General features: G+C 48.4%; 16 protein-coding genes, 3 pseudogenes and 1 riboswitch (1 of these 20 running past the window's edge). Of the genes and pseudogenes, 14 read left to right on the forward strand and 5 right to left on the reverse strand.

What is annotated here, in order from left to right; all coding sequences use genetic code 11:
* Both ACUC6J_RS12010 and ACUC6J_RS12015 read right to left on the reverse strand, forming a co-directional pair.
* Positions 1-888, reverse strand: a complete 888-nt coding sequence (locus tag ACUC6J_RS12010; RefSeq protein ID WP_447250254.1) for a dihydrodipicolinate synthase family protein — start codon at positions 886-888, stop codon at positions 1-3.
* 211 nt (positions 889-1,099) lie between these two features.
* Positions 1,100-1,744 (reverse strand): YczE/YyaS/YitT family protein, encoded by a 645-nt coding sequence (locus tag ACUC6J_RS12015; protein ID WP_257127056.1) that lies wholly within the window; start codon positions 1,742-1,744, stop codon positions 1,100-1,102.
* Positions 1,745-1,858: 114 nt separating this feature from the next.
* Between ACUC6J_RS12015 and ACUC6J_RS12020 the strand changes: the two genes are divergently transcribed.
* The 3 genes and pseudogenes from ACUC6J_RS12020 to ACUC6J_RS12030 form a co-directional block, all read left to right on the forward strand.
* Positions 1,859-2,311 (forward strand): MarR family winged helix-turn-helix transcriptional regulator, encoded by a 453-nt coding sequence (locus tag ACUC6J_RS12020; RefSeq protein WP_017426905.1) that lies wholly within the window; start codon positions 1,859-1,861, stop codon positions 2,309-2,311.
* Positions 2,312-2,342: 31 nt separating this feature from the next.
* Complete coding sequence (locus ACUC6J_RS12025; RefSeq protein WP_016818796.1) at positions 2,343-2,864, forward strand: GNAT family N-acetyltransferase; 522 nt, start codon at positions 2,343-2,345, stop codon at positions 2,862-2,864.
* An 8-nt stretch (positions 2,865-2,872) separates the two neighbouring features.
* Positions 2,873-2,971, forward strand: a riboswitch (guanidine-I (ykkC/yxkD leader).
* A gap of 80 nt (positions 2,972-3,051) precedes the next feature.
* A pseudogene (locus tag ACUC6J_RS12030) lies at positions 3,052-3,180 on the forward strand (QacE family quaternary ammonium compound efflux SMR transporter); the annotation flags it as partial.
* A gap of 166 nt (positions 3,181-3,346) precedes the next feature.
* On the opposite strand, the gene ACUC6J_RS12035 reads toward ACUC6J_RS12030, so the two are convergent.
* Positions 3,347-5,512 (reverse strand): amidase, encoded by a 2,166-nt coding sequence (locus tag ACUC6J_RS12035; RefSeq protein ID WP_447250255.1) that lies wholly within the window; start codon positions 5,510-5,512, stop codon positions 3,347-3,349.
* A 355-nt stretch (positions 5,513-5,867) separates the two neighbouring features.
* Between ACUC6J_RS12035 and ACUC6J_RS12040 the strand changes: the two genes are divergently transcribed.
* The 3 genes from ACUC6J_RS12040 to ACUC6J_RS12050 are packed head-to-tail and all read left to right on the forward strand — an operon-like array spanning position 5,868 to position 9,714.
* On the forward strand, positions 5,868-7,367 hold the full coding sequence (locus ACUC6J_RS12040) for a spore germination protein (protein WP_225164881.1): 1,500 nt from the start codon (positions 5,868-5,870) through the stop codon (positions 7,365-7,367).
* Between the two features lie 17 nt (positions 7,368-7,384).
* Positions 7,385-8,596, forward strand: a complete 1,212-nt coding sequence (locus ACUC6J_RS12045; protein ID WP_447250256.1) for a Ger(x)C family spore germination protein — start codon at positions 7,385-7,387, stop codon at positions 8,594-8,596.
* A 20-nt stretch (positions 8,597-8,616) separates the two neighbouring features.
* Complete coding sequence (locus ACUC6J_RS12050) at positions 8,617-9,714, forward strand: GerAB/ArcD/ProY family transporter (RefSeq protein WP_447250257.1); 1,098 nt, start codon at positions 8,617-8,619, stop codon at positions 9,712-9,714.
* Positions 9,715-9,734: 20 nt separating this feature from the next.
* On the opposite strand, the gene ACUC6J_RS12055 is transcribed toward ACUC6J_RS12050, so the two are convergent.
* Together ACUC6J_RS12055 and ACUC6J_RS12060 are read right to left on the reverse strand one after the other, a co-directional pair.
* A complete protein-coding gene (locus ACUC6J_RS12055) occupies positions 9,735-9,959 on the reverse strand; it encodes a hypothetical protein (protein ID WP_016818801.1) in 225 nt (74 codons plus the stop codon).
* Between the two features lie 127 nt (positions 9,960-10,086).
* Positions 10,087-10,551, reverse strand: a pseudogene (locus tag ACUC6J_RS12060) (LysR family transcriptional regulator); the annotation flags it as partial.
* Between the two features lie 608 nt (positions 10,552-11,159).
* Between ACUC6J_RS12060 and ACUC6J_RS12065 the strand changes: the two are divergent.
* The 8 genes and pseudogenes from ACUC6J_RS12065 to ACUC6J_RS12100 all read left to right on the forward strand — a co-directional run.
* The gene (locus ACUC6J_RS12065; protein ID WP_249507471.1) at positions 11,160-12,833 is read left to right on the forward strand and encodes an RICIN domain-containing protein; all 1,674 of its coding nucleotides are present in this window, start codon (positions 11,160-11,162) and stop codon (positions 12,831-12,833) included.
* 166 nt (positions 12,834-12,999) lie between these two features.
* Positions 13,000-13,215 (forward strand): annotated as a pseudogene (locus ACUC6J_RS12070) (nitronate monooxygenase); the annotation flags it as partial.
* 483 nt (positions 13,216-13,698) lie between these two features.
* A complete protein-coding gene (locus ACUC6J_RS12075) occupies positions 13,699-14,106 on the forward strand; it encodes a MarR family winged helix-turn-helix transcriptional regulator (RefSeq protein WP_025364880.1) in 408 nt (135 codons plus the stop codon).
* 79 nt (positions 14,107-14,185) lie between these two features.
* Positions 14,186-15,955: an ABC transporter ATP-binding protein gene (locus ACUC6J_RS12080; RefSeq protein ID WP_447250258.1), complete on the forward strand. Its 1,770-nt coding sequence runs from the start codon at positions 14,186-14,188 to the stop codon at positions 15,953-15,955.
* The gene (locus tag ACUC6J_RS12085) at positions 15,942-17,792 is read left to right on the forward strand and encodes an ABC transporter ATP-binding protein (protein ID WP_447250259.1); all 1,851 of its coding nucleotides are present in this window, start codon (positions 15,942-15,944) and stop codon (positions 17,790-17,792) included. Before ACUC6J_RS12080 ends, ACUC6J_RS12085 begins: the two co-directional genes overlap by 14 nt.
* Before the next feature lie 207 nt (positions 17,793-17,999).
* Positions 18,000-18,767, forward strand: coding sequence for an IclR family transcriptional regulator (locus ACUC6J_RS12090; RefSeq protein WP_045245285.1), 768 nt, complete (start codon positions 18,000-18,002; stop codon positions 18,765-18,767).
* 185 nt (positions 18,768-18,952) lie between these two features.
* Positions 18,953-19,642, forward strand: coding sequence for a type 1 glutamine amidotransferase (locus ACUC6J_RS12095; RefSeq protein ID WP_447250260.1), 690 nt, complete (start codon positions 18,953-18,955; stop codon positions 19,640-19,642).
* 2,046 nt (positions 19,643-21,688) lie between these two features.
* Positions 21,689-57,671, forward strand: the 5' portion of a protein-coding gene (locus ACUC6J_RS12100; protein ID WP_447250261.1) for a non-ribosomal peptide synthase/polyketide synthase. The gene runs 6,281 nt beyond the window's last position; the window shows 35,983 of its 42,264 coding nt (coding positions 1-35,983); its start codon is at positions 21,689-21,691; its stop codon lies beyond the right edge, outside the window.

Genomic DNA, 57,671 nt, shown 5'->3' on the forward strand with positions numbered 1-57,671 from the left:
TCATTCCTGAAGATTCTTTAGTATAAGTTTCAAGTGTTCTCTAGCTGATTGATTCAATGGTTGTAAGGGCAGAGGAAGACTGGGACTTGAGATTAAGCCACTTATTTCTGCTGCTGCTGAAACAACACGAAGGCTACCATACTGATGAAATAACGTCCAAATAGGTTCAAGTAGTGTCGAGAGTCGTTCTGCTTCGTCAGCAAAACCGTCCTGGGCCAATCGGGTTATTTTTAGACACGCCTTTGGAAACAAACCGGCGAGAACGGAGTACCATGCTTCACAACCTGCATTCAAGCCGGTGACTGCAAATGAATCTCCACTTACTCCTATAGTTACATGGGGAGGAATCGACTCTCGTAGTTTTTTGATGCGTGTCTTGGCTGCTTCGGGATCATTAGGTACTCCGGGAATCTTAATAGAACCAACATGAGGTAACTCAGCAATTCGGCCGTGCAATTCGTCACTGAAATGAAAATGGGAGGTACCTGGATTATCATAGACACAAAGTGGAATGGAGAGTGAACGGGTTACCTGTTCATAGAGTGAAAATACTTCTTCATTCGTTAGTGCTTGATAGGAGATAGGGGCTAGCAGCACTGCACTTGCTCCTGCTCTTTGTGCATCTTCCGCTAATCGAAGTACTTCTAAGGTACGAATCGCACTTATACTTGTCATCACGGGAATCCCGTCTGCTGAGTGGACAGCAAGTTGAAGAACCCGGAAACGTTCTTCTCGATTAAGATATGCATAATTTCCAGTTGAACCCAATGCCCCAATTGAGTCTACACCAGCTGCAACTAATCGTTGAATCAGTGCTACAAATGCTTTTTCGTCAATGCCTGTCTCATTCACCGGGGTGAGTGGAAAAGCAGATAATCCGTGGAACATAAAGTTACACTCCTTTATGAATTGACCTTCAAAATACAAACACATTATAAAAATGAATTAGACACAATTAAAGTACCAATTAAGAGACAAATAACTGTACCAATTCTTTTAGAGAAACTTAAAACTGAAAACAAAGATTCTGTATTGAAATTAATATAATGATATTATGCCTTCAGATCAGGTCAGTTGAATGATAAAGATAAAAAGCATTCTACATTGAATGCTTTTTATCTTTATCATGATTTGGTGATGTACCAGAGTGTGTTAATATGCGGTCTAATACTTTTCCAGTGAGGGGCATGAAATAATTGAGTATTACCCCCCCTAAACAAACAGTTAACAAAGTTCCAATGCCAATGGGTCCATTTAAAATGAATGCTATGATCAAGAAGATAAGGTAAATGAATGTTCTCGAAAAAAATAGATTTTTTCCAGTTAATTCTTGTATGATTATGGTTAATCGGTCAACTGGAATGGGTGCAAAGTTTGTCTGTAAATAGGTTGCAGTTCCTAATCCCACAATAACTAAACCAGTTCCAAAACAAACAACTTTGCTGTACCATAGTTCAGGTGTTATTAAATCCTGCAATAAAAAAAGCCACATATCAATACCAATCCCCGTTATAAATGCTGTTAACAACCCCAAAACTTCTGGTCTTTGTCTTTTTAAAAGTGAATTACAACAGATCAAGATTAAAGCCATTATGATTTCCCAACTTCCTACAGTAAGCCCCACATTTGTGGATAGTCCTACCAATAGTGCATCAAAAGGTGATGTCCCAAGGTCTGATTGTATAGTGAAAGAAATACCAAGGGATAATATAAAAATTCCTATTACAAAAAAAACATATTTCACTTTACTCGACCTCTTTATTATAATTTCAAGTTGCAAATGCAACAAAATTAGGGTAGATTAAATATATACTATGTTTATTGCATTTGCAACAAAATAGGAGCAAAGGAGTTCATTATGAAGGAAGTACTTCGTGAAATTGGAATGATAGCAAGGGCATTAGATTCTATCAGTAATATTGAATTCAAAGAATATGACCTTACAAAAGGACAGTATTTATACCTTGTACGAATATGTGAAAACCCAGGAATTATTCAAGAAAAGTTAGCTGAGATGATAAAAGTAGATCGAACAACAGCATCTCGCGCTATCCAAAAACTTGTAATTAATGGTTTTATTGAAAAGAAAGAGGATCAGCATAACAAAAAAATTAATAAACTCTTTCCAACAGAAAAAGGAAACAGTGTTTATCCTTTCATAAAAAGAGAACATGATTATTCGGATCAAGTTGCATTAGCGGGATTTTCGGAAAGTGAAGTAAACACTATTTTTACTCTTCTTCAAAGAGTAAGAAAAAATATAAGTGATGAATGGGAATTTGTGAAAAAAGGGAACAAAAGAAATTATTAATTGATTTATATGAAGGAGCGATATAGTTATAATGAATGTGAAAATGATCAAATGCAGCTGTGAAGATGTACAAATACTCCAAGAAATAAGCATTGAAACATTCAACGATACTTTTAAAGATCAAAATTCACCTGAAAATATGCAAGCCTATCTGGAAAGAGCATTTAACTTGAAACAGCTGGATAAGGAATTGGCTAATGTCTCTTCAGAAATCTTTTTCATCTATTTCAATGAAGAACTTGCCGGATATTTGAAGATCAATATAAATGATGCCCAATCCGAAAAAATGGGTGATGAGTCACTCGAAGTGGAGAGGATTTATATTAAAAACAAATTTCAAAAACATGGGCTGGGTAAGCATCTGTTAAATAAAGCTATCGAAATTGCACTGGGACATCATAAAAAGAAGGTTTGGCTCGGTGTATGGGAAAAAAATGAAAATGCCATTGCTTTTTATGAGAAAATGGGGTTTGTTCAAACGGGTGCACACTCTTTTTATATGGGGGATGAAGAACAGATTGATTTCATAATGACCAAAACATTAATACTATAATTGAATTTAAAAAGATTTTCTAGGGTTTCGCGATGTCATATCGGCTGGTCCAAGAGAAAACTCACAGTCGTTGTACTGTGTCACGGAGGGATAAGAGCCTGGGAGAAAAACTGCTGTATGCAGTATGATCTCAGGCTTTTTTTCATTGCTGCTTTAGTTCCGCACTACATTTACAGCGTTATCAAAAACTGGTATTGGAGCTTTGGTCGGGGCCATACTGGATATGATCCTTTATGGTGAATCACGTAATACCACGAGAATTTTATTCATTGCGATAGTACTCAGTTCAGCGGTTGGACTGAAGCAGGTAAGCTGAATAATGATGGGATTTGAAGAAAAACTCCCTATACTGTGAAAGCAGCGAGGGAGTTTGCTAATTTAAATATTTAATTCAAAGAGCTGGAAGTTACAGCTTCATCTGACCAACCTCCAGCCTGCCCAGCTCAATGATCCCGTTGCTAAGACCATGATGTCCTTCGTCATTAGGGTAAAGTGACAGACTTGATTTGAGCTGCGGTATTTCCGTAAATATCCTTCGCCAGCACGAGAATATGCAGTGTATCAGCTTGGGAGGCGCCTCCCTGCTTGAATTTAGTAGTTGGGAGCGCTGCTGACCAATTAGCTTTATCTTCTGTAATAGCGACACGCATGCCATTGACATAAACTTTGAGCTGCGTGATTTCGCTTTGATCTGTGACTGAACCTTCCAAAGCGAGAACATCGTTTTTGACCGAAGCATTCAACTTAAGTGCAGGGGCTTCTGCTTCCTTGCGTTTAGAGGGTGGAAGAGCAGTTTGCGGGTTATAGGAAAAGGTTTCATCCTCAAGCGCTGGCGTGCGTGTTGCAATAGGACGGTTTTTGGTTGCCTGCTCATAGGAATAAGCGTATCGAAGCAGGTCATTATCGCTATATGCGGCACCTGCCATCGTCAGATTGACGGGCATACCAGTATCCTTCATAGCGCCCATACTCACAGACACACTTGGGATCCCGTACTCGCGTAGAAGGAAATTCGTATTGGAGAAATAGTTGCCATTCTCCCAAGCCTCCTCATAAGACGTTTCATTCACATCAGAATCAGCCTTGCCAATATTCGAATTGGCCGGGAAAGCAATAAAATCAAGGTTGTTTTGCTTCATCCAATTTTCAAAATCTATCTTTCGTACATTTTCCAGCCCCCGCAACCCTTCATGAAACTGAGGAATTTGTTCGAAAGGGGTGACGCCTTTCTTTATGGTTTCAATGAATACGTCATAGTGACCAAGGTCTCTGCCACGTTTGGCATCTACCGAACCGGGCGGATTCGGGAAGACAGTTGCAGGGTCGATATTAGCCCATGACGGGAAATTCGGATCGCCCACACTTTTAAGGAATTCCTCAGCTGCATAAGGATTAAGCAGCCCGAATTCCTTTTCACTCCATTTTGCCGGCATCAAACCACGTTCTTCAGGTGTTTTCGCTGTTGGTCGGTCCTTCTCGCTGTTCACTTGCAAGGGGAAGTCAACTTCCACAACTTCAGCTCCAAGAGCTGTTAAATCCTTTACAGCTTTTTCCCATAATGCTTGTATTGAAGGTCTGAATTTAATCGGAGTTGTGGTTTCATGGTCCTTACCGATATAGATTTTCGGAACACCGATTCGTTTGCCTTTCAAAGCTTGAGTATCTCGCAGCTCTAGATAGGAATTGGGACGAACACTGTTGACAGAAGGGAGGCGAACGGCTTTCTGTTCTCGCCAGAAATCACCTTTTGTGATTTTATCCTCTACAACAATCACGTCAAGCAAGCGGAGCATGTCCTCGACAGTCCTCGTATGTGGGACCACGACATCCCGTATAGGAAAAAGCGGCCAATTCCCCCGAATGGAGATTAAGCCCCGCGATGGCGTGTAGGCAATTAAACCATTGTTAGATGCTGGTGATCTTCCAGAAGATACTGTTTCTTCTCCCATACCGAAGGCAGCGAGGTTGGCGGCTGTTGACACGCCAGATCCGTTAGAGGAGCCAGAGTACCAGGCTGCAGCCAAATAATTTGGATTGTACGGACTTTCAGCACGGCCATAAACGCCTCTCTGCATTCCTCCTGCTGCCATTGGCGGCATGTTGGTTTTACCAATTAGCACTCCACCGGATTTGCGTATCTTCTCTACTGTAAAGGCGTCATCTTTTGCCATCAGATTTTTGAAAGCTGGAGATCCAGAAGCGACAGTTAGTCCTTTAACCTTGTAACTGTCTTTAACTGTGTAGGGGATGCCTTGCAGAGGCCCGGTATTAATCCCCTGTGCCCTTAGCTGATCAGCCTGAGCAGCTTCTTTTAGCACATCGGGATTTAGAACAGGGATTGAATTCAGCCGAATGCCACTAGAATCATAGGCGTATACCCGGTTGAGGTACATGGCTGTGAGCTCGACACTCGACAGTGCTCCTGACTTCATCGCGTCCTGCATCTGAGCAATCGTAGCCTCTTGCAATTGAAATGTAACCAGGGAGGAGGTAGATTCACTAGTTTTACTTGAGGATGAGAGTGAGGGTGAAGGAGCGGCGGATGCAAGCGAGCATCCCGTGAGAGTTACAATTATCCCAGCCGCGATCCATTTGCAATAGCTACCGATTACATTCCTTGTATTCGCTTTTACCATTCGTGCGCGCATAGCATTTTCACTCCTTAAAATAGGATAGATAGAATTAGGAATTTGAATAGAGGGGAATGAGGAAAGGGTTCTTTTTTTGTATAAATCTTTCTAATTATACTACTTATTTTCATCCGAAATGTCAATTTTTGTAATGTTGAGGGTAAGGAAGTACGGTACGATACAAGTTTTGATTTTTGTTCTCAGCTACTCTCTTTTTCTTTCAGCATATTTCAGAGTATTACAGGTGAACATACTGTAATCTTTTTGGCATACAGGAGTAAAAATCTAGCAGCGGCCTGATTACCGATAATAAAATTCCCATATACTGCATAAAACAGGTTTGGACAGCAAATAGTATGGGCAGGAGGTGTAGATGATGCCCAGTAATGAAGACCCCTTGATCTCCATGAATTTAGCAAACAACTTGAAGGAAATCAGGTCCCGGCTTGGAAACAGCCCTGATATTATTATTCGTAAATTTGAGCTGGTAACTTCACATATAGAGGTGGCTGCTGTATATCTCAACGGTTTAAATGATAAAAACATCGTCGATGAGTTTATTACGCACATTATGGCCTTTGACACTCCCAACTGGGGAGGTCCGGAAGTCAAATCGGTAAGCGGAATTTATCAATTTATGAAAGACAAAGCCTTGAGTATCGGTGAAGAAAAAGTACTTAATGACTGGAAGGAGCTTTTTGAAGCCATTTTATCTGGAAATACGATAATTCTAGTGGATGGAATGGCCAAAGCTATTAGCGGGAACACCAGCGGGGGCGAGGTCAGAGCGGTCACAGAGGCTTCTACCCAGGTAGCCATCCGCGGTTCCAAAGAAAGTTTTACGGAATCCATTGGGACAAATCTCTCCCTGGTCCGCCGGAGAATAAAAAACGTCAATCTATGGATTGAAACGATGAAAATCGGTGCTGTTACACAAACCGATGTGGCTATCATGTACATAAACGGCATCGCAAAAGAATCGACGATACAGAACCTAAAGCAAAAGTTACAGGGTATCCATATTGATTCCATTCTGGAATCAGGGTACATAGAGCAGCTAATTGAAGAAAATAAATATTCACCTTTTCCAACACTCTATAATACCGAGCGTCCGGACAGTGTAGCAGGTAATCTGCTGGAGGGGCGAATTGCCATTTTTGTTGATGGAACGCCCTTTGTGCTGATTGCGCCTACTACCTTTTTTATGTTTTTTCATGCAGTTGAAGATTACTACCAGCGATATGATATCTCATCCTTGATCCGGTTATTGAGATTTATGTGTCTGGCGATTTCTTTGTTAGGCCCCGGTCTGTTTGTGGCAGCTCTGAATTTTCATCAGGAAATGATCCCGACCCCGCTGTTGATTAATCTGGCCTCCCAGAGAGAAAATGTACCCTTCCCTACTTTTATTGAGATACTCCTGCTTGAAGTGACGTTTGAGATTATCCGTGAAGCTGGCGTTCGAATGCCAAGCCCAATTGGACAGACAGTATCGATTATCGGAGGGTTGGTAATTGGGCAGGCAGCGGTGCAGGCAGGCATTGTTACTCCAGCCATAGTCATCGCTGTCTCTCTCACGGGTATTTCCAGTCTTGCCACCCCGGCGTTCAATATGGCTCTTTCGGTGCGAATTCTTCGATTCGTCATTATGTTCATAGCGGCATTTATGGGGCTCTACGGCGTGTGCGTGTTTAGCTTTATAATGATTGCGCATATGTGTAGTCTAAGCTCCTTAGGGGTTCCGTATATGTCTCCTATGGGTCCGTTTATAGCCCAGAATCAGCATGATGCCTTCTTCCGATTACCCTTCCAATTCATGAAGACCCGACCGCGCTTAATCAGTCAGAAAAAGCACAATAAACGTATTAGGTAAAGAGGGGGGCAAGCCGAATGAAGGATAAAGGGCTGCTGCGAATCATACTTTGTATTCTTATAATTATGCTGCTGACAAGTTGCTGGAACAGACGGGAACTAAATGAACTGGCGATCGTAACCGGCATTGGAATCGATAAAGCCCCAGATAAAGAGGAATATGAGGTCACTTTTCAAATTGTGAATCCTTCGTCGACGGCCACAAGTACGGGCGCAAATACAGGACAATCTACCACTACGGTCTATTCTACGACGGACAGGACTTTATTTGGCGCATTTCGCAAAACATCAAAAAAGACAGCAAGACAGTTGTTTTTTGCCCACACGCAGCTTGTTGTTATCGGGGAAGCGTTCGCCAGAAGTGGAATAAATGAGATTTTTGATGTGTTTGAAAGGTCTCACGAGCTTAGGTTGAACTCTACTGTTCTGGTTTCAATAGGTGTTGATGCTAATGCTGTTCTGAAAATCCTACTACCTATAGAGAGTCTGCCTGCGATAGGCATGGTCAAGAAAGCTAAAAACACGGCGAAAATATGGGGAGAAAACAAGAATATCAATATTTTTGAATTAATTAATGAAATCACTGGGGAAGGAGAAGTGGCTATTAGTGGCATCCGAATTATCGGAGACAGGGAAGAAGGCAAGAAGAAAGCAAGTTTGGAACAGACGGAAGTGAAGGCTATTCTCTCAATAAATGGGCTTGGAGTGTTCAAAAAAGGGAAACTAACAGCGTGGCTGGAAGGCTCCGAGGCCAAGGGTACCTTATGGGTTCAGAACAAGATAGATCAAACCATAGTCAACATCGATACAGAAAATATGGAGGCATCGGTCGCAGTCCATATAAATTATTCCAAAACGGATATAAACGTGGAGCTTCAGAAGGGGATACCCGTTTTTCATGTTCACATTCAAGAGGAAGGAAAAGTGAACGAAACACGGGGATTTGTAGACTTCAGTAGTGCGGACGAGATCATGAAGTTGGAAGAGCAATTGGCCAAGCATACGAAAGAAGAAGTAATCCAGTCCATACAAGCAGCTCAGCGGTTAAAAAGTGACATTTTTGGTTTTGGCAATGAACTGAAACGTCTCCGTCCGAAGGAGTGGGAAGCAGTAAAAGAGCAGTGGGACTCCTTGTTTGCCCAAGGCAAGCTGGACATTCGTGTAGAGGCTTATATCCGAGGGACAGGAATGAGGTTAAAGCCGTACATGAATAAGGATCAATTTAACTAAAAGGAAGCGGAGCAGAAGAGATGAAAAAAAAAGTTATTGGTACAAATCAATTGTTTGCCATGATTATTTTATTTGAATTAGGAACGGCCATTGTGATTCCCATCGGGCTTGAAACTGGACATACTATATGGTTATCGATCCTTCTAGCTTTGCCTGGGGGAGTGCTTTTGTATCTGATATTTCATGATTTGTACTGTCAATATCCTAATCTGATCATCAGCGGATATACCCAAAAAATCCTGGGTAAAACTATTGGGTGGCCATTGAGTTTTCTGTACATTCCTGTTTTAGTGTTTAATGGGTCTAGAATCTTGCGCGAATCCGGTGACCTGCTGATCGCTGCTTCCTATGACCAAACGCCGGTATTCATAATCAATGCCATTATGGTCACTGCTGTCATATATATTCTGAATAAGGGGGTTGAAGTGTTTTTTAGAACGTCAGAAATTTATCTGATAGTTATTTTTTTCATGGGTTTCATATGTTTTTTTGTCGTGATTGCTGCGGGGCTGGTTGATTTTAAAAATCTGTTTCCGCTGCATGCTGTGGATTGGAAGCAGGCTCTTAGGTCGGCTTTTCCCAATATTTTAACTTTCCCTTTTGGCGAGCTGATCTGCATGACTACAATTTTCCCTCATCTGCAAAAATCTTGTCAGTCCCGAAAAACAGGGATTGCGGCTATCGTTTTAAGCGGCATCCTGCTTTGTTCTACACATGCTATCGAAATTTCAGTACTTGGAAAAAATATATATGAGAGAAGTACCTTTCCCATGTACACTACGATAACACTGGTTAACCTGGCAAATTTTATCCAACGGTTGGATGCTCTTGTTATATTAACTTTAATTATAGGAGTATTCTTTAAAATGACCCTCTATTGTTACGCCGTCATAGCTGTGACTGCGGACTTGTTCAAAGTACAAGATACCCGAAGACTGGCCATTCCTGTTGGTGTTGTTGTTCTGTTTGGTTCGCTGATCAGTGCGGAGAATTATCCAAGGCATTTGGAAGAGGGAGCATTCTTTTTGCGCTATATCCTGTCTGTTCTATTCACGGCCATTCCCATTCTGTTGTTCGTTGTCCACCGGGTACGCAAAAGATTAGGGCTATTGCGATAAGCGATAAGCGTTGAGCTTAGTTATTTCCGCAGACTCCTTTTCCGTACAGCTGCTGTAATGACATTAACAAAAGGAAGAAATAGAAAAAACACCATGACAATTACCTCTGGTATGGCTGTGTTGGCGAAGGCCGCCCGGATAGAGTGAAATGCTTCAAATAGGCTCATTCCTGACAGTAAATCGATTAAGATGGTCATCGACAATGCTAACAAAGCCAAGATGAAATATAAAATTACAATTTTCATGGTTCTTAAGTCTCCTTGGTGTGGAACTGAAATTACTACAGTTCTGAAATAGGGAAGCTAATGCTATTATCTCCACCAATACATACCCGTAGTCAGGTATTGAGCGTTCTTGGTCTTTATCTAAAATGCCTTCTTCATTCGTAATAAAACAATGGTTGGTGTTCTCTCGCTTGTATTCATCAAAATGGTCTGGACCGTCATTGTTGCACACCAGGACAATGTTCTCCTTGACCAAAGAATAATGAATGCATTTTTCCGGATGTATTTCCGGGTAGACCATCAAAGCCACATCTACACGTCCACTAATTAAGTCAACCTGGTTCTGTTCACATGTACCGTTGGTAAGGATGAATTTGACATGAGGATATTTTAAAGAGAACTCCCTAATAATCGGACTTAATCTAGAAATCGTTAAAGACTCTGGTGCAGCCACCCTTACAACGCCTTTAACCTCCTGGTTGCTTCGTATATTTCTAATCTGGTCATGAGTAGCCAGTAGATCTTCTGTTAGAGGTACTAATTCTCTCCCTAATGGGCTGAGCTTCAGATGCCTTCTCTCGTAAGTGAAAAGCTCCCCGCCAATCTCTTGGCGTGAACAGGAAGCATGGCTAAACCGTTTCCCACAGTTTATTGAACAGGTGGACGGCTTCGACATACACTTTGTGCACGTTTGAGGTGAAGGGACATCCGAGCGACCACTGTTGCTGACTCATGGGTGGCCAGGATCATTCGTAGAGATGTTAGAACTAATACCTTATCCTAAATTGTTTGCCGAGCATCTAAATCGTTTTTTTCATTCATTAAACATCTGATAGTCTCTATCCTTGTGAGGGTTATGAACAACCAGTACAATTGGTTACCGTCTGCACAAAGTTGCCCTCAACCCTAGTCTTCGAAATAACCACAATGAAACTGGAAATAAAAATGAAGAAAATTGATGAGCATGTACCATTTAAGAAGTCGCCTAATTGGCGGCTTTTTTGTGTTAACAACCTTTTGTCTTTCAAATCCTTCAGCTAACAGTTCAAAAGAACTATTTTTTAAGATATTACTATTATCAAACATCGAAGTACCGATAAACATAATAGCGCAGAAAAAACAGGTATATATACCAACTCAAAGGAGAATTACATAAAGGAGGGATCGAGAAAAAATAGCAGAGGATTTATTTTAAATACACTAATATAAGGAGAATGTAAATTGTTGAAAAAAACACTATTAGTATCAATTATTTTTTGCCTAGTAATAAGTGCATTTGGATTCACTGAGAAAACATTGCCGAAAGCTGCAGCGTCCACTGGATTTGATCATCCTGGTCTATTACATACGAAAGCAGATTTTGACCGAATGAAGCAGATGATTCATGAAGGCAGACAACCCTATTTGGATGGTTGGAATCAATTGCTGTCCAGCCCACTTTCACAGGCTGGATGGAAACCACGCGCTACTTCTATCATTATCCGGGGAGGAAATGAGCAAAATGTAGCTCTGTTGTATAATGATATAGCTCGTGCTTACCAGAATGCACTTCGTTGGAAAATTACAGGGGACACCGCAAATGGAGATACAGCTCGTGATATTTTGAATGCCTGGTCTTCTAATCTTAAAACGATCTCCGGCAATGCTGATCGCTACTTAGCGGCGGGAATTTATGGGTATGAGTTGGCTAATGCAGCAGAACTTATGAGAGATTATCCGGGGTTTAATGTGGAACAAATGCAGAACATGCTTCTTACTGTATTTTACAAACCATTGAACGAGAGATTCCTTATTGGCAATGAATACGGCAATAGTCATAATGATTCATATATACAGAATTACTGGGCGAACTGGGATCTAAGTAATATGGCTGCCACCATTGCCATCGGAATATTCTGTGACCGCCAGGATATTTATGATATCGGTGTTGAATATTTTAAAAATGGTGCAGGAAATGGGTCCATTTATAATGCGATCCCATTCCTTCATCCTGATGGTCTTGCCCAATGGCAAGAGTCTGGAAGGGACCAAGCGCATACTCAATTAGGCGTTGGTTTAATGGCAACAATTGCTGAAATGGCATGGAATCAGGGAGATGATCTTTATGGATGGGCGGACAATCGCTTCCTGCGTGCTGCTGAATATGTTGCCAAATACAACAATGGCGAGGATGTGCCCTTTGCAACATATGAATGGGGATCAGGAAGAAACGGTGCGGTAAATATTCAATCTGGAATATCGCCTGACAAACGTAGCGAAATGCGTCCCATCTGGGCGATGATCTACAACCATTATGTCAATCGGAAAGGTCTGTCTGCACCCAATATTGCTGCCCGAATGGCTTTGGAAGGTACCGAAGGTGGTCCGAATTTGAAGTATCCATCCACGTTTGACCAACTTGGTTTCGGGACTCTTCTTTACACCCGGCCAGCCGGCAGCGGAGATCAGGCAAGCCTTCCTGCTGGAAATGTTCCTAATGGTATTTATCGCTTGCTTGTGCGTTTGGACGGCAAGGCTATGGAAACCGAGAATACGATAGAAGGTACAAGTGTAATTAAATCAACCTATACAGGTGAAGCAAATCAGCAATGGAGTGTTACGCATCTAGGTGGAGGTCAATACAGTATCAAGAATGTGCAGAGTGGACGTTCACTTGAGGTAACAAATGGCTCTCTTGATCATGGCGCTAAATTCCAACTGGCTGCTAGTACTGACCAAGATCAACAAAAATTTGCTTTTATCTCTACAGGAGATGGTTACTATCGCATCACTCCTGTCATTTCCAATAAGCCAGCTGATGTCACAGGTCTATCCACTGCAGAGGGAGTTCCTATTCAGCAATGGCGGTATACATCCAATTATAATCAACAATGGAAGCTTGAATCTATTGAATAGCACTGATCAATAATTTGCCTAAAAGCATCATTTTAACATTTGTTTATTCATTCAGTTGAATCTCATTCAGCATTTCTTAGTCAAGCCACAATATTGGAAAAGATGTACGGTCAAAAACTGGTGTCGATATTCCGTTCGGCGCCAGTTTTTCTATAATTGAAAGAGAACAATTCCTGCTTACCCTATTCAAAACGCGATGACCCGGGACATTCGTCAGGCGGCTGCAAAAGCGAACAGCCCCGAGTATATGTCACTTTGGGCGGGCCAGGGTCTTCGGTTAGCCAACGACCAACCTGCTGCTTCAATTGTAAAACAAACCATTGATCAAGCCGGTATTCTTGTCCAAAGATTTTCTATCACTGGAGTAGTCGATAATAAATAGGAGAAATTATTGCTGCGAAAATCGCGGCTTTTTTTATTTGTCGCGATTTAGATTGACGATGAAGAGGCAGAATGCCATCGTATTCCTTGTCTCCAATGAGCTAAAACGTCCATATCAACAAATCTAACTCATCGGTTCAACCCCAGCAATATTCGGATAGCATATTTCCTTGGATTTTTTCCGTGAATAGCTGAGTAAAGCGTCAAACTCCTTGTCGCCGTCTCCTTGTTTCAGTTGCATTGCAATGAAAATTCCTCTTCGCATTCCTTCAGAAACAGTATGTTGGGCAGTTCACTGCTGGATTGCTCCGCCATTTCAATAGAGTCTTTAAAAATCCCCACATTCATTCTATTCGATCATTCAACTTCTAGGTCGTGAATGGTCATGAAACTTCAACCAATCCATATTTTCCCGAATTGACTTTATATCCAGATGTCATTATTATCTTACAGTATAAGATAAATACAGAAGGTGGTAAGGCCAATGGACTATAAAGCATCGGCAACCGAACTATTCGAGTGTATCGTCAAATCGCGCAAACCGGCATTAGAGGAACGAGTGCATTTCTCTCGTGGTGAAATGGGAATTCTCATTGCTTTGAGTCATCAGGACGGGGTTACTTCGGGCCATTTGAGCGAATACTTGTCCGTCAGTACGGGACGGATAGCAACGGCGCTGAAAAGTTTGGAAAAGAAAGAGTTGGTTGTACGACGTACGGATGCCAACGACAAACGCAAGGTGATTGTATTCATTACGGATTTAGGCAAGCAATTTATGATTGACAGGTATAATGAAGGAGTCGCATGGAGCGAGAAAATTCTTCGAAAGCTGGACGAACAGGATGCCAAAGAGTTTATTCGACTCATCAAGCTTATTGTCTCTAAAAGCTAAATTCCTATGTAGAGGACGTATGCAGGATACGTTAATTGCACCAAACACCTAAGATTTTCAGATAAAGGAGAACAACAGAATGCTGAAGATATTCAAATATCTCAAGAAAAATGAATGGATGTTCGTGCTCTGCAGCTTGGCCTTCATCGTTGTGCAGGTGTGGCTGGATTTGAAGCTGCCTGATTATATGGCCGAAATTACAACCAAGCTGCAAACTGCAGGAACGCCGATGTCGGACCTGCTGATTCCCGGTATTTATATGCTGTTATGTGCTGTCGGCAGTATGATTTCATCTATTATTGTCGGCTTTTTTGCGGCAAAGGTCGCGGCAGGGCTGGCCATGCGCCTGCGTGCGATGGTCTTTGACAAGGCCTTATCTTTTTCGATGGAAGAGATGAGCAGCTTTTCAACAGCCAGCCTTATTACCCGCTCCACGAACGATGTTACCCAAATTCAAACGGTGGTTGCGCTGGGGTTGCAGGTGATCATCAAGGCGCCGATTCTGGCCGTGTGGGCCATTGCAAAGATCGCAGATAAAAACTGGCAGTGGACCGCCTCTACAGGAGTGGCTGTGGCTGTCCTGATCCTGATGCTGAGTGTCATTGTTATTTTTGCTCTCCCCAGTTTCCAAAAAATCCAACGTCTCACTGATAATCTGAACAGGGTAACACGTGAGCATCTGACGGGGCTTCGCGTAGTGCGTGCTTATAATGCAGATCAGTATCAGGAGGAGAAGTTTGGGCAGGCCAATACCGAATTGATGAATACAAACCTGTTTGCGAACCGGTTAATGACAATGGTTGGTCCGGGCATGACCTTTATTATGTCGGGTCTGAGTGTTTCGATTTATTGGATTGGCGCTTACCTGATTAACGGAACGGCCGTGCCGGACCGCATTTCGCTATTCTCTAATATGGTCGTATTCTCATCTTATGCGGTGCAGGTGGTCATGGCCTTTATGATGGTAAGTATGATATTCTTCCTGATGCCTCGAGCTTCGATTTCTGCCAAACGGATTATGGAGGTATTGAATACCGAATCCCGCATCATTGACGGGCATGAGACAGCTGGAGAAGAGGGCGTTATGGGTCAGGTGGAATTCCGTAATGTCAGCTTTAAATATCCGGATGCGGAGGAGCCTGTGCTTCGCAACATTAGCTTTACGGCAAAACAAGGCGAGACGGTTGCCTTTATTGGCGCAACAGGCAGTGGTAAAACCAGCGTAATCAATCTGATTTCTCGTTTCTACGATGTGACTGAGGGAGAGGTACTCGTGGATGGTGTGAATGTCAGAAACTATAAGCAGCAGACACTCCATAACAAAATCGGGTATGTCCCACAGAGAGCCGTACTTTTCAGCGGTACAGTGGCATCCAACGTTTCGTATGGCGATAACGGAAGAGCAGAAGCTTCGGAGAAACTCGTCAAAACAGCCGTGGGGATTGCCCAAGGCACGGAATTTGTCGAAAAAATGGACGGTCAGTATCAAGGACGGATTTCACAAGGTGGAGCGAACGTGTCCGGTGGTCAAAAGCAGCGTCTGTCCATTGCGCGTGCCATCTACCGTCAGCCGGAGATTTATATCTTCGATGATTCCTTCTCGGCATTGGACTACAGAACAGACCGGATTCTGCGCTCGGCGCTTAAACAAGAAACCGGCCATGCTACGACACTCATTGTTGCTCAGCGCATAGGCACCATTAAGGACGCTGACCGGATTATCGTTCTGGACCACGGCGAGATTGTAGGGAACGGCACACACGAAGAGCTGATGGCGAATTGCAGCACCTATCAGGAGATCGCTTATTCGCAGCTTTCGAAGGAGGAACTCGTACATGGACAAGAATGAACGCACCGTCGGCAGTAAGCACATCGAAATGAAACAGCGAGGTCCCATAGGTAGAGGTCCTACGGAAGGGATGGGAACTGGTAAAAAAGCGAATGATTTTAAAAAGAACATTCACCAGCTCTTATCCTACATCAAGGCTTATATGCCTATGATCATACTCTCTATGGTGCTGGCGCTGGCCGGTTCCGTCTTCAACGTGATTGGTCCAGATAAGCTCAGCGATATTGCCAACCTGATCCAGGAAGGAATCGTAACAGGGATTGATGTGAATGCTGTTCAGAAGATTGTTCTTGTATTGGTAGTTTTGTATGGTCTCGGCCTTATCTTTAATTATTTCCAAGGATTCATTACGGTAACCGTGTCACAGCGTCTTACAAAGAAGATGCGAACAGAGCTGTCCCGAAAAATCAATCATATGCCTTTGAAGTATTTTGATGCTACGAGCTATGGTAATGTGCTTAGCCGTGTGACCAATGATGTCGATACGATTGGACAAACGTTAAACAACAGTCTCGGCACGCTTGTCAGCGCACTGGCAACCTTTGTGGGTGCATTGATTATGATGCTATATACGAACTGGATCATGACCATTACTGGGATTGTAGCTACGCTGATCGGTTTTTCACTGATGACCATAATTATGAAGCATTCACAGAAATATTTTGTAGCACAACAAGCAGAGCTTGGCCAGATCAACGGTCATATCGAAGAAACCTATGCTGGTCATAACGTAGTCAAGGTATATAACGGAGAAAAAGCAGCCAAAGAAGTGTTTCATGGCATTAATGGCCGCTTGTATACAAATGCATGGAAATCCCAGTTCATGTCTGGCCTGATGATGCCGGTTATGATGTTCATCGGGAATTTCGGTTATGTTGCGGTCTGTATCGTGGGCGCTTTGCTGGTGAACCAACATGTTATGACGATCGGAACTATCGTGGCCTTTATGGTGTATATTCGTCTGTTTACACAGCCTTTGTCACAGTTGGCGCAGGCTGCAACCAATTTGCAATCGGCGGCAGCTGCTAGTGAACGTGTATTCGAATTTCTGGGTGAAGAAGAATTGGTGGATGAGAGCGACAAGACCATGAAGCTGGATAACGCCAAAGGGGATGTCGAATTTAAGCATGTCCGTTTCGGTTATAATGAAGACCATATGATTATCAAAGATTTCTCTATGAAAGCTGAAGCTGGTCAGAAAATTGCCATTGTTGGCCCTACAGGTGCCGGTAAGACGACGCTCGTGAATTTGCTCATGCGGTTCTATGAGCTGAACGGAGGGGAAATTTATATTGATGGAACTCCGATCAGCCAATTAACACGTGAGAATGTTCATAAATTATTCTGCATGGTACTGCAGGATACATGGCTGTTTGAAGGAACGATTCGTGAGAATATCGTCTTTTCCAAAGAGCATGTTACCGATGAACAGGTAGAAGCCGCATGTAGAGCAGTGGGTCTGCATAGCTTCCTTAAAACTTTACCGCAGGGTTATGATACAGTGCTAGACGACAAAGCTAATCTCTCTGCCGGTCAAAAGCAATTGATTACCATTGCAAGAGCCATGATTGAAGATGCGCCCATGCTCATTCTGGACGAGGCCACAAGTTCGGTCGATACGCGTACGGAGTTACTGATTCAACAAGCGATGGACCGACTTACTGTTGGGAAAACCTCCTTTGTGATTGCCCACCGTCTCTCAACGATTAAAAACGCCGATCTGATTCTGGTCATGAAGGACGGTAACATTATCGAAACGGGTAATCATGAGGAATTGCTAGGTAAAAACGGATTCTATGCCGATTTATACAACAGCCAGTTTGAACATGTCTCCTGAAAAGTACAATTTTAGGGAAACACGATAGGAATCATCAATATCATATCAGGGTAAAAATGAAACGTGTTTGGATGACCCCTTCAAAGGGCGACCCAGATACGTTTTTTTTATAAACTAACCAGTTGTAAGATATCGCAATTGTAATGTTATCCTCTCTAACCTTTTTGGTATAATGAGTCCAAATTGGAGTTGAGGAGTGAAAACAGATTGTCTGGTGTAATTTCTAAGGCTGTTCAAATTTTGGATTTGCTGCTTCCGCAAGGCACTGAGAAAGATATGAGTGTGACGGAAATAAGCAAAGCGTTAAATATGCCGGTGCAGAGCGTGCATCGCTTGCTTACCTCATTAGCGGAACATGGCTTTGTGGCCCAAAATACAAAGACGAAACGTTACAAGCTTGGCCTGTCCATTATGAAGTACGGTTTTTTAATGTGGGACAGTTTAATGTTGCGTACCATCGCAAGACCTTTTATGGAGGAGATATCGAAACAAACAAAGGAGACTGTATATTTATCGGTTCGAGAAAATGCAGAAGGAATTTACATTGATTCTGTCGACTCACCACAAGTCTTGAAAATATCAGAACCCATTGGACTGCGTTTGCCATTGTTTATAGGAGCCTCTAATCGAGTTATTCTGGCTTTCCTGAACCCGATGCTGCAAAAAACAATCATGGATTCCTTCGAATGGAGTGAGACTACTTCTTTAAAAGCATTTTTACGAAAAGATGTCGAACAAGAACTTTTGACGATTAAACAGAATGGATATGCTATCTCAATAAGCGAGGCAACGGAGGGAACCACAGGAATCGGCGCTCCTATCTTCTCATACGAGAACACCGTAATCGGTTCCTTGAATGTTGCTGGACCTTCGATAAGATTTGGGGAAGTTAACATCGAAAAGTATTCAAACATGGTGAAAAAGTATGCTAACCTCATATCCAACGAGCTTGGCTATAGAGGACGTGTTAGGTAGTTTGGCTTGCTTAGAAACACCTATTCATTGCACATCATCTGCCTTATCAATTCCTGTTTCGTTATTCAGGGAAGTGATGAGGAATAGTTATTTTTTTGTTATCATCCCATTATTCGGGATAATCATATTGTTAATACTGAAAAGTGAGATAATATATGATTATTCAACAAGAGGGGTGAGTGTATATGAAGATCGTTGTATTTCGTCACTTTTCATTTGACGATCCATCCGTAATCGCTTCGTGGTCCAAACATGCAGGTCACGAACTAATCGTGCAGGATCCTGCCCAAGGTATTGATAAGAAGTGGCTTAAAACATTAGATCTCCTTGTGATTTTGGGCGGACCCATGAGTGCTTGCCAAGAAAAAGAACATCCATGGCTTATTGAGGAGAAGGCGTTTGTAAAAATTGCAATCGAAATGAAGAAAAAAGTACTAGGAATTTGTTTAGGGGCTCAGATGATATCGGAGGTTTTAGGAGGATCCGTATTTCCAAACCACGAAAAGGAAATTGGCTGGCATGGCTTCCACAGGACGCAAGAATACCATGCATGGTTAGCTAAAATTCCTGAAAAATTCACTTCATTCGCTTGGCATGGAGATACGTTCACGTTGCCTGATGGGGCCCAGCATCTTATTTACTCCGAAGCTTGTGAGAATCAAGCCTTTGCGTATGGAGAACATGTTCTAGGTTTGCAGTTTCATTTGGAATCTACCACTGATTGTATCCAGCAAATGCTTGCAAATTGGTCTCATGAGCTTTGGGATGCACCGTTTATTCAAACCACTTCCTTGATCAGGAAAGGTATAGATCATTGTGAGCAATCAAAAATGTTATTGTGGGGAATTCTGGACCAAATTGCGTTAGCCGCTTAGGAAGCGATAAATCAACATGGGAATGGGATCGGGAGCTGCACGAATACAAATTGGCTTGGGGGTAGTTTCATTACAAGCTTGGCACAAAAACGATTCGATTTGTACAAAGTATCCATCACACGACAAATATGTTCGGTACTTCCACTGTGTCAATATTCACTCCATTATTTAAGGTCAAGTCGCCAAAACTTAATAAAATAGCAAGTCTTCCTGCCGCATGGAGACTTGCTATTTTGTGTTTTCGGGTCAATACATTTTACAAAAGTAATGGTCCAAAAGTTATAAATTCTCTAAAAATCTAAACTTTTAATGAAAAATCAAAACGTTTCTATTAATAAAAAAATAAAATTTATAGCTGAAATGAGAGAATATTTAACCTAAATCGAAATTTGGAGAGAAAATTTAAAGAAAATTTCGCTTGGGAAATGGTTCAAAAGAGCTAAAAAAATCACTATCTATTTAAAAAGTGAAGAGTTATTAATTTTGAATTAATTCAGCTTGAGTAAATAAATACCATGATTTAGGTAGTTAAAGATAATCGCTGAAAAAGTTGAAATTTGTCGGATGGTGTCGGGAACGGTTTGTTACATTTGTGTTAATGATATGTAATGTAAAATTTGTTTTGGTGCAAGGGGTTTGGAGTTTCATGCAAGCATACATCATTTTTATTTTATCGGTTATAAAATCAAAAATTTTGTTCTAAATCACATTAACTTGTCATGCTTAGTATTCAATTTAATAAAAAAGTGCAATTCTTGCATTTAAAGATATAAATATAATAGAATAATATGGGCTGTTTATTAATTTTATGAAATCTATCAATTTGGAACTTATGTCCCATGTTAATCGGTTTTAAAGTTTGTATATTTAAAATAGCTAGAAAGTATTGGGAGTAAAGAAGATATATAAGGATTTATTGCTATATTATGGACAGCAAGAGGATGTTAGAAATTTTTATGGCGACTCGGTCGTGTCTTGGCTTTTGAAAATCGTGATCCAATCTGACTGAGAAGACCCAGTTATTTTGTTTCACCGGACATGAGAGCATTGCCTAAAATGGCTTCATAAGTACATAAGCTGTTTTCTTTTGTAGACACTGTAGGGAGCACTGACTGTATCCAAAAATCATGGCAGTTGTATAAACAAGACTGCAAGATTATCTGTCCATAGCATCATTCCGGTAAATCTGTCCCATATCTTCCGTATTCCAAAGACAAATCCTATTTATTCAGATTAACCTTTCACCGAAGAGCTTCATTTGATGCAGAAAACACCTGAAGAAGTACTGTAAAATGCACGGTTAGTTCAAATGATTATGCCCGTTTGTGCACAGATTTTGAGGAGTGCGAAACGTTTCCTAGCAGCGTGGAAACTTCGCTAGCTCTTTCGATGACCGTCGCTTTTTTATCCATGTACAAAATCAGGAAGTCATAAGCGCAATCGTGAGTTTTTGCCCCCTTCAACCTAGAATTACGCTCCTAACCACGGTGCAGTAGCTCATGCGTCTCATAGCATCAATACCCTCAAGCCAAGATTCAGACAGCACACATCACGACACACTACGTTGTTAACATTGCGGCAACCGTTCTACAACCCACCACCAAGATGCACTCACAGCATAATTCAAAAATGTCCCCATTCCATGCACATATTCATACATCCAGAGTCAGAGTTTTTTCACCATGTCTGCCCAACTAAAAAAGCTTGCACTGCGAAAGTGTGAGCGAAGAAAAGAAGATGTACTTGTTTTGATCAAAACCAGCTTCTCGAAGCTCCGGGGGCTGAAGGGTACCAGCTTCCTGATAGGAGAAGGAGAAACGGTAACGATTGTCGTCGCGTGCCGTGGCGGCAAAAGCATAATTATCAAACTGCTACAACAAATATGCGCACTCAGATCTTAATGGTATATCAGGAGTGGTCGCTTTTTACTGACTTCTATTGGCAATTTAATACCGGAGAAAAGGCTCGCATGACCGTTCCTTGCCAAGGGAGGTCATTTAAGCAGAGTTACTTTTACCCATATCTATTTTGCGAGGAGAGATACGTATGACTCAGCACAATGTTCAATTGTTTACATTAAGCCAGCCACAGCAACGTATTTGGTACACGGAGCTTGTGTATCCCAATCGCAACACATCTACGATTATTACCACTGTTAAAATCAAGGGAACGGTTCGCATAGATGCATTGCAGGAGGCAATGAACCGGGTGGTTGCACAAAACGATTCTTTTCGTATCAAAATCACGGTTCGGGACAGCATTCCCTATCAATATGTTGAGCCGTTTGCTGCTCAAAGCATAGAAACCCTTCAGGTTACTCCAGAGGAAGCTGAGCTATGGGTGAGTCATCATAATGCCCAGCCGTTCCCCTTACTGGATTCGCAGTTGTATCGATTTGTTATTTTGCAGCTGGGGGCAGAAGACACCTGGTTTAGTTTCAAGATGCATCATATTATTTCTGACGGCGTTACCATGGAGCAGGCCATTAATGAAATTACGGGGAATTATATGAGTATTGTACATGGTACAGGTTCAGATACGCCGGTCCCAGCGAACTCATATCTCGATTTTATTCAGACGGAGCAAAGCTATGAGCAATCAGAACGCTACCAAAAGGACAAGGTGTACTGGACGGAGAAATTTGCCGACTTGCCGGAGGTTACAGGTTTAAAGTCTTACAATCCGCTCACGATAAGCACGGCTGCACGCCGAGAGGTTTATACACTGGAGCACGAATTATATCGTGGTGTCACGGCTTTTTGCGAGGCGCATAACATCAGTATTTTTACATTTTTCCTGGCCGCATTGTATATTTTTTTACATAAAACGACAGGTGAACAAGATTTAACCGTTGGTACATTGTATGCTAACCGCACGTTAAAGAAGGAAAAAAATACAATGGGCATGTTCGTCAGCACTGTGGCTACACGTCTGCAAGTTGAGCCGGAATCCGAGTTGCTCACTTTTCTACACGGTGTTGGCAAGGAGCAGGCGTCCATTTTGCGGCATCAGCGTTATCCGTATAACAAAATCATGCAGGATTTGCGTGAACAGCAAAGCGGCACGGATATTGGCCGCTTGTTTGGCGTTACCATTCAGTACCGTACGCTGAGCTTCTCTCGTTTTGATGAAGCCATTCAGCAGGTACATACTGATTTCTGCGGAGATACGGTGAGCGACTTCGATATTGCCATGATAGACATGCTGGATGACGATAAACTTGTATTGCAACTGGATTATCGGACCGAGCTGTTCAGCGAGCAGGAGATCGCCCGAATTATTCGCCAATTCGTGAGTGTGGTAGAGCATATGGTGAAAGGGCCACAGAAGCGGATTCAGGAGTTGTCACTGATGAGTGACGAAGAGCGGACTCAAATTATGGATGTATTTAATGCGACAGCTGTCCCCTTTCCACACGATGCGGGTATTCATGAGCTATTCGAGGAACAGGCAGAACGTTCGCCGGATCAGACAGCGGTTGTATTTGGAAATCAGAGTCTAACTTATCGGGAACTGAATGAACGATCGAATTCATTGGCACGAATCCTTCAAGTACAGGGAGTAGGACCTGACAAGCTGGTTGGCCTGATGGTACAACGCTCAGTGGAAATGATTGTAGGTCTGCTGGCCGTTCTAAAAGCAGGCGGAGCTTATGTGCCGATTGATCCCGAATTTCCGTCATCTCGTATTGAATACATGATGGAAGACAGCAAAGCGGCAGTGCTTCTGACCAGTCGTGATCTGGCAGAAGAGCACCCTTGCCATGCCAATGCTATATTTCTTGAGGATGCAGCATTGTATCAGGGAGAAAGCAGCAACCTGCAGGCGATTGCTCGCCCAGAGCATTTGGCCTACGTCATCTATACCTCTGGATCAACCGGAAATCCAAAAGGAGTTATGCTCCAGCATCGCTCGGTACTCAACTTTATTACCGGGATGCGTGAAATCATTGACTTTGAAGCTGGCAAAACCATTTTGTCACTGACAACCATTTCATTCGATATTTTCGTTTTGGAAACCATCTTGCCGCTGCTGACTGGAATGACGGTTGTGCTTGGCGACCACCAGCATCAAGTGGACCCTCAGGCACTGGGTGAGTTGATTACCCATCATCATATTGAGATGTTGCAAATGACACCATCCCGGCTGCAGATGCTGCTGGATCATGAAGCAGGTTCCCACGCGCTACAGGGTGTGAAGGAAATCATGGTGGGAGGTGAAGCCCTTCCTTCCAAGCTTTTGGGAGCGCTGCAAGTAATAAATGGTCTCCGTATTTATAACATGTACGGACCTACAGAAACGACAGTTTGGTCGACTGTACAGGAACTAACTCATGCTCAAGAAATTAATATAGGACGTCCCATCGCGAACACCCAAATATATATCCTAAATACGAGCGGGGAATTGCAGCCAGTCGGTATACCGGGAGAATTATGTATAGCAGGGGAAGGGTTGGCCCGTGGGTATTGGAATCGCGAAGATCTGACGGCCGAGAAATTTGTGGAAAATCCGTTTGCTGGAGGCAAAGCGGGCTATGAACGGATGTATCGTACAGGTGATTTGGCCAGATGGACACTGGACGGCAATATTGAATATTTGGGACGAATGGATCACCAGGTTAAAATCCGGGGCTACCGGATCGAACTGGGCGAGATCGAATCACAGCTTTTGCAGGTGGAGTCGGTACGAGAAGCGACCGTCGTGGCCCGTACGGACGAAACAACGGGCCAAAAACAAATGGTAGCGTACTATGTGGCCAATCAAGCCATGGAAGCTAGTGAACTGAGAAGTGAGCTGGGGCAGGAGCTACCAAGCTATATGGTGCCGTCGTATTTCATTCAGTTGGAGCAGATGCCGCTGACACCGAACGGTAAGATCGACCGCAAGTCCCTACCAGCACCGGAAGGCAGCCAGCAAAGCGGAACGGATTATGAAGCGCCGCATACCGCGCCAGAACGGGCACTCGTCGCAATCTGGCAGTCCATCTTGGGCGTGCCAACCGTCGGTATTTTGGACAATTTCTTTGACCTGGGCGGCGATTCGATCAAGGCGATTCAAATCGTATCCCGTGCGTTCCAGGCAGGCTACAAGCTGGATATGAAGGATTTGCTTCGGTGTCCAACCATCGCAGCATTGGCACCACTTATGACAAGTCGTATGGCAGATCAGGGAGAAGTGAGCGGGGAAACGGCATTGCTTCCGATCCATCATTGGTTCTTTGAACAGGAGCAAGTGGACGCGCATCATTTTAATCAGGCGGTTATGCTGCACCGGGAGCAGGGCTTTGACGAAGCTGCTTTGCATCAAGCGCTAATCCAGTTGACGGAGCACCACGATGCACTGCGGATGGTGTTCAGGAAGACCGAGCAAGGCTACCAAGCGTGGAATCGCGGAATACAGGAAGGCGAGCTGTATCATCTGGACGTGCTGGACTTTAGGGATTTGACGGATGAAGTCATCCTGAGCACGAAGATTGAAACGAAAGCAACTGAAATTCAACACAACATAAACTTGTCTGAAGGACCGCTGGTGAAGCTGGGTCTGTTCCGTTGTACTGATGGAGACCATTTGTTGGTGACAATCCACCATTTGGTGGTCGACAGCGTATCATGGCGTATTTTGCTGGAGGATCTGGCATCCGGCTATGAGCAGGCTTTACGGGGCGAGTCTGTCCGCTTGCCGAATAAGACGGATTCTTTCCGTCTTTGGGCGGATCAGCTGACAGCTTATGCGAACAGCGCCGCGTTGGAGAAGGAACGGCCATATTGGGAGCAGGTGGAGCGAGCTGGTGCTGTTCAACAGGCATTGCCTAAGGATTACACTCGTAAGTCTCAGGCCAAACCACAGCTTCGCGATGAACGGACACTGACCGTAGCGTGGACGGTCGAAGAAACGGAACAATTTTTGAAACAAGCCCATCGGGCCTACAATACAGAAGCAAACGACCTGCTGCTGACAGCTTTGGGTACGGCCGTTCAGGAGTGGGCAGGCATCGGTCAGGTGCTTGTAAATCTGGAGGGTCATGGACGGGAAGCCATTTTGCCGGATATGGATATTACGCGCACCGTCGGTTGGTTTACCAGCCAATTTCCAGTGGTCCTGGATATGGGCGAGGACCGGAATGTGGGACAGCGTGTCAAGAACGTCAAGGAAGGGCTACGCCGTTTGCCGCATAAAGGGATTGGATACGGGATTTTGAGATATCTTGCTGATGGGGAAGGGAAATCAGCTTTTGTGGCCGAGCCGGAAATCAGCTTTAACTATCTCGGCCAATTCGATCAGGATTTGAAGCAGAATGCATTCCGCATGTCTCCTTATTCCGTCGGAGCTTCCATGAGTGACACGTTGACCAAGCGGTATGCTCTGGATATCAACGGCATGATCACAGAAGGTGCCCTGGAACTGACGATCAGCTACAGCAACAAAATGTTCATGAAAAAATCGATCAAAAAACTGGCTGATCTGCTGCAGGAGAGCTTGCGTGAGGTGTTGACTCACTGTGTGGCCAAAGAGTTGCCGGAGCTGACACCAAGCGACTTGTCCTTCCAAGGACTGACGGCTGTAGAACTGGATCATATTGTAGAGCAGACGGCTGCTGCGGGAGAACTGGAAAACATTTATTCGTTAACCCCTATGCAAAAAGGCATCCTGTTCCACGGCTTCATGGAGCCGCAATCCGGGGCGTACTTTGAGCAGGCGACATTTGATCTGCAAGGCAGCTTCCAAGTGGAGGCTTTTGCTGAAAGCCTCAATCAGCTGGTGGATCGCCATCAAATATTCAGAACAAATTTTTATAGTGGCTGGAATGAGCAGCCTTTACAGGTAGTGTACCGCCATAAAGCGGCTGGATTCCGGTTTGAAGATGTGCGTTCGATGGAACCAGGAGAGCAGGCCGCATACCTTGCTGATTTTGCGGAACGTGACAAAGCGGCAGGCTTTCATTTCAGCTCCGGCGAGCTGATGCGGGTGTCTATTTTACGTACAGGTGAGGAGTCGTACCGTTTTGTATGGAGCTTCCACCATATTTTGATGGACGGCTGGTGCTTGTTCCTGGTTGTCGGGGAAGCGTTTCATACGTACTTTGCCATCCTCGAAGACTGCAAGCCAGAGCTTGCCCCGGTAACGCCATACAGTGAATATATTGAATGGCTGGATCGACAGGACAACGCGGAGGCAGAACGGTTCTGGAGCGATTATTTTGCGGGCTTTGAGCAGCAGACCGTATTGCCGCAGGTCAAACAGCTGGACGGTCACGCTAAAGCATATGAAGCGGACAAGCTTTCATTTACACTGGGCCGTGAAGTGACGGAGCGGATGAACAAGCTGGTTAAGCAGAAGCAAGTGACAGTCAATACATTCCTGCAAGCAGCGTGGGGCGTTGTGTTACAGCGGTATAACAATAGTCGGGATGTGGTATTTGGCAGTGTCGTATCCGGCAGATCAGCAGATATTCCGGGCATCGATAAAATGATTGGGTTGTTCATTAATACGGTTCCTGTACGAGTTCACAGTGAGAAAGAGATGACATTTGCTGGGCTGATGAAGCAGCTTCAGGAGCAGGCACTGGCTTCCCGTGCCTATGAAACCTATCCGTTATATGAAATTCAGGCCCTGACCGAGCAGAAGCAGGACCTGGTGAACCATATTATCGTGTTTGAAAACTACCCCGTGGAACAGCGCATGGAGCAGATGGGTAGTCGTGGGAACAATGGTTTTACGATTGCCAATACTTCCATGTCAGAGCAAACAAACTATGATTTCAACATTACGGTGGTGCCAGGCGATGAAATCCATGTCCATTTGGAGTACAACGCGCAGGTGTTGGAACGTACAGCTGTAGAGCAAATCCGTGAGCATTTGCTGCATATGATTGAAGAAGCGATTCACCGACCAGATGCACTGGTGGATGAGCTTGAGCTGGTGACTACTGCGGAAAAAGCGAAAATTATCGATGGTTTTGGATCCGTGGGCGTAGCTGCATGGAGTGATGAAAAGGAATCCGAATTGTTGTTCCACGCCTATGTGGAAGAACAAGCGCAGCTTGTGCCGGATCACGTGGCCGTTGTATACGAGGAGCGGCAGCTTACGTACCGCGAGTTGAACGAGCGTGCGAACCAACTGGCCCGTAGATTGCGGAATGAGGGCATTGGACGCGAATCGATTGTCGGCATCTTGAGCGAGCGTTCGGTAGACATGCTGGTCGGCGTACTAGCGGTATGGAAGGCTGGAGGCGCCTATGTACCGCTAGATGCAGACTATCCGTCCGAGCGCATTCGTTTCATGCTGGAGGACAGCGGTGCGACGGTGCTGCTCACGCAAATCGGCTTGCAGGAGCGCGCACAGGGTTGGCTGGAGGAAAGCCAATGGGCTATGGGCGAAGGAAAGAGCGAGGGTATGCTGGAGACGGCGGTTAGCGCTGAAACGATGGAAAGAGACCGTCTGAATGAAGGCGTAAGCTTGAAAGCAGATTCGAAGTCTGACCGCGAAGCAGCATCTGAACCGGTAACTGGGCTGCGTCTGCGTACTGTATTGGCACTTGACGATGAGTCGCTGTACACCGGGGATACCACGGATATTGAACGTATCAACGAGCCGCAAGACTTGGCGTATGTGATCTATACGTCCGGTACAACGGGGCGTCCAAAAGGCGTCATGATCGAGCATCGCAGCTTGGTGAACACGGCTGCGGCGTATCGCCGGGATTACCGTCTGAACCAGTTCCCAGTCCGATTGCTGCAACTGGCCAGCTTCTCCTTCGACGTGTTCGTCGGCGATATTGCACGGACGCTCTATAACGGCGGCACGATGGTCATCTGTCCGAAAGAGGATCGCATTGATCCAAGCCGTCTATATGGCTGGATTCGTGATTATCAGATTACCGTGTTCGAATCGACTCCAGCCTTGATCGTACCGTTTATGCAGCATGTGTACGAGCACGGACTGGACATGAGCAGTCTGGAGCTGCTGATTACGAGCTCAGATAGCTGCAGCGTGACGGACTACCGAGTGCTGCAAGAACGGTTTGGCGCAGATATCCGTATCATCAACAGCTATGGCGTCACGGAAGCGGCGATTGACTCCAGCTTCTACGACGAAGAGCTGTCGAAGCTACCAAGCAGCGGGAATGTGCCGATTGGTCAGGCATGGCTGAACGCACGCTTCTACATCGTGGACAGCCAGCTGAATCCGGTGCCGATCGGCGTACTGGGCGAGCTATGCATCGGCGGCATCGGGGTCGCACGGGGATACCTGAACCGTGCGGACCTGACGGCCGAGAAATTCATAGCGAATCCATATGTACCGGGTGAACGACTGTATCGCACCGGCGATTTGGCGCGGTGGATGGCGGACGGCAATGTAGACTTTATCGGCCGGATGGACTATCAAGTCAAAATCCGGGGCTATCGAATCGAGCTGGGCGAGATTGAAACCGTAATTCAGCGGGTACCAGGTGTGCGACAAGCTGTAGTCATCGACCGGACGGACGAGCGTGGACACAAGTATTTGTGCGGATACATCACGGGAGAAGCCGAGCTGCGGATCGAGGAAGTACAAGCAGAGCTGGAAGCCGGACTGCCAGCGCACATGGTGCCTGCACGCCTGATGCGACTGGAGACGATCCCGCTGACCAGCAACGGCAAAATCGACCGCAAGGCTTTGCCGGAACCGGAAGGCAGCATTCATACCGGAGCAGCCTATGTGGAACCGCGTACTACGGTGGAGCAAGTACTGGCTGCGGTATGGGCCGCAGTGCTTGGCGTGGAGGCCGTAGGCACGCAGGATAACTTCTTCGAGCTGGGCGGCGATTCGATCAAGGCCTTGCAAGTATCCTCCCGCTTGCTGCAAGCGGGTTATCGATTGAACATGAAAGACCTCTTCAGCCATCCGACGGTAGCGGCACTCAGTCCATTACTTCGTACCGATGGCAAGGTGGCCAGTCAGGAAGAAGCAGTAGGCCAGGTGGAACTGACACCTATTCAGCGCTGGTTCTTCGAGCAGCAGCCGGCTGATCTGCACCACAGCAACCAGGCGATGATGCTGTACCGAGCTGGGGGCTTTGATGTCGACGCGCTGCGCCGTACGATGGACCGTATGGTCCAGCATCATGACGCATTGCGCACGGTATTCCGTGAGACGGAGCAGGGTTATGTTGCTTGGAACCGCAGTGTAGAGGAAGGCGAGCTATACACGCTGGATATTGTAGATTTCAGCGGAGTGGAAGACGAATCCACCGCTATCGAAGCCAAGGCGAGTGAAATTCAAGCCAGCATTCATTTGAGCGCGGGTCCGCTGGTGAAGCTCGGTCTGTTCCATTGCGCTGAGGGCGACCATGTATTAATCGTCATTCATCATTTGGTGGTGGACGGTGTATCGTGGCGTATTTTGCTGGAGGATTTGGCATCTGGTTATGAGCAGGCAGTTGCAGGTCAGACCGGCACAGCTATTCGGCTGCCGCATAAAACAGATTCGTTCCAGGTATGGGCCAAACAACTGTCAGCCTATGCCAACAGTGCGACGATGGAGCGGGAGCTGGCCTACTGGCAGCATATCGAACAAGCCGAAGCAAGCCTCGCGAAGCCTTTGCCGAAGGATTTTGCGAATGATAATGCACGGCTCGGAGACAGTGAGGTGGTGACGGTCCGCTGGACGAAGCAGGAGACGGAGCAGCTGCTCAAACAAGCTCATCGCGCATACAACACGGAAATGAATGACCTGTTGCTAGCCGCGCTCGGAAAAGCGGTGTATGACTGGTCGGGTTCCGAGCGGATATTGGTCAACCTGGAGGGTCATGGACGGGAAGCCATTGTACCGGATGTGGATATTACACGCACGGTCGGCTGGTTTACGAGCCAGTTCCCGGTTGTCCTGGATGGAAGTCTGGGAGAAGGGGGACATACTGCTCGCCTGATCAAGCGGACCAAGGAAGGGTTGCGTCATATTCCGCAAAAAGGCATCGGCTATGGTATTTTACGCTACCTGTCGGATCTAAATGTGCTGGAGAAAGCAGGCGTGCAGTTAGAGACTCAGCCTGAGATCAGTTTTAACTATTTAGGCCAATTCGATCAGGATTATAAAGGCAACGATTTACAGCCTTCATCCTATTCCATTGGTGTGCCTGTCAGCACGAACGCGACTATGGATTTTGCGCTGGATATCAACGGATTAATCGAAGATGGCGAGTTGGTGTTCACGATCCGCTACGGCACAACACAGTTCCGTCATGAAACGATGGAGCGGCTGGGAGAGCTGCTGGCATCTGGCTTGCGTGAGGTGATTAGCCATTGTGTTGCCCAAGAAAGAACAGTGCTGACCCCAAGTGATGTGCTGTTAAAACAGGTAACGCTAGACGAACTGGAGCAATTGGTGGAAGATACGCGAGATCTGGGCGAGCTGGAAAATGTATATGCTTTGACACCGATGCAAAAGGGGATGCTCTTTTTCAGCCTGATGGATGAGAATTCGGCGGCTTATTTTGAGCAGGCATCCTTTGAGTTGAATGGGCGCTTCGATGTGGTTACTTTCGGTAAAAGCTTGGATCTGCTTGTACAGCGTCATGAAGCATTACGGACGAACTTTATCAGTTCATGGAAGGACGAGCCTGTACAAGTCGTTTTCCGCAATCGCAGCGGAGAGTTGTACTATGAAGACCTGCGCGGACTGGAAAAAGAAGAACGTAAAGCACGTGTTGAGGCATTTACCCTTGCCGATAAAGCGAAGGGATTTAATCTCGCGGAAGATGCACTCCTTCGTATCTCGATCCTGCAAACTGGGGATGAAACGTACCACTTTATCTGGAGCTTCCATCACATTTTGATGGATGGCTGGTGCTTGTCCTTTATGACCCAGGAAGTATTCGGTAGCTATCTGGCCCTGCGTGCGGGTGATGAGCCAGTGCTGGAGCCAGTCACGCCGTTCAGCCGATTTATCGAATGGCTGGAGCGTCAGGATCGTGAGGCAGCCCTGCAATACTGGCGTGGGTATCTGGCGGACTACGAGCAGCAAATTACGCTTCCGCAGCAAAAAACACAGCCGAAATCAATGCACACCGGGGAATATATCGCTGAAGATCTGGATTGCGAATTCCAGCCAGAGCTGGTTGCCCAGATCGAACGGGTGGCGAAGCAAAATCAGGTCACGATCAATACGTTGATTCAGACGGTATGGGGCGTTCTGTTGCAGAAGTATAACAACAGTACGGATGTCGTGTTCGGCAGCGTTGTGTCCGGTCGTCCAGGGGATATTCCAGGTGTGGAGCACATGATCGGGCTATTTATCAATACAATTCCAGTGCGTGTGCAGTCTGAACCAGGTAAAAGCTTTGTCGAGCTGATGAAACGAACACAGCGGCAAGCGCTGGCTTCCAATGCCTACGATGCGTTCCCGCTGTATGAAATTCAAGCACTGACCGAGCAGAAGCAGGATTTAATCAACCATATTATGATATTTGAAAATTACCCGGTGGAGCAGCAGGTAGAGCAACTGGGCAGTGAAGGACAGGAACCCTTCACAATTTCAAACGTGGTGTCTACAGAGGAAACCAACTACGATCTGAACGTTGTCGTGATGCCAGGTGAAGGCATCAAGATTCGTTTTATGTATAACACGCTCAGCTTTGATCAAGCAGGTATTGAACGTCTGTATGGACATTTTGCGCGTCTCTTGGAGCAAATTTCGCTCAACCCGCATGTTCGAGTGGAAGAGCTGGAACTACTCACAGCAGCGGAAAAACAGCAAATTACAGCGGCCTTTAATGATACCGCTTGTGCATTTCCGTCTCATCAAACGATCCATCAGCTGTTTGAAGAACAGGTGGCACAGACACCGGATCAGGTGGCACTGGTGTTTGGACATCAGCGTCTGACGTATCGGGAGCTGAATGAACGGGCGAATTCATTGGCACGCATCCTTCAAGCACAGGGAGTAGGACCCGACAAACTGGTCGGCCTGATGGTGGAGCGCTCCGTGGAAATGATCGTAGGTCTGCTGGCCGTGCTAAAAGCAGGTGGTGCTTATGTGCCGATTGATCCCGAATTTCCGTCCTCACGTATTGCATACATGCTGGAAGACAGCGAGGCCGCAGTGCTTCTGACCCGTCGTGATTTGGCAGAAGAACACCAATGCCATGCCAATAACCTATTTCTTGAGGATGCAGCATTGTATCAGGGAGAAAGCAGTAACCTGGAGGCGATTACCCGCCCAGAGCATTTGGCTTACGTTATCTATACCTCTGGTTCGACGGGTAATCCGAAAGGAGTTATGCTCCAGCATCGCTCGGTCCTCAACTTTATTACAGGGATGCGCGAAGTCATTGACTTTGAAACGAGCCAAACGATGTTGTCACTGACGACCATTTCTTTCGACATTTTTGTCTTGGAGACGATCCTGCCACTGTTAGGCGGAATGACGGTGGTGCTTGGCGATAGTCAGCATCAGGTGAATCCACAGGCTCTGGGTGAATTGATTGCTCATCATCATATTGAAATGCTGCAAATGACGCCGTCCCGGCTGCAAATGCTGCTGGGTCATGAAGCAGGTTCCCGCGCGCTGCAAGGCGTGAAGGCTATAATGGTGGGGGGCGAAGCCCTGCCGTCTAAGCTGCTTGCAGCACTGCAAGAAATCAACGGTCCCCGGATTTATAACATGTATGGACCTACAGAAACGACGGTTTGGTCGACCGTGCAGGAACTGACCCATGCTCAACATATTCATATTGGACGCCCTATCGCGAATACCCAAATATATATCATGAATGCGAATGGGGAATTGCAGCCCGTCGGTGTGCCAGGTGAGTTATGTATTGCAGGGGAAGGCTTGGCCCGTGGGTACTGGAAACGTAAAGAACTGACGGCCGAGAAATTTGTAAATCATCCGTTCGCTGGTGGTAAGGCAGGTCATGAGCGGATGTATCGTACAGGCGATTTGGCGAGATGGATGCCGGACGGCAACATTGAATATTTGGGCCGGATGGATCACCAGATTAAAATCCGGGGCTACCGGATCGAACTGGGCGAGATCGAATCGCAGCTGCTGCAGGTGGAGTCCGTACAAGAAGCAGTCATCATGGCCCGCACGGACGAAACAGGTCAAACCCAGCTCGTGGCGTACTACGTGGCAAGTCAAGAGCTTGGAGCTAATGAGCTGAGACAAAAGCTGGGACAAGCGCTGCCAAACTATATGGTGCCGTCGTATTTCATCTGGTTGGAGCAGATGCCGCTGACACCGAACGGCAAAATCGACCGCAAGTCCCTGCCAGCACCGGAAGGCAGTCTACACAGCGGTGCAGAGTATGCAGCGCCACGAATGGTAACGGAACGGACACTCGTAGCGATCTGGCAGTCCATCCTGGGCGTGCCCACTGTCGGGATTTTGGACAATTTCTTTGATCTGGGCGGCGATTCGATCAAGGCGATTCAAATCGTATCGCGTGCGTTCCAGGCAGGCTACAAGCTGGACATGAAGGATTTGTTCCGCTACCCAACCGTCGCAACACTGGCACCGCATATGCACGAGGTAAGTCGTAGGGTAGATCAGGGAGAAGTGAGCGGGGAAACAACTTTGTCTCCCATCCAGCATTGGTTCTTTGCCCAGGAGCAAGTAGATGCGCATCACTTTAATCAGGCGGTGATGCTGCACCGGAAGCAAGGGTTTGATGAGTCCGCTCTGCGTCAGGCACTTGACAAACTCACAGCGCACCATGATGCTCTGCGGATGGTGTTCAGCAAGACCGAGCAAGGCTATGAAGCCTGGAACCGCGGAGTACAGGAAGGCGAGCTGTATCACCTGGATGTGGTGGACTTTACGAACTTGACGGATGAAGCCATGCTCAGCGCAGCTATGGAGGCGAAAGCCAGTGAAATTCAAAGCAGTATCCAGCTACATGAAGGGCCGCTGTTGAAGGCTGGTTTGTTCCACTGTGCAGATGGGGATCATCTCCTGATGGCGATTCACCATTTGGTCGTGGACGGGGTATCATGGCGTATTTTATTCGAGGATTTGGCCGTAGCCTATGAACAGGCCATTCATGCAGAGGTACTTCAGTTACCAGACAAAACGGATTCATTCCGCTTCTGGTCGCAAGAACTTTTCAAGTATGCGCATAGCGCAGCCATGGACAGCGAATACGCCTACTGGGAGCAATGGAACGCAGCCGCTTTGGCTGACCAAGTACGTTTGCCTGAGGATCAAGCGGAGGCCGAACCGTTTACCTTGGCTGACACGGATACCGTGGTCTTCCAGCTTACGGAAGAAGAGACAGAAAAACTATTGAAGCAAGCACACCGCGCGTACAACACGGAAGTGAACGATTTGCTGCTGACTGCACTAGGCATGACGCTGTACACGTGGACGGGTCATGAACGCAGTCTGATTCATTTAGAGGGACACGGACGGGAGAACATTTTGCCGGATACGGACATTTCTCGTACGGTAGGCTGGTTTACGAGTCCATATCCGATATTGCTAGACATTGGTTGTGATCGTGCTTTGTCGGAACACATCAAGCAGGTCAAAGAGTGCCTGCGCCATATTCCGAATAAAGGAATGGGCTATGGAATCTGGAGATATTGGAGTGAATCCGGCCAAGCCGTTGGTCAACATCAAGCTTTTGCCGAGCCACAAGTAAGCTTTAACTATCTCGGACAGTTGGATCAGGACTTGCAAAACAGCGATATCCGCATGTCTCCTTACTCAATGGGATCGGTCGTGAGTGACCGGACGAAGATGAAATATGCGCTCGATGTGAGCGGAATCGTCACGAACGGCATCCTGGAACTCGACATTCGGTATAACGGCAAAGCCTTCCGTAAAGATACGGTCCAAATGCTGGCTGATCTGTTGAAATCCAATCTGCTTGAAGTGATCGAGCATTGTGTGACACGGGAGCAGGCCGAATTGACTCCAAGTGATGTACTGTTCAAGGGTCTGACCCTGGAGCAATTCGATACGATTAAGGAACAGACCAAGACGGTTGGGGAATTGGAAAATGTGTACCCACTGACCCCCATGCAAAAGGGAATGCTGTTCCATAATTTGATGAATGCAGAAACCGGCGTGTATTTTGAGCAGGCAACCTTTGACCTTGAGGGCCACTTTGCACCGTCCATATTCCAGGAAAGCCTAAAGCTGCTGGTTAGTCGCCACGCTATATTACGGACGAATTTCTACAGTGGCTGGCATGGTCAACCCTTACAAATCGTCTATCGTCATAAAGATTCGAGCTTCCGTTATGAGGATGTCAGAGGGTGTGAACAGACTGTAGCTGAATTTGTGTCTCAGGATAAAGCCAGAGGCTTTGATCTAAGCGAGGATACGCTTATGCGCGTAGCTGTTTTCCGCACGGGCGATCGCTCATACCGTTTTGTATGGAGCTTCCACCATATTGTGATGGACGGCTGGTGCCTGTCACTAATGACAGACGAAGTGTTTGGTGTATATGCTGCCTTGCTGGAGAACAAGCAGCCAGAACTCGCACCTGTCAAGCCGTATAGTGACTATATCGAATGGTTGGAACACCAAGATGCACAGGAAGCATCTCGTTATTGGAATGACTATTTGGCAGGTTTTGAGCAGCAAACCTTGTTGCCTAGTGAGAACTCGCAGGCTTCTGAAGCAGAGTGGGACAAAGATTCAGACAGAAGCGGTCAAAGTTCGAATCCCGGCTATGTTTTAGAAAAGCTACCATTTGTGTTGGGTAAAGAGCGAAGTGCCGCATTAAACCAAATGGCCAAACAACAGCATGTCACGATTAACACATTGCTGCAAAGCGTTTGGGGCGTTATTTTACAGAAATACAATAATCATCAGGATGTTGTGTTTGGTAGTGTGGTATCCGGTCGTCCGGCAGAAATTCCAGGTGTGGAGAGCATGATTGGTTTGTTTATCAACACGATTCCGGTACGCATATGCAGTGCAACGGATGCTACATTTGCTGACGTATTGCAGCGTACACAGGAACAGGCTTTGGCCTCCAGTGTCTATGACACGTTCCCGCTCTACGACATTCAGGCACGGACTGAACAAAAACAAGACCTGATCAATCACATCATGGTCTTTGAAAACTATCCCATCGGACAGCAGATGAAGCAGATGGGCGGTTCCGGCGAAGCGGACGCACACACAGGCTTCTCCATTGCTAATGTGGAACTTACAGAGCAAACCAACTACGATTTTAACCTGATTGTCGTGCCTGATGAAGATATCTCTATTCTGCTTGAGTACAATGCGCTGGTGTATAACCGGTCTGCAATGGAGCGTATCTATGGTCATATCAACCACGTCATCGGGCAAATCGTAGACAATCCGTATATCCGTGTGAATGAGCTGGCATTGGTGACAGCGGAAGAGCAGGCACAGATCGTTCAGGTGTGGGGAGATACAGCGGCAGCTTATCCGCAGGACCAAACGCTAAGTGCGCTATTCGAGCAGCAGGCAGTGAACACACCAGAGCAAGTGGCGGTGTTGTGCGGAGCGGAGTCGTTGACCTACGCGGAGCTGAACGAACGAGCCAACCGTTTAGCGCGGACGTTGCGTGCGGAAGGGGTTCAGCCGGATCAGCCCGTGGGTATTCTGGTCCACCGTTCACTGGACATGATCGTAGGCATCTATGCGATCCTCAAGGCCGGCGGAGCCTATGTGCCAATTGATCCGGAATACCCAGCAGACCGCATCCGCTTTATGCTGGAGGACTCAGGCGCGAAGCTGGTGCTGACGCAATTGCATCTGGCGGAGCAAGCATCGCTGAGCTTCGATGGTCAGGTGCTGGTGCTGGATCGTCAGGAGCAGGATGACAAGCACATTTATCACGAAGATGGTTCGAATCTGGAGCCGCTGGCCGGGCCGCACCATGTCGCGTACGTCATCTACACCTCCGGTTCGACCGGAAAACCGAAGGGCGTGATGGTGGAGCATCATTCCGTGCTGAACCGGATTTTGTGGATGCATGATCGCTATGGCTTGAGTGCAGAAGATACGATTCTGCAAAAGACCGCCTTCACCTTCGACGTGTCGGTGTGGGAGCTGTTCTGGTGGTCGATGGTCGGCTCGAAGGTAAGCCTGTTGTCCGTGGGCGGAGAAAAGAATCCGGAGGACATCGTGGACACGATTGCCCGCGATGGTGTAACCACGATGCACTTTGTGCCCGCCATGCTGCATGCATTCCTGGAGTATGTGGAGCAGCAGCCACGGGAAGTAATGCAAGCGAAGCTGGGCACGCTGCGCCATGTCTTTGCCAGTGGTGAAGCGTTGCCACCACAGCATGTGGCCCGGTTCCAGCGGCTCGTGTCGAGCTTGGCCGGAGCGAAGCTGGTCAACCTGTACGGTCCGACCGAAGCGACGGTGGACGTATCGTACTTTGATTGCGAGCCGGATGAGGAATATGCAGTGATTCCGATCGGGAAACCGATTCAAAACATTCGTCTCTACATCGTGAAGGAAGGCACGGAGCAATTGCAGCCGATTGGGGTTGCAGGGGAACTGTGCATCGGTGGTGTCGGCGTAGCCCGCGGTTACCTGAACCGTCCGGAGCTAACGGCCGAGAAATTCGTTGCCGATCCGTTTGCTGGTGGGGAAGCAGGCTATGAACGGATGTACCGGACCGGCGATTTGGCGAGATGGATGCGGGACGGGAACATTGAGTATCTGGGCCGGATCGACCACCAGGTGAAAATCCGGGGGTACCGGATTGAACTGGGCGAGGTCGAAACGCAGCTGCTCCAAGTGGAATCGGTACGAGAAGCGGTGGTGATGGCTCGTACGGATGAAACGGGCCAAAAACAAATGGTCGCCTACTATGTTGCGGGGCAAGAGCTAGGAGCGAGCGAGCTGAGAAGTGAGCTGGGCCGAGAGCTGCCAAGCTACATGGTGCCATCGTACTTTGTACAGTTGGAGCAAATGCCGCTAAGTCCCAACGGCAAAATCGACCGCAAAGCCTTGCCGGCACCGGAAGGCAGCCTGCAAACCGGAGCCGACTATGCAGAGCCGCGTACGGTGCAAGAACGCGCGCTGGTCGCGGTCTGGCAGTCCGTACTGGGACTACAGACGGTCGGTATTTTGGACAATTTCTTTGATCTGGGCGGTGATTCGATCAAAGCCATCCAAATCGCATCTCGTACGTTCCAGGCTGGCTATAAGCTGGACATGAAGGATTTGTTCCAATATCCGACAGTTGCAGCCCTGGCACCGCATATGCACGAGGTCCGTCGTATGGCAGATCAAGAAGAAGTGAGCGGAGAAACGGCGCTACTCCCCATTCAGCATTGGTTCTTTGCGCAGGAGCGCGAGCGTCCACAGCACTTTAATCAAGCGGTCATGCTCTATCGCGCCGAGGGCTTTGACGAGACGGCGATTCGTCAAGTGTTGGATCACCTCGTGAAGCATCATGATGCGCTGCGTATGGTCTTCCGTCAGACTTCCGCTGGTTATACGGCTTGGACACGGGCTGTAGAGGAAGGCACGCTGTATACGCTGGAAACAGTGGACTACCGTAAACAGGAAAACTATGCGGAAGCGCTGGAAGCGAAGGCAACGGAAATTCAAAGCAGCATGGACCTGTCCGCAGGACCGTTGGTGAAGCTGGGAAGGTTCCGTACAGCCGAAGGCGACCATCTGCTGATCGCCATTCACCACTTGGTGGTGGACGGAGTGTCGTGGCGGATTCTGTTCGAAGATTTCTCGACAGGCTACGAGCAGGCGAGCAAGGGTGAGCCCGTACGATTGCCGTATAAAACAGATTCCTTCCAAACTTGGGCACGGGAGTTATCCTCTTACGCCAACCGTCCAGAGGCGGCAGCAGAGGACATGTACTGGAAACAGCTGGAACAGGCCAAAGCGGAAGCTGTGCCGCTGCCTAAGGATTTTGCCTACGAGGGCTCCTTAAACGCAGACAGCGAAGTGCTGACAGTAGCGTGGACCGAAGCTGAAACCCAGCAACTGTTAAAGCAGGCTCATCGTGCCTACAACACCGAGGTCAATGATTTGCTGCTGACCGCGCTGGGACTGGCGGTGCACCACTGGACAGGTGCAGGCCAGGTGCTGGTGAACCTGGAGGGCCATGGCCGGGAAACGATCCTGCCAGAGGTGGATATTACGCGTACCGTAGGCTGGTTTACGAGCTTGTATCCAGTGCTGCTGGAGACCAGCAAGGAAATGACACTGGCTCAGCGGATTAAAGAAACCAAGGAAGGCTTGCGCCGGATTCCGCATAAAGGGCTGACCTATGGCATTTGGCGTTACCTGTCCTCTGGGTCCAGATCGAATGACCGTGCGATTGCAGCCGAACCGGAAATCAGCTTTAACTACTTGGGGCAGGTGGATCAGGATCTGCAAAACAGTGGAATCACGTTGTCGTCCTACCATGCAGGGGAGACAGAGGATGCCCATTCCCGCTTGCCGTACACGCTGGATTTAAACGCGATGATCTCGGAAGGCACACTGCGTTTGACAATTGCTTACAGCCGTAAGCAGTATCGTAAAGAAACGCTGGAGCGTGTGGCGGGACTGCTGCAATCCGCTTTGCAAGAGGTCATTGCGCATTGCACCGTTCAGGAAAAACCGGAACTGACGCCAAGTGATGTGTCCTTCAAAGGTCTGACGACGGGAGAGCTGGAGCAGATTGCGGAACAAGCGGCACATATCGGTGAGCTGGAAAATGTATACGCACTGACACCGATGCAAAAGGGGATGCTCTTTTACAATCTGATGGATTCGCAATCGGGAGCGTATTTTGAACAGGCCTCCTTTGATCTGCGAGGACATTTTAATATTGCTGCATTTGCGGCCAGTTTGGATGTCTTGGTGCAGCGGCATACGGTATTGCGCACGAACTTCTACAGCGGCTGGAAGGATGAACCGCTTCAGGTCGTGTACCGGAATAAGCGCAGCGAACTGTATGTTGAAGATCTGCGGGATATGGGGGAAGAGCAGCAAAACGAATACATGCTCGAATTTACGCGTAAAGACAAACAAAGAGGTTTTGATCTGGCACAGGATACCTTGATGCGTGTTGCTGTGTTGCGCACAGGTGAGGATACGTACCGTTTTGTATGGAGCTTCCATCATATCGTGATGGACGGCTGGTGCTTGTCGCTGGTGACAAACGAAGTGTTTGCAAGCTATTTTGCGATCCTGGCTCATAAACAACCGGAACTGGCCCCTGTAACCCCGTACAGTCAATATATCGAATGGCTGGAGCAGCAGGATCGTCAGGCCTCATCAAGTTATTGGAGCAAGGTTCTGGATGGATATGAGGAGCAGTCCCGTTTGCCACAGGCAAAAATCCAGGGCAAAACAGGGTATCAGGCGGAGCGTCTGGATTTTGATTTGGGCGTAGAGCTAACAGCTGGTATTCAGCGTATAGCCAAGCGTTATCAGGTGACCATCAATACGTTGATGCAGACCGTTTGGGGCCTTTTGCTGCAAAAATATAATGGCACCGATGATGTCGTGTTTGGCAGCGTGGTATCTGGACGTCCGGCAGACATTCCGAACGTGGAGCATATCATTGGTCTGTTTATCAATACGATTCCGGTGCGTATCCGCAGTCAAGTGGACAGCGTATTCTCCGACGTGATGAAGCAAACCCAGGAGCAATCGATTGCTTCCCATGTGTATGATACGTATCCGCTGTATGAAATTCAGGGATTGTCAGAGCTTAAGCAGGATTTGATTAATCATATTCTTATTTTTGAGAACTATCCGGTCGAGGAACAAATCGAGCAATTAGGTAGCGGTGAGGCGGCCAGCTTCACCATCACAGGAGCCGAGTCTGTCGAGCAGACCAACTATGACTTTAACGTGGTAGTGCTGCCGGGGAATACCATTCACATGAGCTTTGGGTATAATGCCCTGGCCTTTGAACGGGAAAGTGTAGAGCAAATTCGAGGTCATCTGGTACAGCTGCTGGAGCAGGTGACAGCCAATCCGGACATCCGTGTACATGAGCTGGATATGGTTACGGTGCAGGAGCGTGAGCAAATCGTTGAGGTTTGGGGCAATACAGCGGCAACCTATCCAAGCGAGCAAACGATTCACGGCTTGTTCGAGGCGCAAACGGAGCAGACACCGGAGCAGACAGCCTTATTCTTTGAAGGAGAGCAGTTGACTTATCGCGAGCTGAATAAACGCGCCAATCAATTGGCCCGTACCTTGCGCAGTCAAGGCGTGACGAAGGATCGTCTGGTGGGTCTGATGACTGAGCGCTCGGTGGACATGATCGTGGGCATCTTTGGGATTTTAAAAGCCGGAGGTGCGTATGTCCCTATCGATCCAACCTATCCGGAGGAACGTATCCGCTATATGCTGGACGACTCGGGTGCGAAGCTGCTGTTGACACAAAGTCATCTGGTGGACAAAGCAGTTATCGATGGTCAAGTGCTGGTATTGGATGGGGAACAATCGGTGTACCACGAGGATGGTTCCAACCTGGAGCCGGGGTCCGGCCCGAATGATTTGGCGTATGTGATTTATACGTCAGGGACGACGGGGCAGCCGAAGGGCGTGATGTTGGAGCACCATGGGCTGTGCAATCTGAAAACGTATTTTGATCAGACGCTTCGGATCCGTACGTCGGATCATGCGCTGCTGTTCGCCAGCTACTCGTTTGATGCAGCTTGCTGGGAAATCTTCCAGGCGCTGTTCTGCGGAGCCACGTTATATGTGCCAACGACAGAGACGATTTTGAACTACGAGCGGTTTGAGCAATATATGGCCGATCACCACATCACGGTGGCCGCTTTGCCGCCGACCTATGCGGTGTATCTGAATCCCGGACGGATGCCACACCTGCGTATTTTGTTCACCGCGGGTTCAGCCTCTTCCACCGAGCTGGTATACAAATGGAAGGATCAAGTGGCGTACTACAATGGCTACGGTCCAACCGAAAACTCAGTGGCCACGTCGATCTGGCCGGTATCCGAGGATGAAAGGGCAGGCCAACTCATTTCCATCGGTCGTCCTATGCCGAATCACCGGGTGTACATGCTGGATGTGCATGGACATTTGGCTCCGGTCGGCGTAGCAGGTGAACTGTGCGTATCTGGTCCGGGTCTGGCGCGTGGATATTTGGATCGTTCAGAACTGACGGCGGAGAAATTTGTACCGAACCCGTTTGCAGCCGGTGAAGCAGGCTATGAACGAATGTACCGTACGGGGGACTTGGCGAGATGGATGCCCGACGGCAACATCGAGTACTTGGGCCGGATCGATCATCAAGTGAAAATCCGGGGCTACCGGATCGAACTGGGCGAGGTCGAGGCACAAATATTGAAAGTGGAGGACGTGCAAGAGGTCATCGTCCTGGCCCAAGCGGACGAGCAGGGACAAAACCAACTGGTGGCGTACTATGTCGCTGAAAGAGAAGTCAGCGCGGGTGAGCTACGCAGCTTGCTGGGTGAGGAACTGCCCAACTACATGGTGCCTTCATACTTCATCCAGCTGGAGCAGATGCCGCTGACACCGAACGGGAAAATCGACCGCAAGGCCCTGCCGACACCGGAGGGCAGCCTGCAAAGCGGAGCGGATTATGTAGAGCCGCGCACAGCGCTGGAGCAGACGCTGGCTTCGATTTGGCAGGGGGTATTAGGAACGAAGAGCGTCGGGATTCTGGATAATTTCTTTGATCTGGGTGGCGATTCGATCAAAGCGATCCAGGTATCGTCCCGCTTACTGCAAGCGGGCTACAAGCTGGACATGAAGGATTTGTTCCAATATCCGTCCATTTCGCTGCTGAGCGGTCATGTACAAAAAGTTAGCCGTACGGCCGATCAGGGCGAGGTATCAGGCAGCGTCAAGCTGACCCCGATCCAGCAGTGGTTCTTTGGACAAGCTTCAGCAGAGCCGCATTATTTCAACCAGTCGGTGATGCTGCATCGAGCAGAAGGCTTCAATCTAGCCGCATTGCATCACACGGTGACCAAGCTGACGGAGCATCATGATGCGCTGCGTATGGTCTTCCGTCAGACCGAACAGGGCTATGAAGCGTGGAATCGCGGTGTGAACGAAGGCGAGCTATATCATCTGGACGTTGTGGATTTGACAGGCGTCGAAGATACGACAGATGTGGCGGTGACGATGGAAACAAAAGCCAATGCCATTCAAAGCTCGATTCGTCTAGACGAAGGACCGCTGGTGAAGTTGGGACTTTTCCGCTGCATAGATGGAGATCATTTACTGATTGCCATTCACCATTTGGTTGTAGACGGCATTTCATGGCGGATTGTGTTTGAGGATTTTGCGACTGGATATGAGCAGGCCGTTCGGGGAGAAGCGATTCGCTTGCCATATAAAACGGATTCGTTCTCCACTTGGGCAGAACGTTTGTCTCAATATGCCAACAGTCCGGCCATCGACAATGAACGCGAATATTGGCAGCTTCTTGCCCACGCGGAAGTCGCATCGCTACCTAAGGATCAAGAAAGAGCGGCAGGACAGCATTTTGTGGTCAGAGACAGTGAGACGGTAACCGTGGCGTGGAGCGAACAGGACACCCGACTGCTACTGCAGGAAGCACATCGTGCATACCACACCGAGGTCAATGATCTGCTGTTAACTGCACTCGGTACCGCATTGTACAACTGGAGCGGGCAGGAGCGAGTGCTGGTCAATCTGGAGGGCCATGGCCGGGAAGCTATTGTTCCCGATATCGACATCACACGTACCGTGGGCTGGTTTACGAGTCAGTATCCAGTACTGCTGGATGTCGATGGAAAGGCAGAAGTAGGGCAGCGCATCAAGCGGGTAAAAGAGGACCTGCGACATGTGCCGCATAAGGGCATTGGCTACGGTATGTTGAAGTATATGTCTTCGGATGATGCTACCTCTTCTTGGAGCCTGCAGCCTGAGATCAGTTTTAACTATTTGGGACAATTTGATCAGGACTTGGAAAATGGTGAGATCACGCTGTCTTCACATCCAGGTGGAGAGCCGTTGAGTGACCGCACCGTACTGGAGCAGCCGCTGAATGTGAACGGCATGATTACAGCAGGTGTGCTGACCCTGGAAATTCGTTATGACAGCCATGTATACCAACAGCAAAACGTAGAGAAGTTTGCCCGGCTATTGCAGGAAAGCTTGCAGGAAGTCATCAAGCATTGTGCCTCCCAAGAGCGGAGTGAGCTAACGCCAAGCGATGTCTTGTTCAAGGGCTTGACACTGGAGCAGCTGGAGCAATTGACGGAGCAAACGGCTTCTGTAGGCGAGCTTGAAAATGTGTATGCTCTATCTCCCATGCAGAAGGGGATGCTGTTCCATAGTCTGATGGAGCCGGACTCAGGCGCATACTTCCAGCAAGCGTCGTTTGATCAAAAAGGTAGCTTTGATGTTGCTATTTTCCGTAAGAGTCTGGATCTGCTGACACAGCGTCATGAAGCGCTGCGGACGAATTTCCATCAATTTGAGACAGGACACGGTCTGGAGCCATTGCAAATCGTGTTCCGTCATAAAAATAGTGATCTTTCCTTCAAGGATATACGCGAAATGCAGGAAGCGGAGCAACAGGCATATATCCAGACGTTTAAGCAGGAGGATCAGGCGAGAGGTTTTAATCTCAGTACGGATGCGCTGATGCGCGTACAGGTGTTGCAGACCGATGAAGAAACGTATCACTTGGTCTGGAGCTTCCATCACATTGTCATGGACGGCTGGTGCTTATCGCTTGTTACGGGCGAGGTGTTTGGTACGTACTTTGCGCTGCTGGAGCAGAAACAGCCGGAGCTTGCTCCGATCACACCGTATGGCCAATATATCGAATGGCTAGAGCGCCAAGATGAACGTGCGGCAAAAGAGTATTGGAGCAGCTATTTGGCGGGCTTTGAACAGCAGACGTTGTTACCTGGAGCGGATACTTTATCCAAAGACCACGTGGCGGATAGCAGCGAAAGTGTTCTGTCTACGACAACAAGCGATACCAGCAAATATGTTTCTGAAAAAATAACGGTAGAGCTGGATCCAACGTGGAGCGAAGCTATGTACCGGATTGCGAAGCAGCAGCAAGTCACGATCAATACGCTGATGCAGAGCGTGTGGGGCCTTGTTTTGCAACAATATAACAACAACGAGGATGTTGTATTCGGCAGTGTCGTATCTGGACGTCCGGCGGATATTCCGGGTGTAGAGCATATGATCGGCCTGTTCATTAATACCATCCCAGTGCGGATTCAAAGTGAGCGAAATGCCACGTTTGTGGACATCATGCGCAAAACGCAGGAGCAAGCGCTGGCTTCAGGCGTCTATGACAGCTTCCCGCTGTATGAGATTCAGGCGCTGACCGAGCAGAAGCAAAATCTGATTAACCACATTATGGTGTTTGAGAACTATCCGGTCGAGGAACAAGTTGAGCAGCTGGGTGAAGCTCGTCCATCCGCGTTTGACATTACGAATGTAGAGGTTGTCGAGCAAACGAACTATGATCTGGACTTGATTGTGATGCCAGATGAAACCTTCCGGATCATGTTCAGATACAACGCGAATGTGTACGATCGGTCTACGATCGAGCGGATGCAGGGACATGTACTGCATGTCATCGAGCAAATTATTGACAATCCGCATATCCGTGTGAATGAGCTGGAACTAGTGACAGCGGAAGAGCAGGCACAGATCGTTCAGGTGTGGGGAGATACGGCGGCAGCCTATCCGCAGGACCAGACGCTAAGCAGTCTGTTTGAGCAGCAGGCAGCGAATACACCGGAGCAAGTGGCAGTACTGTGTGGTGCAGAGTCGTTGACCTACGCGGAGCTGAACGAACGGGCTAACCGTTTGGCCCGGACCTTGCGTGCGCAAGGGGTTCAGCCGGATCAGCCTGTGGGCATTCTGGTTCACCGTTCACTGGACATGATCGTAGGCATCTACGCGATCTTGAAGGCCGGCGGAGCCTATGTGCCGATTGATCCGGAATATCCGGCCGATCGTATCCGCTTTATGCTGGAGGACTCGGGCGCGAAGCTGGTGCTGACGCAAGTGCATCTGGCGGAGCAAGCCTCGCTGAGTTTCGACGGCCAGGTGCTGGTGCTGGATCGTCAGGAGCAGGACGGCAAGAACATTTATCACGAAGACGGATCAAATTTGGAGCTACTGGCTGGACCGCACCATGTCGCCTATGTCATTTATACCTCCGGTTCGACCGGAAAACCAAAGGGCGTGATGGTGGAGCACCATTCCGTGCTGAACCGGATTTTGTGGATGCATAATCGCTACGGCTTGAGTGCGGAAGATACGATCTTGCAAAAGACCGCCTTCACCTTCGATGTGTCGGTGTGGGAACTGTTCTGGTGGTCGATGGTCGGCTCGAAAGTAAGCCTGTTGTCGGTCGGCGGAGAAAAGAACCCGGAAGACATCGTGGACACGATTGCCCGCGACGGTGTGAGCACGATGCACTTTGTACCGGCCATGCTGCATGCGTTCCTGGAGTATGTGGAGCAGCAGCCACGAGAAGTAATGCAAGCGAAGCTAGGCACGCTGCGTCACGTCTTTGCCAGTGGTGAAGCGTTGCCGCCACAGCATGTGGCCCGGTTCCAGCGGCTCGTGTTGACTCTGGCCGGAGCGAAGCTGGTCAACCTGTACGGTCCGACCGAAGCGACGGTGGACGTGTCGTACTTCGATTGCGAGCCGGATGAGGAATATGCAGCGATTCCGATCGGAAAACCGATTCAAAATATCCGTCTGTACATCGTGAAGGAAGGCACGGAGCAATTGCAGCCGATTGGGGTGGCAGGGGAGCTGTGCATCGGCGGTGTCGGCGTAGCCCGAGGCTATCTGAACCGTCCGGAACTGACGGCCGAGAAATTTGTGAAAGATCCGTTTGCTGGCGGGGAAGCAGGAGACGAACGGATGTACCGCACTGGTGATTTGGCGAGATGGATGCCGGACGGCAATATTGAATACTTAGGCCGGATTGACCATCAGGTGAAAATCCGTGGGTACCGGATTGAGCTGGGCGAGGTCGAAACGCAGCTACTCCAAGTGGAATCGGTACGAGAAGCGGTGGTCATGGCTCGTGCGGATGAAACGGGCCAAAAACAAATGGTGGCGTACTATGTCGCCGGGCAAGAAATCCGTGCCAGCGAGCTGAGAAGTGAGCTGGGCCGAGAGCTGCCAAGCTACATGGTCCCATCGTACTTTGTACAGCTGGAGCAAATGCCGCTGAGTCCCAATGGAAAAATTGACCGCAAGGCATTTCCGGCACCGGAAGGCAGCCTGCAAAGTGGAGTCGATTATGTCGCACCGCGGACGTGGGTGGAAGTGAAGCTGGCGCAAATCTGGCAGGATGTGCTGGGCCTGGCGCAGGTCGGCGTAAAGGAAAACTTCTTCGAGATTGGCGGACATTCGCTGCGGGCGACGACACTGGCCTCGAAGATTCACCAAGAGCTGAACAAGCCGCTTCCTCTGCGCAGTATTTTTGAAGCCCCAACGATTGAACAACTGACAGCTGTGCTGGAGGGGCTGGATCAAGTGGCATATGCATCGATTCCGGTAACGGAAACTCGCACATTCTATCCGTTATCCTCGGCGCAAAAACGACTGTATGTGCTGCATCAGTTCGACCCGCAGGATGTGAATTACAACATGCCGTCGGTGCTGCAAGTGAGCGGTCCGCTGAATGTGAAACGAGTAGAGAACGTATTCCGTCAACTGATTGCCCGCCATGCAACCTTGCGTACCCGTTTTGAGCTAATCGACAGTGAGCCAATGCAATGGATTGAGGACGCTGTGCCGTTCGAGGTGGAATATACGAAGATACAGGCAGCGGGTGCGACTGTGGACACAGATCAGGACACAACTACAGATACGTACACAAGAGTCAACATAGAAGCGCAACAGCAGGTACGGAGCTTTGTCCGTCCGTTTGATCTCAAAGCTGCGCCGCTGCTGCGGGTAGGCTTGGTGGATCTGGGCGTTCAGGGAGTAGAGCAGGAATCCCAGCATTTGCTCATGCTCGACATGCACCATATCGTCTCGGATGGGGTGTCCCTAGAGGTCCTGACCGATGAGTTTGTCCGCTTGTATGGCGGTGAAGAGTTGTCGCCATTGCGGATTCAGTACAAGGATTATGCCGTATGGCAGCAAAGCGAGGCCCATCAGGAATGGATGCAGCATCAGGAAGCCTACTGGCTTAACACCTTCCAAGGTGAACTACCTGTACTGGATCTCTCCACTGACTTTGCCCGCCCAGCGGTGCAGAGTACGGCAGGGGATACGATCGAATTTGTACTAGAGCGTGAGGTTAGTGAACGCCTGAAAGAACTGGCGGCGCAGACCGGCGCTACTCTGTATATGGTGTTGTTGGCGGCGTACACCACGCTCTTACACAAATACACAGGCCAAGAGGACATCGTCGTTGGCACGCCGATTGCTGGACGACCGCATGCAGAGCTCAGTAATCTGGTGGGTGTGTTCATTAACACGCTGGCGATGCGCAATTATCCGTCCAGCGACAAATCGTTCCTGGATTATCTGCAGGAGGTCAAAGAGCATGCGCTCCGTGCGTATGAGCATCAGGACTATCCGTTTGAAGAACTGGTTGAAAAACTGAATGTAACGCGGGATACGAGCCGGAATGCGCTGTTTGACACGATGTTTGAGTTGAAAACAATGGAGCAGCAGGAGTTCGAGCTGAAAGGTCTGACCTTGAGCTCCTATCCACTGGACAATCATACGGCCAAGTTTGATCTGAGCTTGGAGACCATAGAGCAGCCAGAAGGCATTCTGTGCCGTCTGGAATACAGCACGGCGCTGTACAAGCCGGAGACCATGACGCGATTGGCACAGCATTTTGCGGAAATCGTTCGAGCTATTGCCTATTATCCACAGCAGCCACTGGCAGTTTTGAATATGGTAACCGCCGAGGAAAAAGAGCAACTCATCGATGGATTTGGAAATGTGGGGGTATTAGGTGCTGATGCTGTTGAAGCAGGAGCCCTGTTCCATGCCTTTGTGGAAGAACAAGCCCAGCTTGTACCAGATCACGTGGCAGTGGTGTACGAGGAGCAACAGCTGACGTACCGCAAACTGAATGAACGTGCAAACCAATTGGCGCGTAAATTGCGAAAGGAAGGCATTGGACGCGAGTCGATTGTCGGCATTTTGAGTGAACGCTCGGTGGACATGCTGGTCGGTGTATTGGCGGTGTGGAAAGCCGGAGGCGCATATGTACCATTAGATGCAGATTATCCATCCGAACGGATTCGTTTCATGCTGGAGGACAGCGGTGCGACGGTACTGTTAACTCAGACGGGATTGCAGGAGCGCGCACAAGCATGGCTGAATGAAAGCTACGGGGCTTTGGGCGATGAAAATGCTAAGGGTAAGCTAGAGACAGAGGTTAGCGTTGAAACGATGGAAAGAGACAACCTAAATGAAGGTTTGAGCTTGAAATCAGATTCGCCACCTGACCGCGAAGCAGCATCCGAGCCAGCAACAGGGCTGCGTCTGCACACCGTACTGGCATTGGACAATGAGTCACTGTACACCGGAGATACGACAGACGTCGATCATATTAACGAACCGCAGGATCTGGCGTATGTGATCTACACGTCTGGGACAACCGGACGTCCGAAGGGCGTCATGATTGAGCATCGCAGCTTGGTGAATACCGCTGCGGCCTATCGCCGAGATTACCGCCTGAGCGAATTCCCGGTACGACTACTGCAACTGGCTAGCTTCTCCTTCGACGTGTTCGTCGGCGATATTGCGCGGACACTCTATAACGGGGGAACGATGGTCATCTGTCCGAAAGACGACCGGATTGATTTTAGCCGTCTCCACGGATGGATTCGTGATTATCAAATTACGGTGTTCGAATCCACACCGGCTTTGATCGTACCGTTTATGCAGCATGTGCATGAACACGTACTAGATATGAGTAGTCTAGAGCTGCTCATCACGAGCTCAGACAGCTGCAGCGTGACAGACTACCGAGTGCTGCAGGAGCGGTTTGGCGCGGACATCCGCATCATCAACAGCTACGGTGTTACGGAAGCGGCGATTGACTCCAGCTTCTACGACGAAGAACTGTCGAAGCTGCCAAGTAGCGGCCATGTGCCGATTGGTCAGGCGTGGCTGAACGCACGCTTCTACATTGTGGACAGCCAGCTGAATCCGGTGCCGATTGGTGTACTGGGCGAGCTATGCATTGGCGGAGCCGGGGTCGCACGGGGGTACCTGAACCGTGCGGACCTGACGGCGGAGAAATTCGTAGCGAACCCGTACATGCCGAGTGAACGACTGTATCGTACCGGCGACTTGGCGCGGTGGATGCCAGACGGCCATGTAGACTTTATCGGCCGGATGGATGATCAGGTCAAAATCCGGGGCTTCCGGATTGAACTGGGTGAGGTGGAAGCGCAGCTGCTGACTGTGGCTGGCATTGAGAAAGCGATCGTCACCGCCTGGGAAAACGAAGACGGAGACAAGGATCTGTGTGCGTATGTCGTAGCCTCGGAGGCGCTGAATTTGCCGGAGCTGCGCAGCACACTGCAGCCCAAACTGCCGGGCTATATGATCCCGACCTACGTCGTACCCCTGGATCGTTTCCCGCTGACACCGAATGGGAAAATCGACCGCAAAGCTTTGCCAGTACCGGAAGCGCGCCTCGAAGGAGGCACGGAGTACGTGGCGCCGCGCACAGAGCTGGAAGAGCAGCTGGTCCGTATTTGGCAAAGCGTTCTGAATCATCATCAAATAGGCATCCAGGATAACTTCTTTGAAGTGGGAGGACATTCGCTGCGCGCTACTACCCTGATGGCGAAAATTCATCAGGAGCTGAATCACAAGCTGGCCTTGCGAGATATTTTCCAATATCCGACGATTGAGCAATTGGTACAGGTGATGGGTGAAGATCAGACCCAGCAAACGTATGTATCTATCCCTGTGGCAGAGGAGCGCGAATATTACCCCGTTTCCTCGGCACAAAAACGGATGTACGTTCTGAGTCACCTGGAAGGTGGAGAGGTTAGCTACAACATGCCAGGAGCGTTGATTATCGAAGGTTCCTTGGATAAAAAACGACTGGAACAAGCCTTCCGCCAACTGATTGCCCGTCATGAAGCCCTGCGAACCCGATTCGAGATGGTGGATGGCGAGGTGATTCAGAGGATTGAATCCAGCGCCCCATTCAGCGTGGAGTATGTACAGGCAAGCGAAGAAGAGACAACGCAGTACGTACAAGACTTTGTACGTGCATTTGATCTCGCACAAGCACCGTTGCTGCGGGTTCAGTTGATCGAAAACGGACCGGGGCGTCACGTCATGCTCTATGATATGCACCATATTATTTCGGATGGCGTGACGGAAGGCATTATCGTGCAGGAGTTCTCTCAATTGTATGAAGGCCAGGAACTGCCGCCACTTCGTATTCAGTACAAGGATTATGCCGTTTGGCAGCATGCAGATATGCAAAGTGAACGCCTTCGTGAGCAAGAAAGCTATTGGCTGAAAACCATGTCTGGTGAAATCCCGGCGCTGGATATGCCAACGGATTTTACAAGACCTGCTGTACAGCGTCTGGAAGGAACTCGATTTGAGTTTGCGATCCGCATGGAGGACAGCGAGCAGCTGAAGCAGCTGGCCGCGCAAACTGGCTCTACCTTGTACATGGTGTTGATGGCAGCGTATAGCACGCTTTTGCATAAATACACGGGTCAAGAGGACATCATCGTCGGCACGCCGATTGCAGGAAGACCACATGCGGAACTGGGGAGCCTGGTAGGCGTATTCCTCAACACGTTGGCGATCCGCAATTATCCGTGTGGCGACAAAACGTTCCTAGATTATCTGCAAGAGGTCAAAGAGCATGCGCTTAGTGCGTATGAGCACCAGGAATATCCGTTTGAAGAGCTGGTTGAAAAGCTGAATTTAACGCGGGATACGAGCCGGAATGCGCTGTTTGACACGATGTTTGAGCTGAAAACATTTGAACAGCAGGAGTTCGAGCTGGAAGGTTTGACCTTCAAGCCGTATCTGACGGATAATCCTACGTCCAAATTCGATCTGACCTTGGATGCCGTAGAGCAGCCCGAAGGTATTCTGTGTAGTTTGGAATACAGCACGGCGCTGTACAAGCCGGAGACCATCGCACGCTTGGCACAGCATTTTACTGAACTCGTACGTGCGATTACACTTCATCCACAGCAGCCACTGGCAGCTCTGGATATGGTAACTGTCGAGGAGAAGGCACAAATCCTCTATGGTTTTGGAGATGTAGGCGTATCGGAGGTTGCGGCTGAAGCAGAAGTCTTATTCCATGCCTATGTGGAAGAACAGGCACAGCTTGTGCCAGATCATGTGGCGGTGGTGTACGAGGAGCAGCAGCTTACGTACCGCCAGCTGAACGAGCGTGCGAACCAATTGACGCGCAGACTGCGAAAAGAAGGCATTGGACGCGAATCCATTGTCGGCATTCTGAGTGAACGCTCGGTAGACATGCTGGTCGGCGTACTAGCGGTATGGAAGGCTGGAGGCGCCTACGTGCCGCTGGATGCAGACTATCCGTCCGAGCGCATTCGTTTCATGCTGGAGGACAGCGGTGCGACGGTGCTGTTGACCCAAACCAGTTTGCAGGAGCGCACGCAAGCATGGCTGAATGAAAGCCAAGGGGCTCTGGGCGAAGGAAAGACCGAGGGTGAGTTGGAAACAGCGGTTAGCGCTGAAACGATGGAAAGAGACCGCCTGAATGAGGGTGTAAGCTTGAAATCAGATTCGCCACCTGACCGCGAAGCAGCATCCGAGCCAGCAACAGGGCTGCGTCTGCACACTGTACTAGCATTAGACGATGAGTCGCTGTATACCGGAGATGTCACAGACGTCGATCACATCAACGAGTCGCACGATCTGGCGTATGTGATCTACACGTCCGGTACAACGGGACGTCCGAAGGGCGTCATGATCGAGCATCGCAGCTTGGTCAATACGGCTGCGGCCTATCGCCGGGATTACCGTCTGAACCAGTTCCCGGTCCGTCTGCTGCAACTGGCCAGCTTCTCCTTTGACGTGTTCGTCGGCGATATTGCACGGACTCTCTATAATGGTGGCACGATGGTCATCTGTCCGAAAGACGACCGCATTGATCCAAGCCGATTGTATGGCTGGATTCGTGATTATCAAATCACCGTGTTCGAATCGACGCCAGCCTTGATCGTACCGTTTATGCAGCATGTGCATGAACACGGGCTGGACATGAGCAGTCTGGAACTGCTGATCACGAGCTCGGATAGCTGCAGCGTGACGGACTACCGAGTGCTGCAAGAACGGTTTGGTGCAGATATCCGTATCATCAACAGCTACGGTGTCACGGAAGCGGCGATTGACTCCAGCTTCTACGATGAAGAGCTGTCGAAGCTGCCAAGCAGCGGGAATGTGCCGATTGGACAGGCGTGGCTGAATGCACGCTTCTACATCGTAGACAGCCAGCTGAATCCGGTACCGATCGGTGTACTGGGCGAGTTGTGCATCGGCGGCATCGGGGTAGCACGGGGGTACCTGAACCGTGCGGACCTGACAGCCGAGAAATTCGTAGCGAACCCGTACGTACCGGGTGAACGTTTGTATCGCACCGGCGATTTGGCGCGGTGGATGCCAGACGGCAATGTGGACTTTATCGGCCGGATGGACTATCAAGTCAAAATCCGGGGCTATCGGATCGAGCTGGGCGAGATTGAAACGGCGATCCAGCGGGTACCGGGTGTGCGTCAAGCCGTAGTCATCGACCGGACGGACGAGCGTGGACACAAGTATTTGTGCGGATACATCACGGGAGAAACCGAGCTGCGGATCGAGGAAGTACAGGCCACGCTGGAAGCCGGACTGCCAGCGCACATGGTGCCAGCACGGCTGATGCGACTGGAGACGATCCCGCTGACCAGCAACGGCAAAATTGACCGTAAGGCCTTGCCGGAACCGGAAGGCAGCATCCATACGGGAGCAGCCTATGTAGCCCCGCGTACCAAGGTGGAGCAAGTATTGGCTACCGTATGGGCCGGAGTGCTCGGCGTGGAGGCCGTAGGCACGCAGGATAACTTCTTCGAGCTGGGCGGCGATTCGATCAAAGCGCTGCAAGTATCGTCCCGCTTGCTACAAGCAGGCTATCGACTGGAGATGAAAGACCTGTTCAGCCATCCAACGGTGTCTGCATTGGCGCTGAAAGTCCAATCCGTTACCCGATTGGCGGATCAGAGTGAAGTGGTAGGCGCTTTGAAGCTGACACCCGTTCAACACTGGTTCTTGGAGCAAAACCTGGCGGATGCTCATCATCACAACCAGTCCATCATGCTGCATAGCAAGGATGGTTTTGATGAAGCGGCACTGCGCACAGCGATGGATCACATCGTTAGCCATCACGATGCACTGCGGATCGTTTTCCGTCCTACCGAACACGGGTATGAAGCTTGGAATCGCGCGGTGGGTGAGGGTGAGCTGTATACGCTGGATCAGGCAGACTTCAGGAAGGAGTCGGAAGTGTCTGCGGCGATTGAGGCCAAAGCGAATGAAATTCAGGCGGGGATTCATTTAAGCGAAGGACCGCTGATGAAGCTGGGGCTGTTCCATTGCCCAGATGGAGATCATTTGCTGATGGTTATTCATCACTTAGTAGTAGATACCGTTTCTTGGCGCATTTTGTTCGAGGATCTTACGACAGCCTACGAACAGGCGTTGAACGGACAACTGGCTCGTCTTCCGCACAAAACGGATTCGTTCCGTACCTGGGCTGAGGGACAGTCTCACTATGCGAACGGCCCAGAAATGGCAGCAGAGCTCGCCTTCTGGCAAGAAGTAGAACAAGGTGTGTATGAGCCGCTTCCAAAAGACGAATCCCCTTCTCATTCCTTGAATAAAGACAGCGAGCTCATGACAGTCACGTGGACAGCTCAAGAAACGGAGCAGCTGTTAAAACAAGCACATCGTGCCTACAACACGGATATGAATGATTTGCTGCTGACCGCACTCGGCCTGGCTATTCATCGCTGGGCGGGGATTGAACGAGTGCTCGTCAACCTGGAAGGCCATGGACGGGAATCCATTCTGCCCGAGCTGGATATTACGCGCACGGTAGGCTGGTTTACGACCCAATTCCCGGTTGTGCTGGATATGAGTGTGAGCCAAGACCTTTCACAGCGCATCAAACAGGTGAAAGAAGGGCTACGCCGGATTCCGCAAAAGGGTATTGGCTACGGTATGCTGAGATACCTGTCCGCGGCATGTGAGCAAGAGCGTTTTGTAACCGAACCTGAAATCAGCTTTAACTATTTGGGACAATTTGATCAGGATATGCAAAATCAATCCATTGGCGTGTCTCCTTACGCTAGCGGTGCCGAGCTGAGCGCACATGCAGCCAGATCGCACACGCTGGATTTGAACGGACTGATTTCAGAAGGTCAATTGCAATTGACGATCAGCTACAGCCATCAGGAATATCGCAAGGAAACGATGGAACAGCTAGCCGAAGCGCTCAGAACCAGCCTGCAGGACATCATCGCACATTGCGCGGGTCGCAAACAGCAGGAGCTGACGCCAAGCGATGTGATGCTTAAACCTGTAACCTTGGCCGAGCTGGATCAGTTAGTAGAGCGGACTCGTGACATCGGGGAACTGGAAAATGTATATGCCTTGACACCGATGCAAAAAGGCATGTTGTTCCATAGCCTGATGGATGCAGCGTCAGGGGCTTATTTTGAACAAACGACCTTTGACTTGCGTGGACGCTTCCAGGCAGATATTTTCCAAGATAGCTTGAATCATTTGGCGCAGCGGCATGAGATCTTTAGAGCTAATTTCATTAGCGGCTGGCAGGATGAGCCCGTGCAGGTGATTTTCCGGCGCAAGGATGTTGGTTTCAGCTATGAAGATTTGCGTCATTTGGATGATCAGGAACGTGACGCGTATGTGCAGGAATTTATTCGCCAGGACAAGGCAGCCGGATTCGATTTGTCCCGGGATGCGTTGATGCGCGTGGCGATTTTACGGACAGGTGATGAGGATTATTACTTTGTGTGGAGCTCTCATCACATCCTAATGGACGGCTGGTGTGTGGCGTTGGTAACGGATGAGGTGTTTGAGGCTTATTTTGCAGCCGTAGAACATAGAGAACCAAAGCTCGCCCTGGTGACTCCATACAGTCAGTATATTGAGTGGCTTGAAGCCCAGGATGTAGAAGCAGCAGCCTCATACTGGAAAGATTATTTGCTGGGCTATGATCAACAAACGTCGATTCCAACCGGAAAAGTCGGCACGAAAGCGGACGGTGCACAATTTGAGCATGTGTTGTGCGATCTAGGTAAGGATTTGACAGGACGCATGGAAATGGTAGCCAAGCAGTACCACGTGACCCCGAATACATTACTGCAAACAGCCTGGGGCTTACTGCTTCAAAAGTACAACGGTAGTGATGATGCCGTATTTGGCGGTGTCGTGTCGGGTCGTCCAGCTGATATTCCGGGGATCGAAAATATGGTGGGCTTGTTCATTAACACCATTCCCGTACGTATCCGCAGTGGAGCTGAGGACACCTTTGCCGACCTGATTAGAACGAATCAGCAGCAGGCGCTGGCTTCTCAAGATTATGAGACGTATCCGCTGTATGAAATTCAAGCCTTGACCGAGCAAAAGCAAGAGCTGATCAACCACATTATCGTGTTTGAAAACTATCCGGTGGAGGAGCAGGTCGAGCAGCTTGGCGAAGGTGCAACGTCGGATTTTGTAATCAGCAATGCAGGCATGATTGAACAAACGAACTATGATTTCAATCTGGTCGTCATGCCGCAGGAAGCGATGAAAATCCGATTCGAATACAATACAAAATTATTTGATCGGGAAGCCGTGGAACGGACTCAGGGCCATTTAATACAGCTACTGGAACAAGTGGTAGCGAAGCCGGACATTCGGGTGCAAGAGCTGGAGGTGTTAAGCGAGCAGGAACGCGAGCAAATTCTCAGCGTATGGGGAGATACAGCCGCCGAGTATCCAAGCGAGCAAACGATCCATGGTCTGTTTGAGACACAAACGGCGCACACACCAGAGCAGCCAGCGTTGTACTTCGAAGGAGAGCAACTGA

Source organism: Paenibacillus sp. JJ1683, from assembly GCF_053006485.1.

Bases quoted from the DNA above. Each gene is read 5' to 3' on its own strand.
- ACUC6J_RS12010 (WP_447250254.1), bottom strand. From the start codon at position 888: ATGTTCCACGGATTATCTGCTTTTCCACTCACCCCGGTGAATGAGACA.
- ACUC6J_RS12025 (WP_016818796.1), top strand. From the start codon at position 2,343: ATGAATGTGAAAATGATCAAATGCAGCTGTGAAGATGTACAAATACTC.
- ACUC6J_RS12055 (WP_016818801.1), bottom strand. From the start codon at position 9,959: ATGAAAATTGTAATTTTATATTTCATCTTGGCTTTGTTAGCATTGTCG.
- ACUC6J_RS12075 (WP_025364880.1), top strand. From the start codon at position 13,699: ATGGACTATAAAGCATCGGCAACCGAACTATTCGAGTGTATCGTCAAA.
- ACUC6J_RS12035 (WP_447250255.1), bottom strand. From the start codon at position 5,512: ATGCGCGCACGAATGGTAAAAGCGAATACAAGGAATGTAATCGGTAGC.
- ACUC6J_RS12040 (WP_225164881.1), top strand. From the start codon at position 5,868: ATGATGCCCAGTAATGAAGACCCCTTGATCTCCATGAATTTAGCAAAC.
- ACUC6J_RS12080 (WP_447250258.1), top strand. From the start codon at position 14,186: ATGCTGAAGATATTCAAATATCTCAAGAAAAATGAATGGATGTTCGTG.
- ACUC6J_RS12050 (WP_447250257.1), top strand. From the start codon at position 8,617: ATGAAAAAAAAAGTTATTGGTACAAATCAATTGTTTGCCATGATTATT.
- ACUC6J_RS12085 (WP_447250259.1), top strand. From the start codon at position 15,942: ATGGACAAGAATGAACGCACCGTCGGCAGTAAGCACATCGAAATGAAA.
- ACUC6J_RS12045 (WP_447250256.1), top strand. From the start codon at position 7,385: ATGAAGGATAAAGGGCTGCTGCGAATCATACTTTGTATTCTTATAATT.
- ACUC6J_RS12095 (WP_447250260.1), top strand. From the start codon at position 18,953: ATGAAGATCGTTGTATTTCGTCACTTTTCATTTGACGATCCATCCGTA.
- ACUC6J_RS12020 (WP_017426905.1), top strand. From the start codon at position 1,859: ATGAAGGAAGTACTTCGTGAAATTGGAATGATAGCAAGGGCATTAGAT.